Annotated in this window: 56 protein-coding genes and 1 pseudogene (2 of these 57 running past the window's edge); 33 read left to right on the top strand and 24 right to left on the bottom strand. The window is 71.2% G+C overall.

Translation table 11 applies throughout. From position 1 onward, the window contains the following. The 3 genes in view from C4V41_RS20990 to C4V41_RS20980 are tightly spaced (each overlapping or abutting the next) and all read left to right on the top strand, a layout consistent with a single transcriptional unit that may run on beyond the window. Positions 1 to 201: the 3' portion of a TraR/DksA family transcriptional regulator gene (locus tag C4V41_RS20990; protein WP_200824119.1), read on the top strand. The gene continues 189 nt to the left of window position 1, outside the view; only the last 201 of its 390 coding nucleotides appear in the window; its start codon lies beyond the left edge, outside the window; it ends in the stop codon at positions 199 to 201. Further along, positions 165 to 770: a signal peptidase II gene (lspA, locus tag C4V41_RS20985; protein ID WP_235030276.1), complete on the top strand. Its 606-nt coding sequence runs from the start codon at positions 165 to 167 to the stop codon at positions 768 to 770. Before C4V41_RS20990 ends, lspA begins: the two co-directional genes overlap by 37 nt. Further along, a complete protein-coding gene (locus C4V41_RS20980) occupies positions 763 to 1,692 on the top strand; it encodes an RluA family pseudouridine synthase (RefSeq protein WP_103957590.1) in 930 nt (309 codons plus the stop codon). Before lspA ends, C4V41_RS20980 begins: the two co-directional genes overlap by 8 nt. On the opposite strand, the gene C4V41_RS64290 is transcribed toward C4V41_RS20980, so the two are convergent. The 6 genes from C4V41_RS64290 to C4V41_RS20950 are packed head-to-tail and all read right to left on the bottom strand — an operon-like array spanning position 1,689 to position 8,214. Beyond that, positions 1,689 to 2,975 carry a serine/threonine-protein kinase gene (locus C4V41_RS64290; RefSeq protein WP_146103726.1) on the bottom strand — a complete coding sequence of 429 codons (1,287 nt, stop codon included), beginning with the start codon at positions 2,973 to 2,975 and terminating at the stop codon, positions 1,689 to 1,691. The genes C4V41_RS20980 and C4V41_RS64290 overlap by 4 nt on opposite strands. A gap of 10 nt (positions 2,976 to 2,985) precedes the next feature. Next, positions 2,986 to 3,297, bottom strand: coding sequence for an AzlD domain-containing protein (locus C4V41_RS20970; RefSeq protein ID WP_103957589.1), 312 nt, complete (start codon positions 3,295 to 3,297; stop codon positions 2,986 to 2,988). Next, positions 3,294 to 3,956, bottom strand: a complete 663-nt coding sequence (locus tag C4V41_RS20965) for an AzlC family ABC transporter permease (RefSeq protein ID WP_103957588.1) — start codon at positions 3,954 to 3,956, stop codon at positions 3,294 to 3,296. Before C4V41_RS20965 ends, C4V41_RS20970 begins: the two co-directional genes overlap by 4 nt. 11 nt (positions 3,957 to 3,967) lie before the next feature. Next, positions 3,968 to 4,810: an AraC family transcriptional regulator gene (locus C4V41_RS20960; RefSeq protein WP_235030275.1), complete on the bottom strand. Its 843-nt coding sequence runs from the start codon at positions 4,808 to 4,810 to the stop codon at positions 3,968 to 3,970. Next, positions 4,807 to 6,354, bottom strand: a complete 1,548-nt coding sequence (locus C4V41_RS20955; protein ID WP_146103725.1) for a serine/threonine-protein kinase — start codon at positions 6,352 to 6,354, stop codon at positions 4,807 to 4,809. The genes C4V41_RS20960 and C4V41_RS20955 overlap by 4 nt, the downstream gene beginning before the upstream one ends. Before the next feature lie 9 nt (positions 6,355 to 6,363). Then, positions 6,364 to 8,214: a serine/threonine-protein kinase gene (locus C4V41_RS20950; RefSeq protein ID WP_103957586.1), complete on the bottom strand. Its 1,851-nt coding sequence runs from the start codon at positions 8,212 to 8,214 to the stop codon at positions 6,364 to 6,366. A gap of 289 nt (positions 8,215 to 8,503) precedes the next feature. On the opposite strand from C4V41_RS20950, the gene C4V41_RS65865 reads away from it, so the two are divergent. Further along, the gene (locus C4V41_RS65865; RefSeq protein WP_146103724.1) at positions 8,504 to 9,346 is read left to right on the top strand and encodes a chorismate mutase; all 843 of its coding nucleotides are present in this window, start codon (positions 8,504 to 8,506) and stop codon (positions 9,344 to 9,346) included. Here the strand turns inward: C4V41_RS65865 and C4V41_RS20940 are convergent. Then, positions 9,333 to 10,208, bottom strand: a complete 876-nt coding sequence (locus C4V41_RS20940) for an SGNH/GDSL hydrolase family protein (RefSeq protein ID WP_160150346.1) — start codon at positions 10,206 to 10,208, stop codon at positions 9,333 to 9,335. The two genes, C4V41_RS65865 and C4V41_RS20940, sit on opposite strands and share 14 nt — an antisense overlap. Positions 10,209 to 10,412: 204 nt before the next feature. Continuing rightward, positions 10,413 to 11,771, bottom strand: a complete 1,359-nt coding sequence (locus tag C4V41_RS20935) for an amino acid permease (RefSeq protein WP_103957584.1) — start codon at positions 11,769 to 11,771, stop codon at positions 10,413 to 10,415. A gap of 141 nt (positions 11,772 to 11,912) precedes the next feature. On the opposite strand from C4V41_RS20935, the gene dnaE reads away from it, so the two are divergent. Next, positions 11,913 to 15,410, top strand: a complete 3,498-nt coding sequence (dnaE, locus tag C4V41_RS20930) for a DNA polymerase III subunit alpha (protein ID WP_103957583.1) — start codon at positions 11,913 to 11,915, stop codon at positions 15,408 to 15,410. A gap of 441 nt (positions 15,411 to 15,851) precedes the next feature. Here the strand turns inward: dnaE and C4V41_RS20925 are convergent. Then, a pseudogene (locus C4V41_RS20925) lies at positions 15,852 to 16,475 on the bottom strand (response regulator); the annotation flags it as partial. 356 nt (positions 16,476 to 16,831) lie between these two features. Continuing rightward, the gene (locus C4V41_RS20920) at positions 16,832 to 17,980 is read right to left on the bottom strand and encodes a sensor histidine kinase (RefSeq protein ID WP_103957581.1); all 1,149 of its coding nucleotides are present in this window, start codon (positions 17,978 to 17,980) and stop codon (positions 16,832 to 16,834) included. 125 nt (positions 17,981 to 18,105) lie between these two features. Here C4V41_RS20920 and C4V41_RS20915 point away from each other — a divergent pair, with 125 nt between their 5' ends. The 4 genes from C4V41_RS20915 to C4V41_RS20890 all read left to right on the top strand — a co-directional run bounded on the left by C4V41_RS20915 (position 18,106) and on the right by C4V41_RS20890 (position 23,435). Continuing rightward, entirely contained in the window at positions 18,106 to 18,912 is an 807-nt protein-coding gene (locus C4V41_RS20915; protein WP_160150345.1) for a CPBP family intramembrane glutamic endopeptidase, read from the top strand. A gap of 771 nt (positions 18,913 to 19,683) precedes the next feature. Then, the gene (locus tag C4V41_RS20910) at positions 19,684 to 21,066 is read left to right on the top strand and encodes an amidase (protein ID WP_103957579.1); all 1,383 of its coding nucleotides are present in this window, start codon (positions 19,684 to 19,686) and stop codon (positions 21,064 to 21,066) included. A 541-nt stretch (positions 21,067 to 21,607) separates the two neighbouring features. Then, the gene (locus C4V41_RS20900; protein ID WP_103957577.1) at positions 21,608 to 22,150 is read left to right on the top strand and encodes a PadR family transcriptional regulator; all 543 of its coding nucleotides are present in this window, start codon (positions 21,608 to 21,610) and stop codon (positions 22,148 to 22,150) included. Between the two features lie 850 nt (positions 22,151 to 23,000). Beyond that, on the top strand, positions 23,001 to 23,435 hold the full coding sequence (locus C4V41_RS20890; protein WP_103957932.1) for a nitroreductase family deazaflavin-dependent oxidoreductase: 435 nt from the start codon (positions 23,001 to 23,003) through the stop codon (positions 23,433 to 23,435). Between the two features lies 1 nt (position 23,436). Here C4V41_RS20890 and C4V41_RS20885 read toward each other — a convergent pair whose 3' ends face one another. Further along, a complete protein-coding gene (locus C4V41_RS20885) occupies positions 23,437 to 23,952 on the bottom strand; it encodes a hypothetical protein (protein WP_103957576.1) in 516 nt (171 codons plus the stop codon). A gap of 63 nt (positions 23,953 to 24,015) precedes the next feature. On the opposite strand from C4V41_RS20885, the gene murA reads away from it, so the two are divergent. Both murA and C4V41_RS20875 read left to right on the top strand, forming a co-directional pair. Next, positions 24,016 to 25,347, top strand: a complete 1,332-nt coding sequence (gene murA, locus C4V41_RS20880) for a UDP-N-acetylglucosamine 1-carboxyvinyltransferase (protein ID WP_268808631.1) — start codon at positions 24,016 to 24,018, stop codon at positions 25,345 to 25,347. Positions 25,348 to 25,453: 106 nt separating this feature from the next. Next, on the top strand, positions 25,454 to 27,745 hold the full coding sequence (locus C4V41_RS20875; RefSeq protein ID WP_235030273.1) for a transglycosylase domain-containing protein: 2,292 nt from the start codon (positions 25,454 to 25,456) through the stop codon (positions 27,743 to 27,745). A 47-nt stretch (positions 27,746 to 27,792) separates the two neighbouring features. Here C4V41_RS20875 and ybaK read toward each other — a convergent pair whose 3' ends face one another. Further along, complete coding sequence (gene ybaK / locus C4V41_RS20870) at positions 27,793 to 28,248, bottom strand: Cys-tRNA(Pro) deacylase (RefSeq protein WP_103957929.1); 456 nt, start codon at positions 28,246 to 28,248, stop codon at positions 27,793 to 27,795. 59 nt (positions 28,249 to 28,307) lie between these two features. Further along, complete coding sequence (locus C4V41_RS20865; protein ID WP_103957575.1) at positions 28,308 to 29,042, bottom strand: AraC family transcriptional regulator; 735 nt, start codon at positions 29,040 to 29,042, stop codon at positions 28,308 to 28,310. Between the two features lie 54 nt (positions 29,043 to 29,096). On the opposite strand from C4V41_RS20865, the gene C4V41_RS20860 reads away from it, so the two are divergent. Then, positions 29,097 to 30,224 carry an MFS transporter gene (locus C4V41_RS20860; RefSeq protein ID WP_235030272.1) on the top strand — a complete coding sequence of 376 codons (1,128 nt, stop codon included), beginning with the start codon at positions 29,097 to 29,099 and terminating at the stop codon, positions 30,222 to 30,224. Here C4V41_RS20860 and C4V41_RS20855 read toward each other — a convergent pair. The 4 genes from C4V41_RS20855 to C4V41_RS20845 form a co-directional block, all read right to left on the bottom strand. Continuing rightward, complete coding sequence (locus C4V41_RS20855) at positions 30,221 to 31,723, bottom strand: trypsin-like serine peptidase (RefSeq protein ID WP_103957573.1); 1,503 nt, start codon at positions 31,721 to 31,723, stop codon at positions 30,221 to 30,223. The two genes, C4V41_RS20860 and C4V41_RS20855, sit on opposite strands and share 4 nt — an antisense overlap. Positions 31,724 to 31,812: 89 nt before the next feature. After that, on the bottom strand, positions 31,813 to 32,823 hold the full coding sequence (gene ligD, locus C4V41_RS20850; RefSeq protein ID WP_103957572.1) for a non-homologous end-joining DNA ligase: 1,011 nt from the start codon (positions 32,821 to 32,823) through the stop codon (positions 31,813 to 31,815). Between the two features lie 48 nt (positions 32,824 to 32,871). Then, a complete protein-coding gene (locus C4V41_RS60765) occupies positions 32,872 to 33,066 on the bottom strand; it encodes a hypothetical protein (RefSeq protein ID WP_146103723.1) in 195 nt (64 codons plus the stop codon). 49 nt (positions 33,067 to 33,115) lie between these two features. Continuing rightward, complete coding sequence (locus C4V41_RS20845; RefSeq protein WP_103957571.1) at positions 33,116 to 34,039, bottom strand: hypothetical protein; 924 nt, start codon at positions 34,037 to 34,039, stop codon at positions 33,116 to 33,118. Between the two features lie 315 nt (positions 34,040 to 34,354). On the opposite strand from C4V41_RS20845, the gene hisD reads away from it, so the two are divergent. The 9 genes from hisD to hisF all read left to right on the top strand — a co-directional run bounded on the left by hisD (position 34,355) and on the right by hisF (position 40,462). Continuing rightward, positions 34,355 to 35,662 carry a histidinol dehydrogenase gene (gene hisD, locus C4V41_RS20840; protein WP_103957570.1) on the top strand — a complete coding sequence of 436 codons (1,308 nt, stop codon included), beginning with the start codon at positions 34,355 to 34,357 and terminating at the stop codon, positions 35,660 to 35,662. Next, entirely contained in the window at positions 35,659 to 36,729 is a 1,071-nt protein-coding gene (locus tag C4V41_RS20835) for a histidinol-phosphate transaminase (protein ID WP_103957569.1), read from the top strand. The genes hisD and C4V41_RS20835 overlap by 4 nt, the downstream gene beginning before the upstream one ends. Then, positions 36,726 to 37,319, top strand: coding sequence for an imidazoleglycerol-phosphate dehydratase HisB (gene hisB / locus C4V41_RS20830; protein ID WP_103957568.1), 594 nt, complete (start codon positions 36,726 to 36,728; stop codon positions 37,317 to 37,319). Before C4V41_RS20835 ends, hisB begins: the two co-directional genes overlap by 4 nt. Then, entirely contained in the window at positions 37,316 to 37,471 is a 156-nt protein-coding gene (locus C4V41_RS63055) for a hypothetical protein (RefSeq protein ID WP_200824117.1), read from the top strand. The genes hisB and C4V41_RS63055 overlap by 4 nt, the downstream gene beginning before the upstream one ends. Then, positions 37,465 to 38,103, top strand: a complete 639-nt coding sequence (hisH, locus tag C4V41_RS20825; RefSeq protein WP_103957928.1) for an imidazole glycerol phosphate synthase subunit HisH — start codon at positions 37,465 to 37,467, stop codon at positions 38,101 to 38,103. Before C4V41_RS63055 ends, hisH begins: the two co-directional genes overlap by 7 nt. Before the next feature lie 116 nt (positions 38,104 to 38,219). Beyond that, positions 38,220 to 38,549: a hypothetical protein gene (locus tag C4V41_RS20820; protein ID WP_103957567.1), complete on the top strand. Its 330-nt coding sequence runs from the start codon at positions 38,220 to 38,222 to the stop codon at positions 38,547 to 38,549. Continuing rightward, positions 38,550 to 39,272 (top strand): bifunctional 1-(5-phosphoribosyl)-5-((5-phosphoribosylamino)methylideneamino)imidazole-4-carboxamide isomerase/phosphoribosylanthranilate isomerase PriA, encoded by a 723-nt coding sequence (priA, locus tag C4V41_RS20815; RefSeq protein ID WP_103957566.1) that lies wholly within the window; start codon positions 38,550 to 38,552, stop codon positions 39,270 to 39,272. 21 nt (positions 39,273 to 39,293) lie between these two features. After that, positions 39,294 to 39,704: a Rid family hydrolase gene (locus C4V41_RS20810; protein WP_103957565.1), complete on the top strand. Its 411-nt coding sequence runs from the start codon at positions 39,294 to 39,296 to the stop codon at positions 39,702 to 39,704. Then, complete coding sequence (gene hisF, locus C4V41_RS20805; protein ID WP_103957564.1) at positions 39,701 to 40,462, top strand: imidazole glycerol phosphate synthase subunit HisF; 762 nt, start codon at positions 39,701 to 39,703, stop codon at positions 40,460 to 40,462. The genes C4V41_RS20810 and hisF overlap by 4 nt, the downstream gene beginning before the upstream one ends. 141 nt (positions 40,463 to 40,603) lie before the next feature. Here hisF and C4V41_RS20800 read toward each other — a convergent pair whose 3' ends face one another. From C4V41_RS20800 to C4V41_RS20790, 4 genes are all read right to left on the bottom strand, one after another. Then, the gene (locus C4V41_RS20800) at positions 40,604 to 41,965 is read right to left on the bottom strand and encodes a glutamine synthetase family protein (protein WP_103957563.1); all 1,362 of its coding nucleotides are present in this window, start codon (positions 41,963 to 41,965) and stop codon (positions 40,604 to 40,606) included. A gap of 61 nt (positions 41,966 to 42,026) precedes the next feature. After that, positions 42,027 to 42,188 (bottom strand): cytochrome c family protein, encoded by a 162-nt coding sequence (locus C4V41_RS63050; RefSeq protein ID WP_170223530.1) that lies wholly within the window; start codon positions 42,186 to 42,188, stop codon positions 42,027 to 42,029. Positions 42,189 to 42,316: 128 nt separating this feature from the next. Next, complete coding sequence (locus C4V41_RS20795) at positions 42,317 to 42,760, bottom strand: ABA4-like family protein (RefSeq protein ID WP_103957562.1); 444 nt, start codon at positions 42,758 to 42,760, stop codon at positions 42,317 to 42,319. A 66-nt stretch (positions 42,761 to 42,826) separates the two neighbouring features. Continuing rightward, positions 42,827 to 43,735 (bottom strand): hypothetical protein, encoded by a 909-nt coding sequence (locus C4V41_RS20790; protein WP_103957561.1) that lies wholly within the window; start codon positions 43,733 to 43,735, stop codon positions 42,827 to 42,829. A gap of 99 nt (positions 43,736 to 43,834) precedes the next feature. Here C4V41_RS20790 and C4V41_RS20785 point away from each other — a divergent pair, with 99 nt between their 5' ends. Then, positions 43,835 to 44,455, top strand: coding sequence for a MerR family transcriptional regulator (locus C4V41_RS20785; RefSeq protein ID WP_103957560.1), 621 nt, complete (start codon positions 43,835 to 43,837; stop codon positions 44,453 to 44,455). A gap of 50 nt (positions 44,456 to 44,505) precedes the next feature. Here the strand turns inward: C4V41_RS20785 and C4V41_RS20780 are convergent, their stop codons facing one another. Continuing rightward, positions 44,506 to 45,135, bottom strand: a complete 630-nt coding sequence (locus C4V41_RS20780; RefSeq protein WP_103957559.1) for a TIGR03085 family metal-binding protein — start codon at positions 45,133 to 45,135, stop codon at positions 44,506 to 44,508. Positions 45,136 to 45,251: 116 nt separating this feature from the next. On the opposite strand from C4V41_RS20780, the gene C4V41_RS20775 reads away from it, so the two are divergent. Continuing rightward, positions 45,252 to 47,042, top strand: coding sequence for an ABC transporter ATP-binding protein (locus C4V41_RS20775; RefSeq protein WP_200824147.1), 1,791 nt, complete (start codon positions 45,252 to 45,254; stop codon positions 47,040 to 47,042). Continuing rightward, positions 47,039 to 48,820: an ABC transporter ATP-binding protein gene (locus tag C4V41_RS20770; RefSeq protein ID WP_103957557.1), complete on the top strand. Its 1,782-nt coding sequence runs from the start codon at positions 47,039 to 47,041 to the stop codon at positions 48,818 to 48,820. Before C4V41_RS20775 ends, C4V41_RS20770 begins: the two co-directional genes overlap by 4 nt. A gap of 4 nt (positions 48,821 to 48,824) precedes the next feature. Here the strand turns inward: C4V41_RS20770 and C4V41_RS20765 are convergent, their stop codons facing one another. Both C4V41_RS20765 and C4V41_RS20760 read right to left on the bottom strand, forming a co-directional pair. After that, positions 48,825 to 49,202 carry an ATP-binding protein gene (locus C4V41_RS20765; protein ID WP_200824116.1) on the bottom strand — a complete coding sequence of 126 codons (378 nt, stop codon included), beginning with the start codon at positions 49,200 to 49,202 and terminating at the stop codon, positions 48,825 to 48,827. 4 nt (positions 49,203 to 49,206) lie between these two features. Continuing rightward, on the bottom strand, positions 49,207 to 50,043 hold the full coding sequence (locus C4V41_RS20760) for an MEDS domain-containing protein (RefSeq protein WP_103957555.1): 837 nt from the start codon (positions 50,041 to 50,043) through the stop codon (positions 49,207 to 49,209). Positions 50,044 to 50,194: 151 nt separating this feature from the next. Here C4V41_RS20760 and C4V41_RS20755 point away from each other — a divergent pair, with 151 nt between their 5' ends. From C4V41_RS20755 to trpA, 9 genes are all read left to right on the top strand, one after another. Then, positions 50,195 to 50,557 carry an STAS domain-containing protein gene (locus C4V41_RS20755; protein WP_103957554.1) on the top strand — a complete coding sequence of 121 codons (363 nt, stop codon included), beginning with the start codon at positions 50,195 to 50,197 and terminating at the stop codon, positions 50,555 to 50,557. Positions 50,558 to 50,586: 29 nt separating this feature from the next. Further along, a complete protein-coding gene (gene hisI, locus C4V41_RS20750) occupies positions 50,587 to 50,934 on the top strand; it encodes a phosphoribosyl-AMP cyclohydrolase (RefSeq protein ID WP_103957553.1) in 348 nt (115 codons plus the stop codon). 4 nt (positions 50,935 to 50,938) lie between these two features. Continuing rightward, positions 50,939 to 51,532, top strand: coding sequence for a TIGR02234 family membrane protein (locus tag C4V41_RS20745; protein ID WP_103957552.1), 594 nt, complete (start codon positions 50,939 to 50,941; stop codon positions 51,530 to 51,532). Between the two features lie 129 nt (positions 51,533 to 51,661). After that, positions 51,662 to 52,243 carry a DUF4190 domain-containing protein gene (locus C4V41_RS20740; protein ID WP_103957551.1) on the top strand — a complete coding sequence of 194 codons (582 nt, stop codon included), beginning with the start codon at positions 51,662 to 51,664 and terminating at the stop codon, positions 52,241 to 52,243. 163 nt (positions 52,244 to 52,406) lie between these two features. Beyond that, on the top strand, positions 52,407 to 52,988 hold the full coding sequence (locus C4V41_RS20735; protein ID WP_103957550.1) for a CD225/dispanin family protein: 582 nt from the start codon (positions 52,407 to 52,409) through the stop codon (positions 52,986 to 52,988). A 40-nt stretch (positions 52,989 to 53,028) separates the two neighbouring features. After that, positions 53,029 to 53,460 carry a DUF2752 domain-containing protein gene (locus C4V41_RS20730; protein WP_103957549.1) on the top strand — a complete coding sequence of 144 codons (432 nt, stop codon included), beginning with the start codon at positions 53,029 to 53,031 and terminating at the stop codon, positions 53,458 to 53,460. Positions 53,461 to 53,592: 132 nt separating this feature from the next. Then, a complete protein-coding gene (gene trpC / locus C4V41_RS20725; RefSeq protein WP_103957548.1) occupies positions 53,593 to 54,432 on the top strand; it encodes an indole-3-glycerol phosphate synthase TrpC in 840 nt (279 codons plus the stop codon). A 53-nt stretch (positions 54,433 to 54,485) separates the two neighbouring features. Further along, positions 54,486 to 55,676: a tryptophan synthase subunit beta gene (gene trpB / locus C4V41_RS20720; protein WP_235030314.1), complete on the top strand. Its 1,191-nt coding sequence runs from the start codon at positions 54,486 to 54,488 to the stop codon at positions 55,674 to 55,676. A gap of 146 nt (positions 55,677 to 55,822) precedes the next feature. Further along, positions 55,823 to 55,930, top strand: partial view of a tryptophan synthase subunit alpha gene (gene trpA, locus C4V41_RS20715; protein WP_200824115.1) — the beginning only. 687 nt of this gene lie beyond the right edge of the window; only the first 108 of its 795 coding nucleotides appear in the window; its start codon is at positions 55,823 to 55,825; its stop codon lies off the right edge, out of view.

Below are 55,930 nucleotides of genomic sequence, written 5' to 3'. Positions count from 1 at the left end.
TACGAGCGCGAACGTGAGATCGCCCTTACCCTGAATGCGCGCGATCTGGTCGCGCAGAACGAACGTGCGATCGCCAGGATCGACGCAGGGACCTATGGAGTGTGCGAATCGTGCCACAAGCCGATCGGCAAGGAACGCCTTCAGGCGTTCCCGAGGGCGACGCTGTGCGTGGCCTGCAAGCAGAAGGAGGAGCGCCGGTAGAGCCGGAGCGGCCCCCGGCCCCCGGCCCCGCCCGTGGGCGCCTGTTCGCCGTCCTGGTCGTGCTGGCGAGCGTGATCTACGTGGCCGACCTGGTCACGAAGACCGTGGTGCTGCGCACCCTGGAGGGTGAGCCGCCGCTGGTCGTCATCCAGGACGTGCTGCAGTTCCGGGTGATCTTCAACTCGGGGGCCGCGTTCAGCATCGGCACCGGGATGACGTTCGTCTTCACCTTCATCGCCGCCGGCGTGGTCGTGGCCATCGTGCGCACGGCCCGCAAGCTGGGCAGCAGGGCCTGGGCGATCACGCTCGGCCTGCTGCTCGGCGGGGCGCTCGGCAACCTGACCGACCGGCTGCTGCGCTACCCGTCGGGGATCGGGCGCTCCTCGCAGCTCCAGGGGCACGTCGTCGACTTCATCGAGGTGCTTCCCGGGCATTTCCCCGTCATCGACTACTTCCCCGTCTTCAACATCGCCGACTCGGCCATCGTCTGCGGCGGCATCCTGGCGGTCATCCTGGCCTGGCGGAACGTGCAGATCGACGGGTCGAAGGAGGTGGCGAAGGATGACTGAGCAGCGCAGCCTGCCCGTGCCCGACGGCCTGGAGGGCGAGCGGCTCGACGCCGCGCTCTCGCGGCTGTTCGGCTTCTCCCGCACCCGCGCGGCCGAGCTGATCGTCGCGGGCGAGGTGCTGGTCGACGGCCGGCAGCCGGCCAAGTCCGACCGCGTGCACGCGGGCGCGTGGCTCGACGTCACGCTGCCGCCGCCGGTCACCACGCCCATGCCGATCGCCGAGCCGGTGCCGGGCATGACGATCGTGTACGAGGACGACGACGTCATCGTGATCAACAAGCCCATCGGCGTGGCCGCCCACCCGACCGTCGGCTGGACCGGGCCGACCGTGATCGGCGGGCTGCTCGGCGCCGGGCACACCATCGCCACCAGCGGCGCGGCCGAGCGCCAGGGCATCGTGCACCGCCTCGACGCCAACACCACGGGCGCGATGGTGGTGGCGAAGAGCGAGCACGCCTACTCGCGGCTCAAGAGGGCCTTCAAGGAGCGCACGGTCGACAAGCGCTACCACGCGCTGGTGCAGGGGCATCCCGACCCGTTCAGGGGCACCGTGGACGCGCCCATCGACCGGCACCCGTCGGGCGACGGCCGGTTCGCGGTGGTGGCCGGGGGCAAGCCGTCGGTGACGCACTACGACACCGTGGAGGCGTTCCGGGCGGCGTCGCTGCTGGACATCAAGCTGGAGACCGGGCGTACGCACCAGATCAGGGTGCACATGTCGGCCCTGCGCCACCCCTGCGTGGGAGACCTGCTCTACGGCGCCGACCCCACGCTCGCGGCCCGGCTGGGCGTCACCCGGCAGTGGCTGCACGCGGTCGCGCTCGGGTTCGAGCACCCCTCCAGCGGGGAGTGGATGTCGTTCACCACCGACTACCCGGACGACCTGCAGAAGGCCCTCGACGCCGTACGCGAGGAGTCCTAGTCGTCCTCCGTGCCGTCGACCTGGCCGGGAGTCGGCCCGGGGGCCTCGTCCGTCTTGGTCTCCTTGGTCGCCTTGGACTTCGTCGGCGTGGGCTGCCGCCGTGTCGGGCTGCTCCGTCCGGACGGGCTGCGCTCGGGAGTGCTGGAGCGCTCGGCCGACGGTGTGTTCCGCGGCGTGTTCTGTGGGGTGGTCTGTGGCGTGTTCCGCGGGCTGACCGGCTGCTGCCGCTCCTCCTCGGAGGGGCTCGTTTCGGGGGTCGGCGTGGTGTTCACCACGACGGGAACGCTGTTGCCCGGCTCGCGGGGCAGGTCCAGGGGCCGCTGGGACCACCAGGCCGCGCCGCCCGTGACGACCGCCACGAGGAGCGCGCCCCCGGCGATCGCGGCCATCGGCACCATCCGCCGCCGGGCCGGCACCGCCGGCGCGGCGGCGACGGCGGCGACGGGGCCGGTCTGCTCCGGGGCGCCGCCCGCCAAAATCATGGACAGCCGCCGCTCGGCCTCCGCTAAGGACATGCGCTCGGCGGGGTTCTTGCGGAGCAGGCCGTGCACCACCGGAGCCAGCACCCCGGCGCGGGCCAGCGGCTCCGGCTCGGCGTGCATCACCGCGCCGAGCGTGGCCAGGGCGTGGTCCCGGTGGAAGGGCGAGTGGCCCTCGACGGCCATGTACAGCGTCACGCCCACCGACCACAGGTCCGAGGCGGGGCTGGCCCGGCCGCCGGCCGCGCGTTCCGGCGCCATGTAGGAGGGGGTGCCGACCAGGATGCCCGTCCTGGTCACGGGCGCCTCGTCCTCGGTGGTGGCGATGCCGAAGTCGGTGAGCACCGCCCGGTCGTCGGGGGTGAGCAGCACGTTGTCCGGTTTGACGTCGCGGTGCAGCACGCCGGCCGCGTGCGCGGCGCGCAGCGCCTCAAGGAGCTGCAGCGCGACATTCGCGGCCGCCATCGGGGCCATGGGGCCTTCGTCGCGGATCAGCTCGCCCAGCGTGCGGGACTGCACGAACTGCATGACGATCCACGGGTGGCCGCCCTCCTCCAGGACGTCGTAGACGGCGGCCACGCCCGGGTGCGCCACCCGCCCGGCCGCTCTGGCCTCGCGGAACGTGCGGACGGCGAACACCTCGCGCTCGTCGGCCGTGAGATCGGGCGGCGGCAGGATCTCCTTGACGGCCACGTCTCTGCCCAGCACTTCGTCGTGTGCCTGCCACACGGTGCCCATGCCGCCCCGGCCTATCGTCCTGAGCAGCCGATATCGTCCACCGACCATCCCCGCTGAATCGGACATGCAACCGGCACTACCCCATAAAAATCCGGGCAAGCGCGGTTATCGCGGCGGCCACCGCCAGAACGACCAGAAACGGCGCCCGGAGCAGCAGCGCGACGAGCGCCGCGCCGAGACCCGCCGTGCGCGCCGGATCGAAGCGCAGCCCGCCCTCCTCGGTGAACAACTGCACCGCGATCAGCGCCGCCAGCAGCGCCACCGGCACCAGCTCCGCGAACCTGCGCACCGCCGGATGGTCCAGCACCCGCCGGGGCGCGGCCAGGCCGGCCAGCTTCAGCGCGTAGCAGCCCAGGCAGACGGCGGCGATCGCCCACCACAACGTCATCGGAACATCACCACCAGCACCGCGGCGGCCGACAGCAGCACCGGCACGCCCGAGGGGAAGAACGGGGTGGCGCACAGCGCGATCACCGCCGCGCCCGCGGCGAGCCCGCGCAGCTCCGCGCTGGCGGTCAGCCGGGGCCACAGGATGGCCAGGAACGCGACGGGGCCCACCACGTCGAGGCCGAGCGCGCCGGGGTCGCCCAGGAACGAGGTGCCGTACGCGCCCGCCAGCGTGGCGAGGTTCCAGGTGATGTACAGGGCGGCGAAGGTGACCGCGAAGCCCGTGCGGGCCGCCTTCGGGGTCGGCTGGGCGAGGGCGACGGCGGTGGTCTCGTCGATGACGCCGTGGGCGGCCAGCAGCCTGCGCGGGCCGCGTACCTGGAGAAGGTCGGCCAGGCGCAGGCCGTACAGCGTGTTGCGGCCGCCGAGCAGCAGCGCGCCGAGCGCGGCGGCCACCAGGTCGCCGCCCGCGCCCACCGCGCCGGTCAGCGCGAACTGCGAGGCGCCGGTGAAGGCCAGCAGGCTCAGCACGCACGCCTGCGGCACGCTCAGGCCCGCCGTGATCGCCGCGGCGCCGAAGGCGAGCCCTGACAGCCCCACGGCCAGGCCCACGCCGAGACCGTCCCGCACGGCGGCGGAACGGGATGTTGTCTCTTCCATGCCGACCGAGGCTAGGTGGTGGGGGAATCGCCGGTCTTGTACGTTCCTGCAGCGCGTTGAAAGGCGGCGGGCGGAACGCCCACGATGCGCTTGAAATGGCGATTGAGGTGAGCCTGGTCGGTGAAGCCCACCTCGGCGGCCACCCGCGCGGGGCGTACGCCGGACAGCAGGAGACGGCGCGCCTGGCGTACCCGCAGCGAGGTGAGGTAGGCGTGCGGCGGCAGGCCGGTGGCGGCCTTGAACGCCCGCAGCAGGGCGAACGGCCGCGCCCCCACCGCGCCCGCCAGGTCCTCCAGCGTCGGCGGGTCCACGAGGCTCTCGTGCAGCAGGTCGAGCGCCTCCCGCACCGCCCGCCGGCCCTCGGCGGGCAGGATCGCGGCCGGCCTGGGGGCGGCGTGCCGGGTCAGCAGCCGGCCGAACAGCGTGCGGCTCAGCGTCGAGGCGACCAGCGCGTCGCCCCGCTCGGCCGCCCGGTGCGCCCGGCCGAGCAGCGCCGCCAGGTCGTCGTCGCGCGCCACCTGCTCGGGGAAGTGCGGCGTCCCGGCCGGCGCGCCCAGCTCGGCCGCGATCCCGGCCAGCAGGTCGATCGACGGATAGAGCATCCGGTACGCCCACCCGCCCGGCGTCCCCGCCTGCCCCGTGTGCGCGGCGTCGGGGTTGACCAGCACCAGCTCGCCCGCGCGCGCCCGGTGCAGGGTGCCGCGGTAGTCGAACTCCTCGACGCCCTCGACGATGAGCCCGATGGCGTACCCGTCGTGCGCGTGCCTGGAGAAGCGGTGGGTGACGTAGCGGGCCTTGAGCAGGTCGGTCTCGGGCACCGCCGGGTGCCGCCAGAAATGCGCCTGCTCTCTCACTTCGGGCGGAAGGTCTTGATGAAGGTGTCGACGTAGCGCCTGTCCCGCTCCCAGCGGTCGTGCGTCGTCTCCCAGTAGAGGGCGTACGGGCGGCCGTCGGCCGTGTGGAAGCTCCGGTTGATCACATGGATCAGCACGCCCTCGCGCACCCGGGTGAACTCCCAGTCGGCAGCCGCCTGCCCGAGATAGCGGACGGAGCCGATGCCGATCCTGGTGTAGCGCTCGAACTCGCCCTTGGCCTCGATCTCCCTCTCCAGCCCCTCCCAGTGCTTCACCGGGTCGCGCCAGGGGATGTCGGGGACGGTCCACTCCACGAGCATCGTCCCGGGGCTGCCCGGACCCCGCATGGAGACGCTGTCCCGGCCGGCGGTCTTCTTCACCTGCCACCGCTCGGGCACGGCGATCGAGAAGCGGCCGTCCGCGTTCGTGTAGGTGCGCCAGCCCGCCGGGATCGGCCGGGCCGTCGTGGGCTTCACAGAGGGCGTCACGGTGGGCGTCACGGTGGGTTCGGGGCTGGGTGCCGCGCTGGTGGCCGTCGCTGTGGGCGTGCCGGAAGCGGTCGGAGTGGTGACCGGGACCCCGGTCGTCCACCCGTTGTAGAACAGCGCGCCACCGGCGCCCAGCACGGCCACGGCGGCCGCGCCGACGGCCCACACGCCCTTGCCCCGGCGGCTGCGCGTGGCGACCGTGGGCCGCGGCCCGGTGGAGAGAGTGCCGGTGTAGGGAGCGGTGTCGCGGGCGGACGGCTCGGACGCGGCGTCGTACAGGAGTCGCGCGGCCTCCTCCGCGGGCATCCGCGCGTCGGGCCGCCGGCGCAGCAGCCCCATGATGACCGGCTCCAGAGCCCCGGCGCGGACCGGCGGTTTCGGCTCGTCGCGCAGCACCGCCGCCACCGTCGCGGCCCACGAGTCGCGCCGGAACGGCGGCTCGCCCTCGACGGCCGCGTAGAGCGTCGCGCCGAGCGACCACAGGTCGGACTCGGGCCGCGCGGGCTCGCCGTTGAGACGCTCGGGCGGCATGTACGCCGGTGTCCCCACCAGCCCGCCCGTCGCCGTCAGCCCCGCCTCGGTCTCCATGGAGGCGATGCCGAAGTCGGTCAGGACCACCCGGCCGTCATCGGCCAGCAGCACGTTCTCCGGCTTCACGTCGCGGTGCAGCACCCCGGTCGCGTGCGCGGCCCGCAGGGCGTCGAGCACCCGGCCGCCGATCACCGCGACCTGGCTCGCCCGCAGCGGCCCGCTATCGCCGATCACCTGCGCCAGCGAGCGCGAGCGGACGAGCTGCATGACGATCCACGGCCGGCCGTCCTCCTCGACGACGTCGTGGATGACGACCACCGAGGGATGGTCGAGGCGGCCCGCCGCCCTGGCCTCCCTGATGGTCCTGCGGGTGAGCTCGGCCCGCTTGGCGTCGCCGACGCCCGTGTAGCGGACCTCCTTGATCGCCACCGTACGGTCGAGCAGCTCGTCGTAGGCGCGCCAGACCACGCCCATACCGCCCTCACCGAGTGGCTCGATGAGGCGGTAACGGTTGCTGACCTGCACGGGGCGAGTTTACTTGCCGGGGGAGAAGGTCGCGGCGAAGCCTTCGAAGAAGTGGTAGTCGTCCTTCCACTCACGGTTCAGCGTGTGCCAGTAGATCGCGTACGCCTTCCCGTCCTCGGCGATGAACCCCCGGTAGCGGATGCGGCTCTTGCCCGTGTCGGTGGGCCAGAGGAAGTCCCAGTCGGCGGCGGCCTTCCGGTAGTCCACCTTCTTGATGTCGAGCTTCTTGTAGCCGCCGTAGCGGTCCTTGAGGCTCGGCTCCAGCTTCTTCCAGCCCTTCAGCGGGTCCTTGCCCAGCTTGGGGAACACCTCGATCCGCACGTGCGCGTTGGACGCGCCGCCCGGGCCCTTGAACTCGACGCCCTTGCCGGAGCGCGTCCACTCGTCCCAGCCCTTGGGGAGACCGATCTGGAAGCCGAGCTTCTTGTCCGTGTGCTTCTTCCACCCGGACGGCATCGGGTCCTTCGTCTCCTTGGGAGTCGAGGTGGGAGCCGCGCTCGGGGACGCCGGCGGGGTCGTCGGCGGGGTCGTCGGCGGAGCGGATGAGGGCGGAGGAGACGAAGCCGTGGCCGGCGGTGACGTGGACGCCCGTGACGGGCCCGTCGTGACGGCCGCCGACAGCTTGTCGACGTTCTTGTCCGGCCCCTCGTCGGGCGCCGAGCTCAGGCCGAGATAGCCGCCCACACCCGCCACCAGCAGGACCGCCACGGCCGCCCCGATCACCATCGCGGCCCGGTGCTGCTGCTCCGGCTTGGCCGCCTCCCTCGTGGACTCCGCCGTGGGCTCGACCGCCGGTGGCGTGTCCGCCACCGGCGTCCGCGGGATGCGGGCGCCGGTCTCGGGCATGTCCTCGGCCGCCGCCGGGGCGATCAGGTCCGGGTCGGTCGGGGTGTCGTCCTCGACGGGCGCGTACGGGCGCTTCGCCTTGGCGGGACCCGGCCGCCGGGGCTTGGCCGCCGGCTTCGGCCGGGTGGCCGGCGCCGGGGCGGGCACGTGCAGCTCCTGGGCCGCCGGGAACTGCGCGGTCGGCGGCGGGCTGGCCTGCGCGATGGCCAGGCGCAGCAGGCGCTGCGTCTCCTCGTACGTCAGCCGCTGCACGGGCTCCTTGTTCAGCAGCCCCGTGATCACGTCGGAGAGCGGGCCCACGTACGGCGTGGGGTCCGGCTCGTCGGTGAGCACGGCGTGCATGGTCGCCAGCGCCATCCCCCGCTCGTGCGGGGAGCGGCCCTGGACGGCCGTGTAGAGCGTGGCGCCCAGCGACCACAGGTCCGACTCGCGCCGCGCCGGCAGGCCCTTGAGCCGCTCGGGCGCGATGAACGCCGGCGTGCCCGCCAGGCCCGTCACCGTGAGCTGCGTCTCGGTCTCCAGCGTGGCGATGCCGAAGTCGGTGAGCACGACCCGGCCGTCGTCGGCCAGCAGCACGTTCTCGGGTTTGACGTCACGGTGCAGCACGCCGGCCTCGTGCGCACGGTGCAACGCGTCGAGCATGGCCACGCCGATCTCGGCCACCCGCTTCGGCGGCAGGGGCCCGTCCTGCTTGATCACGGCACCCAGTGAGCGCGACTGGACGAGCTGCATGACGATCCAGGGCCGGTCATCCTCCTCGATCACGTCGTGGACGACGATCACGTTGGGATGCTCGAACCTCGCCGCCGCTCTGGCCTCGCGCATCGTGCGCCGGTTCAGCAGCTGCACCTCTTCGCCCAGGGCGGCGGCGTACCTGACCTCCTTGACCGCGACCGTGCGGTCAAGCAGCTCGTCGTATGCGCGCCATACGACGCCCATTCCGCCCCTGCCGATGGGTTCCTGCAGCTGGTAGCGGCCGGCGATGCGGCGTCCGTCCTGCTTGCGATCCGACATCAACGGCCTCAAACCCTCCTCTAGGCCAAGAAATACTCTCACGGGCAGGGATCATCGGCGACTCGCCCGAAGGACAGTCCGTCATGTGAGAAGCGCCGCCCAGCAGGTGGAAGCGGGGGTGTAGGGTCTAGATATGACTTGTCGTCGTTACGCGTTTACCGAGCCGGCTCCGGGCGAGCCGGTCGTGCGCTAGCGACCTCCTGGAGTCGGCACCGAGGCAGAGACATCCCGTCTCTGCCTCTTTGGGTTTTTCCGCCGGCTTCAGGGGCCGGCCCAACAGGGAGTCGGGATGTCATCGATCTTGGAAAGGGCCGCGGTGGCGGTGGGCGAGCTGCTCGTGGGCGACGGGCCCGCGGTGGTGATCGGCGGCCGGGTGAGCCTGCGCTCGGGCGCCGTGGAGGCGCTGCGCGAGCCGGCCGCGCTGGTGGAGCCGGCCTCGGCGGCCGACCTGCCGGCGATCGCCGAACTGGCCGACGCCGTGGTGGTGGGGGCGTCGTGGACGCGCGACATCCCCCTGGTGCGGGCGGCGGCCGGCCTGGGGCTGCCGGTGGTGGTGGAGCGGCGCCCCTCCGCGTCGGTGGAGGAGTGGGCCGGGCTGGCCGACTACTGCGCGGCGGAGGGCGACGGGCGGGTGCTCCTCTGCGAGGGCGGCGCCCGGCCCGACCTGGGGCTGCTGCGGGCCGCGCGGGCCGTCTCCGGGCGTCCCGTGCTGGTGGACGTCTCCCGTGACATCGGGCTGTCGGCCGCCGCCGTGGCGGCCGGTGCCGACGGGCTGGTCGTCGACGCGCCGGGCGCGGCCTGGCACGTGGCGGAGGAGGCGGTGACGGTCGTCGGCGCGCTGCTGCGGCAGGAGACGCCGGCCACGCTGCCGGAGTGCCGGCAGGCGATCGACCGGGTGGACGCCGCGCTGGCCACGCTGCTGGAGCGGCGGGCGGCGCTGGCGGGCGTCGTGCAGCGGATCAAGCCGGTGGGCGGGTTCGCGGGCCGCGACCCGGCCAGGGAGCGCGCCCTGGTGGCGCGGATGGCCGTGCGGGCGCCCTCGCTGGGGGAGGCCAGGCTCGGGGCCATCATGAACGCCGTCATCGAGGCGGGCCTGGACCTGTCCGAGGAGCGGGGCGTCAGGGGGTCGTGACGAGGAAGTTGTTCATCTGGCGGCCGGGGCCGGCGGCGATCTGTTTCGTGATGAGGTCGGCGAACCGGCGGTAGCCGTCGCCCGTCGGGTGATAGCTGCGCGCGTTGACCGTCAGCTCCTCCACGTCCACGTGCAGCCCGTTCAGGTAGGGTTGCGGCCGGCCCACCTCGTGTCCCGTGAACGCCTCGTAGGCGTCCACGTACTCGATGCTCCCGGGCGCGCCGAACGCCGCGATCGCCCGGTCGAAGTCGGCCACCACGGCGCCCACCGTGTTGTTGAGCCGCCGCGTCACCGCGTTCAGCCAGCGCTGGTCGGCCTCGCTCATGTTGTCGACGCTCGTCACGGGCCTGGCCGGGAACGGACGGGGATAGCCGAGGACGACCACCCGCGCGTTGGGGGCGCGGACGCGTACCTCCTTGAGGATCTTGAGCATGTCCTTGCGCAGCTCCTCGATGCGGGCGGCGACGGCGGCGTCCTGCTCGACGCAGGCCGTCGACCACGGCAGCTTGACGATGCAGGCCGTCAGCACCTTGGTGAAGCCGGCGTCGTTGCCGCCGATGCTCAGCGTGACCAGGCTGGCCGAGGCGTCGACCCGGGTGATCTGGGGGCGCTGGCCGTGCTGGCCGGACAGGAGCTCGCCCGTGGTGGCGCCGCTGCAGGCGTAGAAGGAGGTGCCGCCGCCGAACCGGTACGCCTTCGACACCAGGGGCACGTACGAGCCCGTCGCCCGGTGGCAGCGGTCGGCCCCGTCGTTGACCGGCTTCTCGTCCAGTTCGTAGACGCCCTCGCCGGAGGAGAAGGAGTCGCCGAGCGCCACGTATCTGCCGCCCTGCGCCACCTGGACGGGCGTCAGCCGGGTCACCCGCGGTAAGCGCCCCCGCGGCTCCGCGCTCTCAGGGCAGCCCGCCTCCAGGACGGCGCAGGCCAGTTTCGGATAGATCTCCAGGGGCAGGCAGGCCAGGGCCAGCGCGACCCCCGCGACGGCCGCCGCCGCGGTCTGGACGATCCTCCGTCTCGACTCCTCCAGCGCGCCCCTCCTTCGAACGTTCTCCGTGCGCCCACGAGACTACCCAGCCGATGATCGTGGCGCAGGCCGCCTTCGGCGTACGATCAGCCAGCCGAGGGCGATGCCCGCGGCCAGGGCCGGGATCAGGAAGAACGCCACGCGCTGGTCGCGGTCGGCGAACGGCATCAGGAGCACGACCAGGGCCAGGAAGGCGAGGGTGCACCAGTTCGTGTACGGGGAGCCGGGCATCGGGAAGGCCGAGAGGTGGCCCGTACGGCGCAGGCGGGTCTGGCAGTGGACCAGCACGCCCCAGGTGGTGATCACGCCCAGGGAGGCGACGGCGGTGGCGATGTTGAAGGCCCGTTCGGGCAGGAAGTAGAACAGTCCCACCCCCGCCAGGAACATGGCCGCCGTGAACAGGATGCCGCCGATGGGGACGTGGCGTGAGCTGAGCGTGCCGGTGAAGCCCGGAGCCTCCTGTTTCATGGCCATCGAGCGCAGGATGCGGCCGGTGGCGTACAGGCCGGAGTTGCAGGACGACATCGCGGCGGTGATCACGACCAGGTTCATGGCGTCGGCCGCCCACGGCACGCCGAGGCCCGAGAAGACCGTCACGAACGGGGAGACGCCCGCCCGGTACGCCGTCCACGGCAGGACCATCGCCAGAAGCAGCACCGAGCCGACGTAGAAGATCGCGATGCGCCACACGACGCCGTTGATCGCCTTCGGCATGACCTCGTGCGGCCTGGCCGTCTCGCCGGCCGTGATGCCGACCAGCTCGATCGACGCGTACGCGAACACCACCGACTGCAGGCTCATCAGCACCAGCGGGAACCCGGCAGGGAAGAAGCCGCCGTGCGCGACCAGGTTGTGCGGGCCCGCCTGGCCGACCGACGCGACCACCAGCACCAGGCCCACGACCAGGAAGACCGAGATCGCGACGACCTTGAGCATCGCGAACCAGAACTCCAGCTCGCCGAACAGCCGCACGGACAGCAGATTGACGATCAGCACGAAACCGAGGGCGATCAGGGCCGTGCCCCATTCGGGGAAGGCCGGGGCCCAGTAGTGGATGTACGCGGCGATGGCGGTCAGTTCGGCGATGCCGGTGAAGGCCCAGTTGATCCAGTACATCCAGCCGCTGGCGAAGGCCGCCCACGGGCCGATGAACTCGCCGGCGTACTCGACGAACGAGCCCGACGCCGGACGGTAGAGCACGAGCTCGCCGAGCGCCCGCATGACGAAGAACGCGGCCATTCCGGCGGCGGCGTAGGAGAGCACGAGCGCGGGCCCGGTGGCGGCCAGCCGGCCGCCCGCGCCGAGGAACAGGCCCACGCCGATCGCCCCGCCGATGGCGATCATCTGGACCTGCCGGTTGCCCAGCGCGTGCGTGTATCCCTCGTCGGTCTGCGTGCGCACCGCGTGTCTCCTCGGTCACTTAAGGTGACATCGAGGATATCGGCGGCGGTCGATCATCCTGCTTTCCGGCGCGCGCGAGGGCTCTCCGGAATTGTCGGTGGCAGGGATTAAAGTCGAACATAGATTCTGGAGGGAGGCGCCATGCCGGCCGATTCGTTCGTCCATCTGCACGTGCACACCGAATACTCGATGCTCGACGGCGCCGCCCGGCTGGAGCAGCTGTTCGAGCGGGCCGGTGGCCTGGGCATGCCGGCGATCGCGATCACCGACCACGGCAACCTGCACGGGGCCCACGACTTCTACCGCCAGGCCACGGGCGCCGGCATCAAGCCGATCATCGGCATCGAGGCCTATGTCGCGCCGGGGTCGCGGCACGAGCGGCGGCCGGTGCTGTGGGGCGAGCCCTACCAGCGCAAGGACGACGTCTCCGCGGGTGGTCACTACACCCACCTGACGATCTGGGCGCGTGACAAGACAGGGCTGCACAACCTGATGCGGCTGTCGTCGCGCGCCTACACCGAGGGGTTCGTCCGTAAATGGGCGCGGATGGACGCCGAGCTTCTCGCCGAGCACGCCGCGGGGCTCATGGCCACCACCGGGTGCCCGTCGGGCGAGGTGCAGACGCGGCTGCGGCTCGGGCAGTACGACGAGGCGCTCGCGGCGGCGGCGAAATTTCAGGACATCTTCGGCAAGGATGACTTCTTCCTGGAGCTCATGGATCACGGCCTCGACATCGAGCGCCGTGTTCGCGACGGGCTGATCAGGATCGGCCGTGAGCTGAACCTGCCGCCGCTGGTCACCAACGACGCGCACTACACCCACGAGTCCGACTCCGCCGCCCACGACGCCCTCCTGTGCGTCCAGACGGGCAGGCAGTTGTCCGATCCCGACCGGTTCCGCTTCGACGGCACCGGCTACTACCTCAAGAGCGCCGAGGAGATGCGCGCGGCCGACTCCTCCGAGCTGTGGGCCGAGGGCTGCCGCAACACGCTGGTCGTGGCCGAGCGGGTGGATCCGGCCGGGTTCTTCGCGTTCAGGAACCTGATGCCCGTCTATCCCGTCCCCGAGGGCATGACGGAGAGCGCGTTCTTCCGCCGTACGGTCTGGGAGGGCATGGACCGGCGCTGGCCGGGCGGCTACGACGAGCGGCGCAGGAAACAGGCCGAATACGAGATCGGCGTCATCGAGCAGATGGGCTTCCCGAGCTACTTCCTCGTGGTCGCCGACTTCATCATGTGGGCCAAGGCCAACGGCATCCCGGTCGGGCCGGGGCGGGGGTCGGCGGCGGGGTCGCTGGTGGCGTACGCGATGGGCATCACCGACCTCGACCCCATCGCGCACGGCCTGATCTTCGAACGGTTCCTCAACCCCGAGCGCGTCTCCATGCCCGACGTCGACATCGACTTCGACGAGCGCAGGCGCGGCGACGTGATCCGCTACGTGACCGCGAAATGGGGCGCCGACAAGGTCGCCATGATCGCCACGTTCGGCACCATCAAGGCGAAGGCCGCCATCAAGGACGCGGGCCGCGTCCTGGGCTACCCCTACGCGCTGGGCGACCGGGTGACCAAGGCGTTCCCGGCCGCCGTCATGGGCAGGGACGCCCCTCTGTCGGTCATCTTCGACGAGGGTCACCCGCGCCACGGCGAGGCCGGGGAGCTGCGCAGGCTCTACGCCGAGGACGCCGACGTCAAGGCGACGGTGGACCTCGGCAGGGGCCTGGAGGGCCTGATCAGGCAGACCGGCGTGCACGCCGCCGGCGTGATCATGTCGTCCGAGGTGCTGACCGAGCACGTGCCGATCATGCGCCGCGACGCCGACGGCGCGATCATCACCCAGTTCGACTATCCGACGTGCGAGGCGCTCGGCCTGCTGAAGATGGACTTCCTGGGCCTGCGCAACCTCACCGTCATGGACGACTGCGTCAAGATGATCGAGGCGGCCACGGGGGAGCGGCTCGACCTGCCCGCGCTGGGCCTCGACGACCCCGCGACCTACGACCTGCTGGCCAGGGGCGACACGCTGGGCGTCTTCCAACTGGACGGGAGCGGCAGCCGCGCGCTGCTGCGCCTCATGCGCCCCGACGCCTTCGAGGACATCTCGGCCGCCCTCGCCCTCTACCGGCCCGGCCCGATGGGCGCCGACTCCCACACCAACTACGCGCTGCGCAAGAACGGCCGGCAGGAGATCACGCCGATCCATCCCGAGCTGGAGCGGCCGCTCGCCGACATCCTCGAAACCACCTACGGCCTGATCATCTACCAGGAACAGGTCATGGCCATCGCGCAGCGGGTGGCCGGCTACTCGCTCGGCGCCGCCGACCTGCTGCGCCGCGCGATGGGCAAGAAGAAGAAGTCGGAGCTCGACCGGCAGTACGCCTCCTTCGAGCGCGGCATGAAGGACAACGGGTTCTCCGACGGCGCGGTCAAGGCGTTGTGGGACATTCTGCTGCCGTTCTCCGACTACGCCTTCAACAAGGCCCACACCGCCGCCTACGGCCTCATCGCCTACTGGACCGCCTACCTCAAGGCCAACCATCCGGCCGCGTACATGGCCGCGCTGCTGTCCGCCGTCAAGGACGACAAGGACAAATCAGCCCTCTACCTCAACGAATGCCGCCGCATGGGCATCAAGGTGCTCCCGCCGGACGTCAACGACTCCGACTTCGACTTCACGCCGCGCGGCACCGACATCCGCTTCGGGCTGTCGGCGGTGCGCAACGTGGGCGGCAACGTCGTCGACGGCATCATCGCGGCGCGCAGGCGGAAGGGCCGCTTCGGCGACTTCACGGACTTCCTGCGCAAGGTGCCCGCCGTCGTCTGCGCCAAGCGCGTCATCGAGTCGCTGATCAAGGCGGGGGCGTTCGACTCGCTGGGGCACGCGCGCAAGGGCCTGGTGCTGGTGGCCGAGCAAGCCGTGGACGCGGTCATCGACCTCAAGCGCAACGAGGCCATCGGGCAGGACTCGCTGTTCGCGGACCAGGCGTTCGACGTGAAGGTGCCGGCGGGGGAGTGGGAGAAGGGCACGCTGCTGCAGTTCGAGCGCGAGATGCTCGGGCTCTACGTGTCGGACCATCCGCTGCTCGGGGTCGAGCACGTGCTGGCGGCCGGGGCCGACTGCTCGATCGCGGCCGTGCAGGACGAGAGCCGGGCCGATGGGCAGGTGGTGACGGTGGGCGGGATCTTGAGCGGGCTGCAGCGCAAGGTCACCAGGAAGGGCGACACCTGGATGCTGACCCAGCTGGAGGACCTGGAGGGCTCGATCGAGGTGATGATCTTTCCGTCGGCGTACCAGCTGTCGTCGACGATTCTGGCCGAGGACGCGCTGGTGTTCGTCAAGGGGCGGGTCGACCGGCGGGAGGACGTGGCCAAGCTCGTCGCGATGGAGGTGACGGCTCCGGACCTGTCGTGGGGGGCGGGCGGGCCGCTGCTGGTGAGCCTGCCGCTGGCGCGGTGCACGCCGGGGGTGGTGGGGCGGCTGAAGGCGATCCTGACGGCGCATCCGGGGGTTTCGGAGGTGCACCTGCGGGTGCGCGACGAGGGCCGCACCACGGTGCTGCGGGTGGGCGACGGGCTGCGCGTGACCCCGTCCCCGTCGCTCCTCGCCGACCTCAAACACCTCCTCGGCCCTGACCTCTGATCTATTTTTTTTACGGCTTCGCGCGGGAGGGTCCATCCGCCGCACGGGGCCGGGCTCTGTCCAGGGTGACGCTCACCGGGCACACCCGGCGGGCCGCCGTGACGCGCGCTCTGTGGGCCTTGGAGCGACGTGTGGTGGGCCTGGCGCCTGGGGTAAGAGGCGACTGCGATGCCGGCCGCAACACACCGCTGGGGCGCCATTCGTGTGGGCGGTCGTCACCCGTGAGGGCGGTGACGACAACCTGCGATTCCGCACGTTACGGATCCCCCGCTCGTCAGGCGTCTAGCGGTCGTTGCTGGATGGACCGGGATCATCTGGGCCGCCTGAGCCGTCTGTCCCGTCTGTCCCGTCTGGGCCGTTCGGGCCGTCTGGGCTCTTCGGGCCGGCCGGGTCGCGTGGCCCGCTTGAGCCGTCCGGGGCTTCTGGGTCGTCGTTGAGGTGGAGGGCGAGTCGGGTGCGGTCGCGGAGGCCGAACTTGCGGAGCAGGCTGGAGACGTGGTTCTTCACCGTGCCCTCGGTGATGACCAACTGGACCGCGATCTCCCTGTTCGTGGCTCCGGCGGCGATCAGACGGGCCACCTCGGACTCCCTGGCCGACAGTCGTTCCTGGTTCGGGAGCGTGCTCGGGGCGGCGGGGGTGCGGCGGATCTCGGCGACCAGGCGGGCCGCCACCGGCGGGGCGAGCACGGTCTCGCCACGGCCCGCCCGGCGGATGGCGTCCACCAGGTCGTCAGGGGTGCAGTCCTTGAGGAGGTAGCCGACGGCTCCGGCCCTCAGAGCGCCGAAGATGTAGTCGTCCTCGTCGAAGGTGCTGAGCACGATCGCCGCGACGGTGGGATGGTCGATCGAGAGGTGGGAGATGAGCTCGACGCCGTCCATCCTGGGCATTCTGGCGTCCACCAGGGCCACATCGGGTGCGCATGCCACGGTCACGCGCAGGGCCTCCTCGCCGTCGGCCGCCTCCCCGACCACCTCGATGCCGTCCTCGATCTCCAGCATCTTGCGCAGCCCCTGCCGGATCAGCCCCTGATCGTCGACCAGCAGCACCCTGACCGGACGACTCATGACACCGCCTTCGCTCGGTCGGTCGGCAGCGTGTTGAGCGTCCTCATGGCGTTGTCCTTAGGCGGTCGGTCAGGGTGCTGGGCGTTCTCTTCGTTCTGATCTCTGACGGTGGGGCGGCGCGGGGTGCTGGGCAATCTCTTCGCGCTGATCTTTGATGGTCGGGCGCTCGGGGCCGGGGCGCTGGGCGTCCTCTTCGCGTTGGCCTTTGAAGATGGGGCGGGGCGCTGGGCGCCCTCTCCGCGCTGGCCTTTGGCGGTCGCGCGGCGGGAGTTGAGCATGCTCATGGCGCCGTCTCCCGGTGGCCGACCGGCAGAAGTAGAGGGCCAGTTGGCCAGTAGGCGGAGGCGGAATGGTCGTCACGATGCCGTGGCCGCTCTGGCGGGGAGCTCGGCGCGTACCTCGAAGCCGCCGTCCGGCCGATCACCGGTGATCAGGGTGCCCCCGACGGCGCGGGCGCGTTCGGCGAGGGAGCGGAGGCCGAAGCCGCCGCGCGCGCCGTGGTCGCGGCCCGTGCCGTCGTCGGCGACCTCCAGGACCACGTGCTCGTCCTGGAAGAGGAGCCGCCCGCGTACGTGGTGGGCGCCGGCGTGCCGGACGGCGTTGGTCAGACCCTCCTGCAGCACGCGGTAGAGGACGAGCTCCACGTCGGGTTCGAGGGGCCGTTCGCCGCCCACCACCTCGAAGGACACCGTGAGACCCGTACCGTCGAACGAGGCCGCCAGGCGCTCCAGGGCCACGCTGCTGACGTGCCCCTCGAGGGCGAGCGGGCGCAGCGCGCGGACCCAGCGGCGGGCGTCGGCCAGGGCCTCGACCGTGGTCTCCTTCGCCTGCCGCACCTCGTCCCAGGCGGCCTCGGGGCGGCGGGAGCGGAAGCGTTCGGCGTTCTCCAGAGCCATCTTGATCACCGTCAGGTGGTGGCCGATCGAGTCGTGCATCTCCGCGCCCATCCGCGCCCGCTCCTCGGCCACCGTCAGCTCCCTGATCCTGGCCAGTAGCCGCTGCGCCTCCGCCCGCCTGCGGCGCGCCTCCAGCACCGCCGACGTCATGCCCAGGACGAACGAGGCGAACACGACGAGCGGGACGGTCTGCGCGATGGCGTTCTCCACCCCGCGCCCGAAGACCAGCACGATGGAGGCGAAGATGGCGAAGCTGAGGCAGCCGATGATGGCGGCGGCGACGCGCATGTCGTAGACGAACGCCACGTTGGCGACGGCGATGAGAGTCAGGAGTTGGTGCAGCTCCGCCGAGCCGGTCAGCCCCAGCGCGAACGTGGCCAGCAGGAACACCACTGCGATGGGCCGCCGCCACCCGTCCGTACGCCGCCAGGACAGCACCAGCCACAGCGCGGCCACCAGCGTCAGGTTGACGCAGAAGGCGATGGTGTAGCCGATCGTGCCCGGCCTGGTCGCGTATCCGACCCCGGTCGCCACGAGCACCACCCAGAACACGACGCTGAACAGGGTCGGCCGATCGGGGTTACGCAGCCAGGCCAGACGGGGCAGCATGCCTCCGACACTAGTTCGCCGCGCGGAAGATGGAATCCTCCCTCGGTACCCATGACCAAGGTCATGACCAGTTCAACCCACGGTCCGATGCGCCCGAACCCCCCGGCTACCTAGCGTTGCGACCCATGAAAGCCACGCACCCCCTCCTGGCCGTGCCGATCACCATCGCGGCCATGTTCGCGCAGGTGATCATCGGCACCCTGCCCGTGACCCTGCTACCGGACCCGGGTCACCCCCTGTCCCGGCTGGCCGGCGCGATCGGGATCACCCTGGCCTCACTCGGCCTGATCTACCTCATCCGCCGCTATCTCGGCCGCCAGCCCTGGCGAGGCGTGGGTCTAGACCGCTCCCGGCGCGCGCTACCACACGTGCTGCTGGGCCTCCTGGCGGGCGCGGTCCCGGTGCTTGCCGCCAGCGCCCTGTCGGTGGCCCTCGGAGCGGCCACCACGGTCCCGTGGGCGGTGTTGGCCCCCCAGGTGCCCTATTTGCTACTGGCGGTCGTCTTCACCCTCCTCAGCCAGGCGTTCCCGGAGGAGCTGCTGTGGCGGGGCCACCTGTTCGACACCCTGTCGAGCCGGTTATCGCCGAGGGCCGTGATCATCGTGGTGTCGGTCGGCTTCGGCGCGATGCACATCGTCTCGCAGAGCCCCGCCACCACGCCGCTCGAACGCCTCCTGTACGTGCTCCACGCGACGGCGCTCGGGTTCGCGTGCGCGGCGGCGCGTGCACGCACGGGAACGGTCTGGATGGCGGTGGGCGTACACCTCGGCCTGCACACGGGCAACTACCTGTTCCCCACCCAGCCCGTTGCCTACGGCGTCCAGCTCATCATCCTGACCTGCACGTTCACCCTCAGCACCCTGCTCCTCATGCACCGACCCAAGCCAGACCACAACACAACCCCAGAACAGCCACCCGCCACGGTGGCGTAGAAGGTTCACCGATTGTGGCCGGCTGCTGAGCCGGGATGTGGGCCCGGGACGTGAGGCCTGGCATGTGGGCCCGGGACGGGCACGGGGACGGGCAAGGGGACGGGCACGGGGGACGGGCACGGAGACGGGGCACGGGGACGGTGGCCTGGTATGTGGGACGGGGCGGCGCGGCGGCGGGTGTGGGGACACTGCGAGTGGTCGTGCCACCGGTCTGATCGGGCCGGACGGGCGCGACCTGAGAGGCATCACGTCCACCGTGCCGATGGACCGGAGTAGAGCGCGACGATGGACCGGAGAGGAACGCGGCCGATGGGTCGGAGAGGAACGCGAGAGTCGATGCCACACGACACGGCGCGATCGAATCCAATACCAAGTGGCACCGCGCTCCTGTGCCAGGTGGCACCGCGCTCCTGTGCCAGGTGGCACCGCGCTCCTGTGCCAAGTGGTAGCGCGCGCCCCTGCCAAGTGACACCGCTACCAAGTGACACTGCGCGAGTGAACCGAGGCCGCCTGCCCGACTCAGCAGACCCAGGCAGCGTGCATACCTTCGGCGCCATTTTGGTGGCATCGCACGCAGGGATTTGGCGGCTTGTTTCCGATCGAGGCCGAGTTCCTCATGATCGCCCATATAGATCATCTGGTCGGGGGCGAGGAAAAGGTGGGCGGGGTGAGGGAGCGGTGGGGCGGGATATGACTTGTTCACGGCTCGGCGCCCTCCGCCTGGCAACCCTCGCCGTCGCCCCACCCGCCTCCGTGAGGCAGGATCGCACCGTGAGCGAACTGCACTACCTGACCGCCACCGAGCTGGCCCACCTGATCAAATCCCGGCAGGTGAGCGCCGTGGAGGTCCTTCAGGCCCACCTCGACCGCATCGAGCAGGTCAACCCGCACGTCAACGCCATCGTCACCCTGGTCGCCGAGCGGGCGCTCGAAGCGGCCGCGGCGGCGGATGCGGCGGTCGGGGCGGGGGAGCCCGCCGGGCCGCTGCACGGCCTGCCCGTGGCGCACAAGGACCTGGTCGATACGGCGGGTATTCGGACCACCTACGGGTCGCCGCTCTTCGCCGATCATGTGCCCGATGCGGACGACGTGATCGTTCAGCGGTTGCGGGCCGCGGGAGCCATCACGGTGGGCAAGACCAACACGCCCGAGTTCGGCACCGGGTCCCACACCGTCAACGAGGTCTTCGGCGCCACCAGGAACCCCTACGACCTGTCGAAGTCCGCCGGAGGCAGCAGCGGGGGAGCGGCCGCCGCGCTGGCCACCGGGATGGTGCCGCTGGCCGACGGCTCCGACATGGGCGGGTCACTGCGCAACCCCGCCTCCTTCTGCAACGTCGTCGGCCTGCGGCCCACCCCGGGCCGGGTGCCGAACGTCTCCGATATCGCCGCCTGGTACACCCTGTCCGTGTCCGGCCCCATGGCCAGGACGGTGGAGGACGTCACGTTGATGTTCGGGGCCATCGCCGGGTTCGACCGGCGCTCCCCGTACTCGATCAAGGAGGTCTTCGCGCCCGAGCCCGAGCAGGGGGTGGTCGGGTTGCGCGTGGCGTGGAGTCCCGACCTGGGCGGGCTGCCGGTGGATCCGCGGACGGCGGAGGTGACCGCGACGGCCCCGGCCGTGCTCGAAGGGCTCGGTGCGCATGTCGAGGAGGTCGAGCTGGATCTGGGGGACGCGGAGGACGCGTTCCGTACGTACCGGGCCTGGAACTACCTGCTGGCCTTCGGTGACAAGACCGGGCTGGGCCCCAACACCGCGTGGAACGTCGAGCAGGGGCGTCAGGTCACGGGTGCCGACCTGGCCAGGGCCGAGGGTGCCCGCAGCCGCCTCTACCAGCGCATGGCCGCGTTCTTCGACACCTACGACGTGCTGATCGCGCCGGTCAGCCAGGTGCCGCCGTTCCCGGTGGAGCAGCCGCACGTCAGCGAGATCAACGGTGAGCGGATGCCCGACTATCTCGCGTGGATGCGCTCCGCGTACTGGATCAGCGTCCTGCACGCGCCCGCGGCCTCCGTGCCGGCCGGGTTCACGGTGGACGGGCTGCCGGTGGGCGTGCAGATCGTCGGGCGGCCGTTCGAGGACGCGAGGGTGCTGCGGGTGGGACGGGCCTTCGAACAGGCCACCGGACACGGCCTGCGCCGCCCTTCCCTCTAGCGAGAGGTGAGGGGCCGGCGAAGGTGTCGAGGGCCGAGGCTAGCGAAGGTGAGAGATGGCGAAGGCCGGGGTTGGCGAGGGTGAGGGTTGAGGAGGGCTGGGGCTGGCGGAGGTGGGGCGGCGGTCTGGGGTCAGGGGCTGGCAAAGGTGGGGAGCTGGCGTAGGTCGGGGCTGGCCTCGTTTCCCGCACGTGCTGAATCGCCACAAGCCAACCGGCTTCTCCACCTCGCCCCTCCTTTAAGGGACCGCGCCGAAGTGCGGTGGAGACGGGAGGAGAAGGGAAGTCATGGTGACGTGCGGAATACAGGGTCTGGTGAAAGGCCAGGGCTGGCAGGGGTGAGGCGGTCTGACGTCGAGGGCTGGCGGGGGTGGGGCGGCGGTCTGAGGCCAGGGGCTGGCGAAGGCGAGGGTTGGCGAAGGCTGGGGCTGGTGGAGGTGGGGGCTGGCTAAGGTCGGGGCGGGCGGTCACGACGTGGGGAGCTGGCTAAGGTCAGGGCGTGCGGTCACGACGTGGGGCCGCGTCCGGCGAGTGAGGGGAACGATGTCGGCGACGCGACTGCTGGTCCTCGGCGTGGTACGGCTGCTCGGCGAGGCACACGGCTATCTGGTCGGTGCCGAACTGGAGTCGTGGGAGGCCGGGCGATGGGCCGGTCTTAGGTCGGGATCGATCTACCACGCCCTGCGTCAGCTGGCCAAAGACGGGCTGTTGGACGTCACCGAGGTGCATGAGTGGCCCGGTCGCGTCGACTACGCCATCAACGGCGAGGGTGAGGCGGAGTTCCTGCGGCTGCTTCGGAACGCGCTGAGCGTGCCCGATCGGCGTCCGGAGGTGTTCGGCGCGGCGGTGGTGCTGCTGCCGGCGCTGCCGAAGGAGGAGACGATCGCGCTGCTCAAGGAGCGGCTGGGCGCCTTGGAGGGTGAGGAGGCGCGGATCGCGGCGGCGATGGGTGAGGCGACGCGGGAAGCCGCTCGGCCGGGGAGCCTGGTGAGGCTGTTCGATTTGCGCGCGCAGCAGGTGGCGGGGGATGCGGCATGGACGCGGGGCCTGATCGCACGGCTTGAACGGGGTGAAGAACCGGCTTGAGCAGGGTGAAGGGCAGAGCAGGGAGCCGGCTGAGCGGCGTGAAGAGCAGGGCAGGGAACTGGCTTGAGCAGGGTGGGGAGTTGGCTTGAGCGGGATGAGGTGCCGGCTTGAGCGAGGGTGAGATTGGGATGAGGAGGCGGCCGCCGGCGGTGCGGCCGTCGGGTTTGCGGGCGAAGGCCAGCAGGATCGCGTCCACGTCGGCGCCCGTCAGGTCGTCGAGCACCGCCTGCTCACCGGGCAGCTCCACCAGCGTCGCCACGTCGCGGGTGTAGACCCCGGCCGTCGAGGCCGACAACGCCCCCGTCAGCGTCTTAGCCCGGACCTGCTGGTTTGAGCGGGGTGAAGGGGCGGCTGGAGCTGGGTGAGCAGTCGGTTGGAGGAGGCGAAGAGACGGCTGGCGTGGCGCGAGGGAGTGACTGGACCGGTGTGAAGGGAGGGCTGGCGCGGCGCGAAGGGGCAAGGGGTGGCCGGACTGGTGTGAAGGGGTGGCCGGGCCGCGAGGAGATGGCTGGCGTGGGTGAGATCGGGTGAAGGGAGGGCTGGCGCGGCGCGAAGGCGTGGCTCGACCGGTGTGACGTAGTGGCCGGGTCGGTGGAGGAGATGGCTGGCGTGCGGTGGCGTCGGGTGAAGAGACGGGTGGCGTTGGGTGCGGGGTGAGGTCGGGTAAGTGGCGGGCTGGTGCGGTGTGAAGGGGCGGGTTGCAGTGGTGTGAAGGGCGCTGGAGCGGAGTGAAAAGCCGGGTGGTCGGGTGGTTGGTGGGTTGACGGGGGGTGGGCGGGTGGTTCATAGTTTCGATGGCCAAATTTGGTTACCCAAATTTGGGTAGTCGGTCGGAAGGAGAGTGGTCCGGTTGAGTCATGAGCCCGGCGAAAGTCCCACCAAGTGGGTGGCTGATCATGTTAGGAAATATGTTGAGTCGGATGGTGCCAAGGGGCACATTTTTCATGGTGCGCCCACGCTGCTGATCACCACCATCGGCCGGCGTTCAGGGTTGCCTCGCAGGACCGCGCTCATCTACGGGCGTGACGGCGAGCGCTATCTGGTGGTCGGCTCCAACGGTGGTGCCGATGAGCATCCGCTCTGGTTCCACAACCTGCTCGCCCAGCCGCAGGTTCGGGTGCAGGTCGGTGCTGAGGTGTTCGAGGCGGTGGCCCGGCCGGCGACCAGTGAGGAGCGGCCGCGTCTGTGGGAGATCATGGCCGAGATGTGGCCGACCTACACGGGCTACCAGCGCAAGGCGGCGCGGGAGATTCCGGTCGTGGTCATCGAGCGCAATACTCCATGACCTACGGTTCTAGGCCCCCGTACGGCTGCCGCAGCGGCGACTCGCGGTAGCCGTGCATGCCCTCCAACAGCCCGAAGAACCCCACCCCGAGCAGCGGCCAGGACACCAGCACCCCGGAGGCGGTCAGTTTCAGGGCGCCGGGCACGATCTTGACCCCGGGCGCGGCGGCGGCCTCGACCGTGACCGCGCCCAGCGTGAACGTGGACCCGACCCACAATGTCAGGAACGACGCCAGCACCCCGCCCGCGCAGAGGCCGAGCAGCACCGGCAGCATCCAGCGCCGCCCCGAGAACCAGGCGACCCCGCCGCACAGCAGTCCCAGCCCGCCGGTGATCACCGCGAACCAGCCGTCGGCCGCGATCAGCGCCTGCGTCGTCGGGTCGGCCAGCACCGTCCCCTGCTCGGTGACCTGGTACGGAGCCCGGGGAGTGAGCCCCGACCACAACAGTCCGGCGGCCAGCCCGAGAGCGGCGAGTGTGAGGACAGTTACCGCAAAAGCGCGTACTTCCCTCGTCACGCCACTCCCCCTCACATGTGTGTCCGAATCAGCTCGATGGTATCCCCCGGCTAGGCTCACTCCGTGATTGCAGAAGAGGTCTGGCTCATAGAACCCTCCGGCCCGCTCCGGGGGGATGTCGAAGTGCGCGGTTCGAAGAACGGCGTGTCCAAGCACATGGTCGCGGCCATGCTCGGCAACGGCGAGAGCAGCATCCACAACGCCCCCGACGTGGGCGAGGTGGAGATCACCGCGGCCATGCTGCGGGCCCTCGGCATCAACGTCGAGATCTCCGCCAAGGAGATCAGGATCGAGCAGGGGCCGGAGATCGAGCCCCGGGTGCCCGCCGCGTTCACCGGCCTGAACCGCATCCCCATCCTCATGCTCGGCCCGCTGCTGCACCTGGCGGGGGAGGCGTTCGTGCCGCTGGTCGGCGGCGACCCGATCGGGCGGCGGCCGGTGAACTTCCACGTGGAGGCCCTGCGCGCGATGGGTGCCGAGGTGCAGGTGGGTGACACCGGCATCTTCGCCAAGGCCAAGCGGCTCAACGGCACCCGCATCGAGCTGCCGTACCCGAGTGTGGGCGCCACCGAGACGGTGCTGATGTCGGCGGTGCTGGCCGAGGGCAAGACGGTGCTGAAGAACGCCGCCATGGAGCCCGAAGTGGTGGAGCTGGCGCTGTTCCTGCAGCGGATGGGGGCCAGGATCGAGCTCTCACCCGACCGCAGGATCGTCATCGAGGGCGTCGAACGGCTGCGCGGCGCCTCCACCTGGCTGACCGGCGACCGCATCGAGGCGTTCTCCTACCTGGCGGCCGGGCTGGTCACCCAGGGCGAGGTACGCGTCCACGGCTGCCCCCAGGACCGCCTGGTCACCGCGATCACCACGCTGGCCAGGATGGGCGCCCAGTTCGACATCAACGACGAGTACGTGTGCGCCACCGCGCCCCCCGAGGGTCTGCGCTCGGCGGCCGTGCAGACCGACACGCACCCCGGGTTCATGACCGACTGGCAGACGCCGCTGATGGTGCTGTTCACGCAGAGCCAGGGCATGTCGGTGCTGCACGAGACGGTCTTCGAGAACCGCCTGGTGTACGTGCCCGCGCTGCAGAAGATGGGCTGCGAGATCGAGGTGTTCGACCAGTGCCTGGGCGGCCCCGCCTGCCGCTACCACGACACCAACGCCCGGCACTCGGCCGTCGTGCGCGGCGTGTCCAGGCTCAAGGGCGCCGACGTGACGCTGCCCGACATCCGTGCCGGGTTCTCGGGGGTGCTGGCGGCGGCGGTGGCCGACGGGACGTCCACGCTGCGCGGCGTCCACCACATCGAACGCGGCTACCACCGCCCGTTCGAGCAGTTCGCGTCGCTCGGCCTGAACATCCGCCGGGGCAACGGCGAAGCAGGCGGGCAACAGTGAGGCAGGCGGGCAACGGTAAGGCGGGCGGGCAACGGTAAAGCAGGCGACGGTAAAGAGGTTGGAAGCGGGCGTTTGCCGCTGATCGGGACGTCGCAGATCATCTGACGTGACCGTACTCAGATCCGCCGGGCAACTCGGGCTGGCGGGGGCGCTCGGCGGGGTGCTGGCGGCCGCACTGGTGGCGCCGGTCGTGAGCGGAGGCGGCATCGCCGCGATGGGCGTCGCGAACACCTTCGTCGAGCTTCCGCCCGCCCCGCGCGAGGAGCCGCTGGCGCAGGTGACCAGGCTGCTGGACAAGGACGGCCGGCAGTTCGCCCAGTTCTACGAGGCCAACAGGACCGCCGTCCCGCTCAACGCCGTGGCGGCGATCATGCGCCAGGCCATCGTGGCCATCGAGGACGCCCGCTTCTACGAGCACGGCGGCCTCGACGTCAGGGGCACGGTCCGGGCGCTGCTCACCAACACGCAGGCGGGCGGCATCCGGCAGGGCGGCTCGTCCCTGACGCAGCAGCTCGTCAAGAACATCCTGGTCGAGAGCGCGCGTACCGACGCGGAGCGCAACAAGGCCCGCGCGCCCAACCTGGCGCGCAAGATCACTGAGCTGCGGTACGCGCTGGCGCTGGAGAAGAAGTACCGCAAGGACCAGATTCTTGAGCGCTACCTGAACATCGCCTACTTCGGCGCCGGCGCGCACGGCGTGGAGGCGGCGGCCCGGCGCTTCTTCTCCACCTCGGCCTCCCGGCTGACCCTGACCCAGGCGGCCACGCTGGCGGGGGCGGTGCGGATGCCGTACTCGACCGATCCCTCGCTCGGCCGCGAGCAGCAGGCGCGGCTGCGGGCGCGGCGCGACCTCGTGCTCGACCGCATGGCCGGGCTCAAGCAGATCTCGCCGCAGCAGGCGGCGAGCGCCAAGGCGGCGCCGCTGGGCATCAGGCTCAGGCCCGAGCCCGGCGGGTGCGCGCAGAGCGAGTTCCCGTTCTACTGCCTGTACGTGCAGGAGGAGCTCCTGTCGAACGCCGTCTTCGGCAACACGCCGGCCGAGCGGCGCGCCAGGATGGCGAGGGGTGGCCTGGTGATCAGGACCAGCCTCGACCCGATCGCGCAGCGCGCCGCCGACCGGGCCGTCCACCGCAACGTCTCGCCCGAGGACACCGAGGTGGCCGCCGAGGCCATGGTGGAGCCGCGTACCGGGCGCATCAGGGCGATGTCCGCCAGCAAGCGGTTCGGCCGCAACCCCGGCAACCGCAAGAACGGCCCCAAGACCACCTTCAACCTGGCCGCCGACGTGGCGCACGGGGGCGGGCAGGGGTTCCAGGCCGGTTCGACGTTCAAGGTGTTCACCCTGGCCACCGCGTTGCGGCAGGGCTGGCGCTTCGGCGACGGCTTCAAGACGCCGGGGGAGATGGTGCCCGGCCAGGGCTACCGTGACTGCTCGGGGCGGCCCGTCAACGATCCGAACACGCGCGTGCTCAACGCCAGCGGCGAGGGCTCGGGCGGCCCGCACAGCATCGAGACCGGCACCTGGAAGTCGGTCAACATCTTCTACATGATGCTGGAGCGCAAGGTCGGGCTCTGCAACGTGGTCCGTACGGCCAGATCGCTCGGCGTCACCCGGGCGGACGGGGGGCCGCTGCGGGAGGTGCCGACGTTCACGCTCGGGGTCAACGAGATGGACCCGGTGACGGTGGCGGCGTCGTTCGCGACGTTCGCGGCCAGGGGGTTGTACTGCCGGCCGCTGGCCATCATGGAGATCACCGGCAGGGACGGGCGGCGTACGCACGTGCCGCCCGTGTGCGAGCAGGTCTTGGAACGGCCGGTCGCGGACGCGGTCAACCACGTGCTGAAGGGCGTGTTCGACAAGGGCACCATGCAGGGGCAGGGCATCGACCGGCCCGCGGCGGGCAAGACGGGCACCAACAACGGCTACACCTCGGCGTGGTTCGCCGGGTACACGCCCGCGCTGGCGGCCGCGGTCAGCGTGGGGGACATCCGGGGGTCGTACCGGTTCCCGCTGCAGGGCGTGCGGATCGGGGACCGGTACTTCGGGTCGGTGCAGGGGGCGTCGCTGCCGGGGCCGATCTGGGTGGAGTCGATGCGGCCGGCGCTGAGACGTACGGAGCCGCGCGGTTTTCCCGGGCCCGACATGGGGCGGTTCGGTGGCGGGCACACGCCGGGGCTGAAGGAGGCCCTCGCCAAGGAGAAGAAGAAACCCGGTGATCGTCCCTTCGGACGGCGGTACCGGCGGCTCTTCGACTGGCTGCTGGGGCAGAGCCCGATCGCGCCGTCACTCGAGGTGCCTCACGAGCGGGCCGCCCAGGACGGACGCGCGGTGAGACGCCACAACAAGCGCCACAACAAGCGCCATGACGACCGGGTCAGGCGCCACCGCAGGCACTGAAAGGCACTGAGGAAGCGCTGAAAGGCACTGAAAGGCGCTGAAAAGCTTCAGCCGGCCTTGCCGATGGGGGCGGTGACGGCCCTGGTGAGCGTGATCAGGTTGGCGGGGGCGGTCTCGATCTGCAGGCCGCGCTTCCCCGCCGAGAAGTAGATCGTCTCGAAGTCGAGGGCCGAGGAGTCGACCACGGTCGGGAGCTGCTTGCGCTGGCCCAGCGGGCTGATGCCGCCGACCACGTAGCCCGTCACCCGCTCGACCTTCGCCGCGTCGGCCATCGCGGCCCGCTTGCCGTCGAGCGCGGCGGCCAGCGCCTTGAGGTCGAGCCTGCCCGCCACCGGCACGACCGCCACCGCCAGCCCGCTCTCGACCTCGGCCACCAGCGTCTTGAAGATCCGCTCGTAGGGCACGCCGAGCGCGTCCGCGGCCTCCTCGCCGTACGCCTGCGCGGCGGCGTCGTGCTCGTACGGGTGGAGCGTGAACTCGGCCTTCGCCTTGGTCAGCGCCATGGTGGCCGGGGTGCCGCCCTTGCCCTTCGATTTGCTCACGGAATCCGATTGTAGCGAATCTACATTGTAAAGGCCCGGCCCGGGGTGTACCCGAACGCCCGCCCGAACACATCGATGAACGCGCTCGCCGACGCCCACCCGCACCTGTGCGCCACGACGGTCACCGGGACACCGTCCGCCAGCAGGAGCAGCGCGCGGTGCAGCCGGAGCTGCGTACGCCACTGCGGAAAGCTCATGCCGAGCTCGCTCCGGCACAGCCGGGCCAGGGTGCGGTCGCTGGTGCCGACCCGCGCGGCGAGGCGCGTCAGCGTGCTGCCGTCGGCGGGGTCGCGGTGCAGGACGGCGCAGGCGGCGGCCAGCCGGGGGTCCCGCGCGGTCGGCAGGTGCAGGGGCTGCTCGGGGGCGTGCCTGAGCTGGTCGAGCAGAACACCGAGCAGCCGGGCGCGCTCGGCTCCGTGAAGCCCGTCGGAGGTGTAGGCGATGATCAGTTCGCGGAGGAGGGGGCCGACCGCGAGGACGGCGGGGCGGCGCAGGCCGAGGGGGTTGCCGGTCAGGCCGACCAGGCGCAGGTCGGTGTCGCCGTGGGCGCGGTGCTCGTGCACGGTGCCGGCCGGGATCCAGATGGCGCGGTTGGCGGGGGCGACCCAGGTGCCGGCGTCGGTGGTGGCCGAGAGGACGCCGCGGCAGGCGTACACGATCTGGTGGGTGTCGTGCCGGTGGGCGTCGATGCCCGCGCCGGGGGCCAGGGGGCGGCGGCCGGTGGGCGCTTCGGGCATATGGCGGATTTCCGTCATAAATTGGCATTTTATCGGAAGCGGGCCAGCAGGCCATCGGGTGAGGATCGAGGCGTGAACAGAGTTCCGATGCTCGCCGCCGGCCATGCCACCGTGGACTTCTACCAGGGCGTGGTCCCCGCCATGGTGCCCTTCCTGGTGGCCGGGCGCGGCTACGGGTACGTCGCCGTCTCCGGCATCGTGCTGGCCGCCACCTTGTTGTCGTCGATCGTGCAGCCGCTCTTCGGGGTGCTGACCGACAAATGGCGGATGCCGTGGCTGATCCCGTTGAGCATGGTCCTGGCCGGGTCGGGGGTGGCGATCGGCGGCGTGACCGACTCCTATGTGCTGACCTGGCTGGCGGTGGCCCTGTCAGGGCTGGGGGTGGCCGCCTACCATCCCGAGTCGGCGCGGCTGGCCAGGATCGCGAGCGAGGGCAGTCACGTCCGGATGAGCTGGTTCTCGCTGGGCGGGACGCTGGGGTTCGCGTCGGCGCCGGTGCTGGTGACGCCGCTGCTGTCGGCGGGAGGACTGGGGGCCTCGCCGTTCCTGGTGCTGCCGGCGCTGGTGGGCGCGGTGGTGACGCTGCCGGCGATCAGGGCGCTGGCCGGGGGTGAGTCGGGGGCGCGGGCGGCCGAGCCGGTGGCGGGACGGGACGACTGGCCGGCGTTCGCGAGGCTGACGCTGGTGATCGTCTTCCGTTCGGTGGTGTACGTCGGTCTCAGCGCCTTCGTCGCCCTGTACATGGGGGGCGGGGCGGCGGGCGCGGTGGCGTTGTTCGTGCTGTTCGCGGGCGGTGCGGTGGGGACCGTGGCGGGCGGCAGGCTGGCTTCGCGGTGGGGGCGGGTGCGGACGATGCGGCTGTCGTACGCGCTGGCCGTCCCGGCGGTCGCCGGTGTGGTGCTGGCGCCCGGCCCGCTCGCGTACGTGTTCGTGGCGGCGTCGTCGATCGCCCTGTACGCCCCGTTCTCCCTGCATGTGACGCTCGGCCAGGACCTGCTGCCGACCAGGGTGGGCACGGCCGGCGGGGTGACGCTGGGGCTGGCGGTGAGCGTGGGGGGACTGGCGAGCCCGCTGGTGGGCGCGGTGGCGGAGGCCGCCTCGCTCAGGACGGCGCTGGCCTGCCTGATCGTGTTCCCGGTCCTGGCCTGGCTGCTGGCCCGCACCCTGAGGGAACCGGCGCCGGCGCCCGGGACCCGTTAGCGGTGGGTGTGCAGGCGCAGGACGCTGGTGTTGTCGCGCTGGGCCGGGTCGAGGCGGGTCGAGGTGACGCGGGCGGTGATCGGCAGGGTATGCCCCGCGTCCCTGGCCACGTTCACCTGTGCGGTGATCCTGACCGGGCGGCCGGGGTGGACGGCGTCGATCGTGCAGGCCGCCCGCCGCGCGGAGCGGTCGCAGGAGGCGCCACGGACGGCGGTCAGGCCGGCGCCCGCCGGGAGGTCGAGCGTGACGGGGACCTGGGCGGCGGCCATCAGGCCGCGCATGGTGACGGTGGCCGTGACGGTGGTGGTGCCGCCGCGCCGGACCGTCCGTGACGGGCCCGACAGCCTGACCGACAGCGCGTCGTACACGCCGCGCGGGTCGGCCCGCTTGACGATGGCGCCGTAGCCTTCGAGGTTGAGGGCGTTGGCGACGGAGTTGCCGTCGGACTCGCCGTCCTCCTTGCCCGCCGACAGCACGCCGACCAGGTCGCCGGTGCCCCTGAGGATCCACGGGCCGCCGCTGTGGCCTTTGAACAGGTGGCAGTTGTACGTCTCCATCCGCCCCGTGTCCGGCGTCTTGCCGGTGGTGCGGGCGGCGAGCATGGTGGCGTCGTCGGTGGCCCCGCTCGCCTGCCGCGTCTTGCCGGCGCACCAGAGCTGGTCCCTGCCGTCGTACGGCTTCCTGCCGAGCAGGCCCGGGTAGCCGGTGGTGGCGATGGTGTGCCTGCCGCCCTGGTTGAGCATCGGGGTGAAGGCGCCGACGGCGTCCTGGAGGGCGCGTTTGCGGCCGCCGACCTCGATGAGGGCGATGTCGTAGATCGAGTTCCAGTCGCCGCCGCTGAGGCCGGTGTAGCCGTCGGGCTTCCACGCCTGCCGTCCGCCCCATCGGCCGTACGGCTCGCGCTGCCGCACCCCGGCCCCCCGGCCGTCGTAGGCGGGGACGAACGCGAAGCTGGTGTGCCATTGGCCGGTCGACGCGCCGTCGGGGACGCCGTACACGCAGTGGGCGGCGGTGACGACGAGCAGCTTGGACGCCGAGCGGACGACGGAGGCGCTGCAGGAGTCGCCGTTGCCGGCCGCGTTGACGAAGAACAGCCGGCCGCTGATGCGGCTGTGGGGGTTGGCGGTGTACGGGCGGCGGACGGGGGCGTACCCGTTGGTGTCCCCGCCGGGCGTGATCCGTTTGGTGGCCGGCACACTGCTCCGCGCGGAGTTCCCGGCCCCGGCCTTCGCTTCCGTGCCGGGCTCCACGGGGGTGGCGGGTCTGGGAAGGCTCTGGGGCAGGTCGGCGGCCTTGGCCTTGGCCTGTTTGCCGGTGGTCCAGTAGCGCGCGGCGCGCCCGGGCCGCATCAGGGGTGACGATTCGGCGCCCCAGGTGGCGGCCCCCGGAGCGGACACCTTGGCCGGGTCGGCCTTGGCGGGTGGCTGGTCGGCGGTGGCCGGCAGGGCGAGTGTGACGCCGGCCAGCGTGGTCAGCGTGGTGACGAGAGTTTTCCGCACAGTGTCCCCCGAGCCGCTCGATAACGTCTCGATCACTGTAAGTCACCATAAGGGGGCGAAGCGTAGTCTATAAGATCAGCGTGTCGCGATCAGCCCGCCGCGGCGTCGCCCGTTCCCTCGTGCGGCAGGATCTCGGCCGTGCTCGCCTCCGACGGCTCGCGGTCGGGCCGCAGCCCCCGCCATGAGGGGTGGCGCAGCCGTCCGTCGCCGGTCACCTCGGCGTACTGCACCTCGCCGACCACCACCGGGTCCACCCAGTGCGCGTCGCGGGCGTGTTCGCGCGGCACCTGTTCGTCGAACGCCGGGCCGGGCCGGGCGAGCGGTGTCAGCAGGTCTTGCAACTCGGCCAGCATGGCCTGGGTGAAGCCGGTGCCGACGTGGCCGACGTACCGAAGCCGCCCGTGCGGGTCGTACGCGCCGATGAGCAGCGACCCGATCGTCCCCGAGCGCCGCCCGCTCCCGGGCTTCCATCCGCCGATCACCACCTCGACGGCTCTGACGTTCTTGACCTTGGTCCATTCGCCGCCGCGCCGGCCCGGCCGGTACGGCGAGCTCATCCGCTTGCACACGACCCCTTCGAGCCCGAGCTCACGGGAGGAGCCGAAGGCCCGCTCGGCGTGGTCGGCGAACCACACGGGCACCTCCCACCGGTACCCGGGCCGCAGTGTGCTCTCCAGCAGTTCCCTGCGCTCGGTGTACGGCCGCGACACGACACTGACGTCGTCGAGGTGCAGGATGTCGAACGCCATGAACGTCACCGGCACCGTACGCACCAGTTCGGCCACCACGGCGGGGTTGCGCTGGTGCATCCGGGGCTGCAGTGCCTCGAAGCTGGGCCGTCCGGTCTCGTCGAACGCCACCACCTCCCCGTCGATCACCGCCGCGTGCCCGCCGGCGGCGCCGGCCATGAGCTGGAGCTCGGGGTAGGCGATGGTGATGTCCTTGGCGTTGCGCGACATCAGCCGGACGGCGCCGTCCTCGAGGTAGGCGAGGGCGCGCACGCCGTCCCATTTCATCTCGACGGCCCAGTCGGGGCCCTGGACGGAGGTCAGGGTGCCGAGCTGGGCGAGCATCGGCGCGTAGGCCGGCAGCCGCACCATGGTGCATGCCGTACCCCGTCCGGCTGATCGACAGTGGTGGTCCGGGGTCTACAGATGGTCAAGAGGCGAGTCTTCTACCAGTTCGGCTAGATCCACCCCGTGTTCGCCCAGCTCGCCGACGGTGGTGCAGTAGCCGCGCAGATAGGTCCTGCCGTTGACGCGGTGGGAGACGCGCAGCAGCGGACGATCATCGAGGATGATCGCCTCCACCAGAATGCCGCCAGGCCCGCGCCAATGTCCCATCCCGCAAGAGTATGTGACTGGACATAATGGACACGTAATGCGGAAGTTCTCACATCCCCTCAGGGAAGGACGGAGCCGGTTCCGGATCGCCGTCGGCCCAGGTCCTGCGCAGGCGCAGGAGGGCCGCGGGGGAGCCGGGTGACTTGACGAACGCGTCCTTGAGCGGAAAGCACAGGTAGCCGCAGGTCGTCCAGACGTGGTGGCCGCCCAGGTCGAAGCAGCGGGCGCCGTGCTCGTCGTGCCGGGGAAAGCCGGTCATCGCGAGATAGAGGAGCCCGGAGTAGACGCCGCCGGCGGCGTGCACGTCGATCCTGCCCCGCCGGCCCGGTTCGACGGTCAGGGTGGAGTGGACGATCTCGAAGCCGGGCCAGGCCGCGACGTCCCCCACGCCGCGGGTGTAGCCGCCGGTGAAGTGGGCGTGCCCGGGGACGGCGATGTCGAGCGTGCCGCCGGCCGCCCAGCCGCCGCCGACGGCGACGGCCTCGCGCAGCTCGTGGGCGGCGCTGTAGCGCAACAGGTGGCCGCCCGCGACCGTCGCGGTGGAGGCCCGCCAGGGATGGCGCGTGACCAGGCATCCGCCGAACGCCAGCCGGCCGGAGTGGCGGCCGATCAGCTCCTCGAAGTGGTCGAAGACGAGTCTGGCGGTGCCGTACGCGGCCCGGTGGTCGATGACCTGGACGCCGCGCCCGCGCTCCCCGTCGTTGAAGCAGCCGTCGCAGACCCGCTTCACCTCGGCCCACCGCTCCTCGCACGGCTCGACCCCGGAGACCGTCTTCCAGTTCGCTCCTCTGGGTGCGCCCGCCGCGGCGACATGGCGCGGAACGAGGGGGCCGGTGCCGGGCCGGATGAGGGGGACACCCGCCACGGCCTCACATTCCGGGTGTTCGGTCATGTGGAGGGCCGCGGTGTGCCGGAGTGAGGAGCAGTCCAGTGCGCTCCCGTGCGGCTCGGAGCGGATGCCGGTGTGGTTCATGTGACGCCCCTCTACGAGACGTGCCCCAGGTAAAAACTACGTAACGTTACATTTGAATTACTCAAAGTTTTTTGCGGCGTGGCGCGTTAGGCGATGTTCGTCGAGGGCAGGTGGAACCGCTGGAGCTTTCCCCGGCCGTGGCCTTACCCCCGTGATGGCCACGGCGCCGCCCCGGCAGGCCCGGTCCGGGGTAGTGATGGCCGCGGGGCGCAGCGTCGGCGAGCGCCGCCCCGCGGCCGTCAGGCCATCCGGATCATGACGGTCCGCATACTGGACAGAACCTGATTCGGAGTCTGGACTCCGTAGACTGTCAGGGTGATTTCCCGTATCGACATGCGCGGTTCTCTGCCGGAGGACCTGCGCGACGTGCTGCCCCGCGCCGAACTCGACGTCGAGGCCGCCCTGGAGAAGGTGCGGCCCATCTGCGAGGACGTGCGCCATCGCGGGGCGGTGGCCGTACGGGAGCTCACCGCCAGGTTCGACGACGTCGAGATCGCCTCCACGAGGGTGCACGCCGAAGAACTGGCCAGGGCGCTCGCCGAGCTCGACCCCAGGGTCAGGGCGGCGCTGGAGGAGTCGATCAGGCGGGCCAGGCTGGTCCACCGCGACCAGCGGCGCACCGACGTCACCACCGAGGTCGTGCCCGGCGGCACCGTGACCGAGCGGTGGGTGCCGGTCGACCGGGTGGGCCTCTACGTCCCCGGCGGCCGCGCGGTCTATCCCTCCAGCGTGGTGATGAACGTCGTCCCGGCCCAGGAGGCCGGCGTGCCCTCGCTGGCGGTCACCAGCCCGGCGCAGAAGGAGTTCGGCGGGCTGCCGCACCCCACGATCATGGCCGCGTGCGCGCTGCTCGGCGTCGACGAGGTCTACTCGGCAGGCGGGGCGCAGGCGGTGGCCATGTTCGCCTACGGCACCGAGGAGTGCCCGCCGGCCACGATGGTGACCGGCCCCGGCAACATCTGGGTGGCGGCGGCCAAGCGGCTGCTCAAGGGGCGCATCGGCATCGACTCCGAGGCCGGCCCGACCGAGATCGCCATCCTGGCCGACGAGACGGCCGACCCGGTCCACGTCGCCGCCGACCTGATCAGCCAGGCCGAGCACGACACGATCGCCGCCGCCGTGCTGGTCACCACCAGCGCCGAGCTGGCCGACGCGGTCGAGAAGGAGCTGCCCGGCCAGGTGTCGGCGACCCGGCACTCCGAGCGCATCTCCGAGGCGCTGCGCGGCAGGCAGTCGGGCATCGTGCTGGTGAGCTCCATCGACGACGGCCTCAAGGTCGTCGACGCCTACGGCGCCGAGCACCTGGAGATCCACACCGCCGACGCGGCCGCCGTGGCCGCGCGGGTCCGCAACGCCGGGGCGATCTTCGTGGGCACCTACGCGCCGGTCTCGCTCGGCGACTACCTCGCCGGGTCCAACCACGTGCTGCCCACCGGCGGCTGCGCCTGCCACTCCAGCGGCCTGTCGGTGCAGTCGTTCCTGCGCGGCATCCACGTCGTCGACTACACCCGTGAGGCGCTCGCGGGCGCGGCGGCCCATGTGTCGGTCCTGGCCGACGCCGAAGACCTGCCCGCACACGGCGCCGCGATCCGCGCCCGATTCGACTGGCGAGTGCCCGAGTGAACCTTGACGATCTGCCCATCCGCGACGACCTGAGGGGCAAGACGCCGTACGGCGCGCCCCAGATCGACGTCCCGGTGCGGCTCAACACCAACGAAAATCCCTACGCGCCCTCTCCCGCGCTGGTGGCCGACCTGGCCACGGCGATCGGCGAGCAGGCGGGCGCGCTCAACCGCTACCCCGACAGAGACGCCGTCGCCCTGCGCGCCGACCTGGCCGCCTACCTCGGCCACGGCCTGGCGACCGAGCAGGTGTGGGCGGCCAACGGCTCCAACGAGGTGCTCCAGCAGATCCTGCAGGCGTTCGGCGGCCACGGCCGCAGCGCGATGGGGTTCGAGCCGTCCTACTCCATGCACCCGATCATCACCAGCGGCACCAGCACCGAGTGGGTCAGGGCGAGCCGCGAGGACGACTTCTCCATCGACCCGGGCAAGGCCGTCGCGGCGATCGAGGAGCACCGGCCCGACATCGTCTTCCTCACCTCGCCCAACAACCCCACCGGCACCGCGCAGCCGCTGGAGACGATCGAGGCGGTGCTGGGCGCGGCGCCGGGCATGGTCGTCGTCGACGAGGCCTACGCCGAGTTCGCCCGCGAGGGCACGACCTCGGCGCTGACGCTGCTGCCCGCGCACCCGAGGCTGATCGTCACCCGGACGATGTCCAAGGCGTTCGCCATGGCCGGCACCCGGCTGGGCTACCTGGCCGCGCACCCGGCCGTGGTGGAGGCGCTGCTGCTGGTGCGGCTCCCGTACCACCTGTCCACGCTCACCCAGACGGCGGCCCGCGTGGCGCTGCGGCACCGCGCCGAGCTGCTCGGCTCGGTTGACGCGCTGCGGCGCGAGCGGGACGACACGGTCGCGTGGCTGCGCGCCCAGGGCCTGTCCGTGGCCGACTCCGACGCCAACTTCGTGCTGTTCGGGCGTTTCCCGGACCGGCGGAAGGTGTGGGAGGGGATGCTGGAGCGCGGCGTGCTCATCCGCGAGGTGGGCCCGCCAGAATGGCTGCGTGTGTCGATCGGCACGGGCGAGGAGATGGCGGCCTTCCGCGCCGCCCTGGAAGGAGTGCTGTGAGTCGCGTCGGGCGCATCGAGCGCGTTACGAAGGAGACCTCGGTCCTGGTGGAGGTCGGCCTCGATGGCACCGGCCGGGTGGAGGTGGCCACCGGCGTCGGGTTCTTCGACCACATGCTGGCCCAGCTCGGCAAGCACGGGCTGTTCGACCTGACGGTCAAGACCGAGGGCGACCTGCACATCGACTCGCACCACACGATCGAGGACACCGCGCTCGCGCTGGGGGCGGCGTTCCGCGACGCGCTGGGCGACAAGTCGGGCATCAGGCGGTTCGGCAGCGCGTCGTGCCCGCTGGACGAGTCGCTCGCCCAGGTCACCGTCGACCTGTCCGGCCGCCCCTACCTCGTGCACAGCGAGCCCGAGGGCATGGCGTCGATGATCGGCCCGGTCTACGACACGACGATGACCCGCCACATCCTGGAGTCGTTCGTCGCGCAGGCCGCGATCTGCCTGCACGTGCACGTCCCTTACGGGCGCAACGCCCACCACATCGTGGAGGCCCAGTTCAAGGCGCTGGCCAGGGCCCTGCGGGAGGCGTCGGAGCTCGATCCGCGCGCCACCGGCGTGCCCAGCACCAAGGGCGTCCTATGACGGAAAACCTGCTCGCCGGCGTGATGGTGTTCATCGGGCTGTTCCTGATCGGCGGCGTGTTCTCCCTGTTCAAGCAGGGGCTCAAGATCGGTGCGGCCATCTGCGCGCTCGGCGCGGCGATGGCGATCACGGCGGGGGTGCTGTGGTGGTGACGAAGAAGAACATCGTGGTGCTCGACTACGGGTCGGGTAACCTGCGTTCGGCGGAGCGGGCGCTGGCGCGGGCCGGCGCCGAGGTGACCGTGACGCCCGACTTCGACGCGGCGCTCGAGTGCGACGGGCTGGTCGTGCCGGGCGTGGGCGCGTTCGAGGCGTGCATGAAGGGGCTCAAGGGCGTCCGCGGCGACCAGATCATCGGCCGCCGCCTGTCCGGCGGCCGGCCGGTGCTCGGGATCTGCGTCGGCATGCAGATCCTGTTCGGGCGAGGCGTCGAGCACGGCGTCGAGACCGAGGGCTGCGGCGAATGGCCCGGCACGGTCGAGCGGCTCGAAGCGCCGGTGCTGCCCCACATGGGCTGGAACACGGTCAAGGCCCCCGAGGGCAGCGTGCTGTTCGAGGGGCTCGACGCGGCCACCCGCTTCTACTTCGTGCACTCCTATGGCGTACGCGAGTGGGAGCTGCGCACCGGTGACGGCTTCGCCGAGCCGGTCGTCACGTGGGCCGAGCACGGCGTGCCGTTCGTGGCCGCGGTGGAGAACGGCCCGCTCATGGCCACCCAGTTCCACCCGGAGAAGTCCGGCGACGCCGGGGCCGCGCTCCTGCGCAACTGGCTGGGCACCCTGTGAGCACCTTATGAGCACCTCATGAGCACGCCGGCGATGACCCGGCGGGCGCCCGCTGAGCACGCGGTGAGCGCCCGCGAGCGCCTGGTGAGTGCCCGCGAGCGTTCGGCGAGCGCCCGATGAGCAAGGAGCGGGCGCGGCGCAGGGCGGAGCGGGAGGCCGAGCGGGCTCGGGCGATCCGGGCCAACGAGGAGCGGCAGGCCCGCACGGCGCGCCGCCGCGCCCTCCTGGCCCGACTGGTCCCGCGCCCGGTGCGGTTCTACCGCCAGGGCGGCCTGCTCGCCCGCCGCCACCGCGCCCAGAACGCCGTGGTGGCGCTCGCGTTCCTGCTGGTCCAGGTGCTCGTCTGGCTGATGTGGGGCTCGTTCCCGCTCAGCTTCGCCGTGCTCGTCTTCTCCCTGCTGCTCGCACCCGTTGTCGTGACCCTGGCTTTCGACCGGAGGACCTGAATGTCGCTCGTATTGCTGCCCGCCGTGGACGTCGCCGACGGCCAGGCCGTACGCCTGGTGCAGGGCGAGGCCGGCACCGAGACCGGTTTCGGCGCGCCCCTGGCCGCCGCGCTGGCCTGGCAGGAGGCGGGGGCCGAGTGGATCCATCTGGTCGACCTCGACGCCGCGTTCGGCCGGGGGAGCAACCGTGAGCTGATCGCCGAGGTGGTCGGCAAGCTGGACGTGCGCGTGGAGCTGTCCGGCGGCATCCGCGACGACGCCTCCCTGGCCGCCGCGCTGGCGACCGGCTGCCGCCGGGTCAACATCGGCACCGCCGCGCTGGAGAACCCCGAGTGGTGCCGGAAGATCATCGCCGAGCACGGCGACCGGATCGCGGTCGGGCTCGACGTGCGCGGCACCACGCTGTCGGCCCGCGGCTGGACCAAGGACGGCGGCGACCTGTGGGAGGTCCTCGACCGGCTGGAGTCCGACGGCTGCCCCCGCTACGTCGTCACCGACGTGACCAAGGACGGCATGCTGCAGGGCCCCAATCTGGACCTCTACCGGCAGATTTGCGCCCGTACCGACCGGCCCGTCGTGGCCAGCGGAGGGGTTTCCAGCCTCGGTGACCTGGTCGCACTGGCTTCTCTCGTCCCGGACGGAGTGGAGGGCGCCATCGTGGGCAGGGCCCTGTACGCTCACGCGTTCACATTGGAAAACGCGCTGGCCGCGGTACGCGTGTAGCTCTTGCCGGGAGGGGGCGAGATGAGCGTCAGCAGCATCGGTATGGAAAGCACCGGCTACAGGGTGTTTTCGGGCGGCATCTGGGAGGAGAAATACGGCTACGCCCGCGCGGTCGTCGCGGGTGAGCGCGTGATCGTGTCCGGTTGCACGGCCACGGTCGACGGAGAGGTACGCCACGTCGGCGACGCCTTCAAGCAGAGCCTGACCGCCATCGACATCGCGCTGGAGGCCGTCCTGATGGGCGGCCTGACCAAGGAGGATGTCGTCATGGTCCGCTACTACGTGGTGGAACACCGTCACTTCGACCTGGTCGGCCGGGCCATCCACGACGTCTTCTACAAGGTGCGCCCCGCCTGCACTGGCGTGCGGGTCGCCGGACTGGTCGATCCGCGAATGCTGGTCGAGATCGAAATCGAGGCACTGCGAGCATGACCGTTGCGGTAAGAGTGATCCCCTGTCTCGACGTGGACGCCGGGCGTGTGGTGAAGGGCGTCAACTTCGAGAACCTGCGCGACGCGGGCGATCCCGTCGAGCTGGCCAGGCGCTATGACCAGGAGGGTGCCGACGAGCTGACCTTTCTGGACATCACGGCGTCGTCCGGCGAGCGCGAGACCATGCTCGACGTGGTGCGCAGGACCGCCGAGCAGGTGTTCATCCCGCTCACCGTCGGCGGTGGGGTTCGCTCGGTCGACGACGTCAACCGGCTGCTGCGCGCGGGCGCCGACAAGGTGTCGCTCAACACGGCCGCGATCGCCAGGCCGGAGCTGCTCACGGAGGCGTCCCGGCGGTTCGGCGCGCAGTGCGTCGTGCTGTCGGTGGACGCCCGCCGGGCTCCCGGCACCGAGAGCGGCTTCGAGGTGACCACCCACGGTGGCCGGCGCGGCACCGGCATCGACGCGGTGGAGTGGGCCGCCCGTGGTGAGGAGCTGGGCGTGGGTGAGATCCTGCTCAACTCGATGGACGGCGACGGGACGCTCGACGGTTACGACCTGGAGATGCTGCACGCGGTCAGGGCGGCCGTGCGGGTGCCGGTGATCGCCAGTGGCGGGGCGGGACGGCTGGAGGACTTCCCGCCCGCGGTCGCGGCGGGCGCGGACGCGGTCCTGGCGGCCAGCGTGTTCCACTTCGGCACGCTGAAGATCGGCGAGGTGAAGGACACGCTGCGGCAGGCGGGTCACCCGGTCCGCTGACCCCAGGCAGGCTGTTCGGGGGGCCGTCGGCCGCCCGTCGAGGGGCTGTCGGCCGATCGATGGCTGTTTCGTCGGACGGTGGTTCCGCCAGAGCGCCACGTCGCGGCGGCGCGGCGCTCTCCGGCCGGAACGGCGGGTCCGTCAGAAGACCCGCAGGTGGTGGAAGAGCTCGTAAGAGACGTCCTTGGCGGCGAACGCGGCCGCCTCGGACCTCTTGACGGCCAGATAGGCGCTGCGCCGCAGCGGGCCGAGCGCCTCCATGAGCACCTCGTCGGCCTCCAGCGCGTCCAGCGCCTCGTCGAGTGAGGCGGGCAGGCGGGCGTACTCGCCAGGCCGCGTGTCCGGGTCCACCTCCACGGCGGCGCCCGGGTCGAGTTTGCGGCGGATGCCGTCGAGGCCGGCGTGGATGACGGCGCCGAGCGACAGGTAGGGGTTGGCCGAGGAGTCGGAGGGTTTCAGCTCCAGGTTCGGCTCGCCGGTGTCGCCCAGGGGGGAGCAGACGCGGATGGCGGCCTCGCGGTTGTCGGGGCCGTACACGACATAGGCGCTGGCCCACGTGCGCGGTGCCAGGCGGCGGAAGCTGTTGACGCTGCCGCAGGTCAGCGCGGTCAGGGCGGGCAGGTGGGCGAGCAGGCCGCCGATGAAGCCGTCGCGGACCTCGCCCTCCTCGGCGAAGGCGTTGTGGGTGTCGTCCCACAGCGACAGGTGCAGGTGGGCGCCGTTGCCGGCCTGGTCGGCCAGGGGTTTGGGGGCGAGACTGGCCCACATCTGCATGCGCATGGCCACGCCGCGTACGGTCTCGCGGTAGAGGATGTGGTTGTCGGCGGCGCGCAGGGCGGGCGCGTGGCGTACCGACAGCTCCTGCTGGCCGGGGCCGAGCTCCGGGTGATAGTGCTCGACGCGCAGGCCCTGCGTCTCCAGGGCGCGGATGAGCTTGATCGTGTAGTCGTGCGCGGTGTCGAAGCCCGTGGCGGCATAGCACAGCGAGTCGTCGAGCGGCACCAGCCGGTCGGGGCCGCCCGCCGGATCGGGCAGCCTGCGGCCGAGGGTGAACTCCGGCTCGAACGCCGCCATCAGCGTGTAACCCTCGGTGGCGAGGTCGGCGATGGCGTCCTTGAGGAACGTGCGCGAGCACGCGCCCCAAGGGGTGCCGTCCGGCTGCCGCAGGTCCGACAGCATCGCCGCCGCGCCGGGAGCGTGGGGCAACGGGACGTAGGTGGCGGGGTCGGGGACGATGCGTACTTCGCCCACCGGACCCAGGTGCTCGACGTCTTGGAGCTGGTCGAGCATGTTCATCGCCATCATGGCCACCGTGTGCCCGATGCCCGTGCTGAGCCGTTCGGCCAACCGTGACCGGGATGCCGCCTTCCCACGGATCACGCCTCCGTGGTCGGCGTACAGAAAACGGATCAGCTCGATGCCCTCGAGCTCGGCTCGCTCGAGGATGCGCCGCGCGGTGGGATCGAGCTGATTGATCTTGGTGCCGCTGGGGCGATCTCTCATTCTGCCTGCGTAACACGATCCGGGAGCGCGGGGAAGCACCTGGCGCAGACAGAACCCTCCGCTAGGTCAGAACTCTCGAGAAGAATGTAGCCAACTGATTGGCTCCCTGAAGTATTCCGTCGAACACACCATTCACAGCGTCGGCGGCTTGGGCCGGCCGGGTGAACAGGTAGAAGACCACGAACGCGACAGCCACGTAGGTGATCACCTTCTTGACCTGCATGGGGGGCCTCCTGCAGTCCATTCCCAGCCGTATATACCCGGATCTGGGCGATCACTAGGCATCTCGGGCAAGATGTACATGATCCTAACCGGGGGGCTTCTTTCCTAAGCCATGGTACGGGCCAGAGTTTAACCGTGAGCGCCGCGTGCACGGGCATTTCGCCGGTAGGCGAGACGGAGCAGAAGATAGATCGGCAGCGCGAGCGGCGACAGCAGGATGGTGAAGACCAGCACCGGGGCCATGACCAGCGGATGGACGTTCCGCTCGCGGCTGTCGAGGTAGATCCACCGGCCCAGGAACAGGTCCCAGGCGATGATCTGGGCCCAGAGGGCGGCCAGCGCCTCCGGGCGTGTCACCAGCTCCCGCAGCCCGTCCAGTGAGGGCCTGGTCACGATCGGCCAGAAGACGGGCAGGAGCGGCACGAGCAGGACGAGGTTCACCGCCACCGCGGGCAGCACGATGAGCGGCGAGCCGATCACCCGGCGGGTGACCCGCCAGGTGGGCGCCAGGACCATCAGCGCCCAGAACGGGGCGGCCACGTAGAAGCTCAGGTCGAACAGGAACGCGGTCACGGGGCGGGCTCTCTTTCCGGTCGGTACGCGGTCACGGAGCGGGCTCTCTTTCAGGCTGGTACGCGGTCACGGGGCGGGCTCTCTTCTCGGCCGGAGCGCGACCAGGGCCGCGCCGAGTGCGGCGGCGACGAGGGCGGCCAGGACGGTCAGGGTGGCGGCGTCGGGGTGGATCAGCGGCTGGCCGCGCAGGGCCTGCCACAGGACGAGCAGGAACACGCCGCCGTAGGTCAGCCCGGCGATGACGACCAGGCGCGTCCTGACCTCCTCGGAGCGCAGGAGCGCCACGCGCGCGGACAGGGCCGCGAGCAGCAGCGCCAGCAGCGGGAGCAACTGCAGGGCGTGCATGCCGATGAAGTGGGCCACGCGCAGGTCGCCGCCGGTGGTGCTCCAGCCGACCAGAGGCAGTCCCGGCCCGCCGTCGGCCACGCCCACGCTGTGGGCCCCGGCGAAGTCCTCGGCCCACGTCTGCCCGGGGACGCCGGTCACCATCAGGCCGCCGGTGGACAGGCCGAGGGTGGAGACGATCACGCCGAGCCGTACGGTCCAGGTGCTCACCCGGTCGGCCTGGCGCTCGGCGAGCACGGCGACGGCGACGACGAGGTTGGCGATCATCAGGACGCCGATCGTGACGCCCATGGCGATCCAGATCCACCTGTCGAGCGGGGTGGCCTCGTTGAAGTGGCTGTGGCGGCCCCTGGCGGCCTGGAAGACGATCAGGGCCACCTCGGCGGTGGCCGCGGTGACCAGGGCGGTGCCCATCCACCAGCTCAGCCGGCCGGCCCGGTGGCGGAGCGAGAGTAACCAGGCCCAGGTGAAGGAGTAGAGGGCGAAGGAGACCGTGAACTTCATCGGCTTGATCCAGAGGGGGACGCCGTCGAGGGTGCGCGGGTCCGCGAAGACGAGGATCAGGAAGACGGGGCTCAGCGCGGCCATGAGGGCGGCGAAGAGCATGAGGGGACGGTGCCAGGTGCGCATGGGGGAGATCCTCCGGATTGGATAGTGGATAGTGCTACTTCTCACTATCTATAGCTAAACTATCCACGTACGACAAGAGGAGGAAGTGAAAGCGTGCGGATGGCCGAGCTCAGCGAGACGACCGGGGTCCCGGTCCCGACGATCAAGTACTACATGCGGGAGGGCCTGGTAGCTCCTGGGCGGCCGACCGGCCGCAACCAGGCCGACTACGGGGAGGAGCACGTGCGCCGGCTACGGCTGGTGCGGGCGCTGGTGGAGTACGGCGGGCTGTCCATCGCGGTGATCCGCGACCTGATGGGCCAGATCGACAACCCGGACCTGGAGGAGTTCGACCTGCTCGGCGCGGCTCAGAAGACCGTGACGCAGCGCAAGGAGGCGCGGCCTGGGCCGTACAAGGACGAGGCGGAGGAGCGCCTGCACGAGCTGCTGGTCCGGCGCGGCTGGCGGATCAGGACGAACGACCCCGCCTACCGCACCGCCGTCGGCGTGCTGGCCACGCTCGACGAGGTCGGCAGGCACGACATGATCGAGGCCCTCGACTCCTACGCCGAGGCGGCCGAGAAGATCGCCGAGGCGGACCTGCGCCTGCTCGGCGGTGACGTGAGCGATCGCGAGCGCGCGGTGGAGATCGTGGTCATCGGCACCTCGGTGGGCGACACGCTGATCGCCACCCTCCGCCGGCTGGCCCAGGCCACCATCAGCGAGCGCCTTTACACCTGAGCGCCGGCCTCTCCACCTTGGAAGGAGGAGTGGCCGGCGACCGAGGGTCCCTAGACGCCCAGGGTGGCCTCGCGTAGCCGGTCGATGTCGTGGGGGTCGCCGGTGAGCTCCACCCTGGCGTGCGCCTGCCGCCCGAAGCAGAACATCAGCAGCTCGGCCGCCCGCCCCGTGACCTCCACCCGGCTGCCGCCACGCGGGCCGCCGAGCGCCACGCCGCCGCCGAGGCGGTGCAGCACCACGCCCACGGGCGACTTGCGCAGCATCAGCCTGGCGCCGCTCGCCACCCGCTTCCAGATCAGCCGCTCAAGATCGGCGGGCAGCTCACGGGGCTCCCACGACGGCTGCGCGCGGCGTACGTCCTCGTGGTGCACGAGGTATTCGAGCGTGTTGACGGCCTCGTCGAGGAAGGGCAGCAGGCCGTAGACGCCGCCGGGCTCGCGCACCAGGCCGACCAGCTCGGGATAGGGATGTTTGGCCTTCAGGCCGTTCTGCACGGAGGCCGTGTAGGCGGCCAGCGGCTTGATCGCGATGCCGCCCATCGCGTCGGGCCGGCGCTCGCGCAGGACGAGGTGAGCCGCCAGGTCAGCGGTGGTCCAGCCCGTGCAGAGGGTCGGCGCGTCCGGGCCGAGCCGGTCGAGCAGGTCGCAGAGCGCGGAGCGTTCGCCACGAGCATGAGTCACGTGGCCAACCCTACCGGTGGGAATAACGGGATGATCGAGCGTGATAGTGACATACGTAGAAACGTCAGTTTTGAAAGGACAATAACCGAGTGGCGAGCAAGGTCACCTCGGCCGTGATGCGTCAAGGGCTGCGTGTCCTTGGGGTGGCCATTCGCACGGAGAGAACGGTGTTCACGCTGGCCGTACTGGCCAGCGCCGTCTATGGAGGCATGACCGTCGCCTCCGCCTGGGCGCTCGGGTGGGCGACGCAGAACGTGGTGCTGGCCGCGTTCCGCGACGGTTCCGTCGCCTCGGGCGCGTTGTGGACCGGCGTCCTGCTGATCATGGGCGCGGCGCTGCTCAAGGCGCTCGGCGTGGCCGGGCGCCGCATTCTGGCGGGCGTCATGCAGTACCGCATGCAGGCCAGGTCCCGCAGGGACGTGACCAAGCAGTATCTGCGCCTGCCCCTGTCGTGGCACCACCGGCACCCGACCGGCCAGCTCCTGTCGAACGCCAGCGCCGACGCCGAGGCCGCGTGGGCGCCGCTCGCGCCGCTGCCGATGGCCGTGGGCGTGATCGTCATGCTCTTCACCGCGGCCATCGCGATGGTGCTGACGGACCCGGTGCTGGCGCTGGTGGGCTTCCTCATCTTCCCGGCCATCGCCCTGCTCAACCTCGTCTACCAGCGCCGGCTCAGCCCGCTCGCCACCCGCGCCCAGCAGTTGCGCGCCGAGGTCAGCGAGATCGCGCACGAGAGCTTCGACGGCGCGCTCGTCGTCAAGACGCTCGGCAGGGAGGAGCTGGAGACCGACCGGTTCCGGCGGCGCGCTCACGAGCTGCGCGACGCCAACATCGCGGTCGGGCGCGTACGCGGCCTGTTCGACCCCATGCTGGAGGCGCTGCCCACGCTCGGCGTGCTCGCCGTGCTGGCCGTCGGCGCGGGCCGCCTGTCCGCGAGCGCGATCGACGCCGGTGACCTGGTGCAGGTGGCGTACCTGTTCACGCTGCTGGCCTTCCCGATCAGGGCGCTCGGCTGGGTGCTGGCCGAGCTGCCGCGCAGCGTCGTCGGCTGGGAGCGGGTGCAGGCCGTGCTGGACGCGACCGGCTCCATGGAGTACGGCTCCGCCACCACCGGCTCCACCACCCCCGCCGAGCTGGACGTCGCCGGCGTCTCCTACGCCTACGGCGAGGCCGAGGTGCTGCACGACGTCACCTTCGACGTGCCCGCCGGCCGTACCATCGCCCTGGTCGGCCCCACGGGCTCGGGCAAGTCCACCCTCGTCCAGCTCCTCGCCCGCCTGGTCGACCCCGGCTCGGGACAGGTGCGGCTCGACGGCGTGGACCTGCGCGAGCTGGCCTACGGCGGCGTCGCCGAGTCGGTGGCGCTGGTGCCGCAGCAGACGTTCCTGTTCGACGACAGCGTGCGCGGCAACATCGCACTGGGCGTGGAGGCCGGCGACGAGGACGTCTGGGCCGCCCTGCGTCTGGCCCAGGCCGACGGGTTCGTCGGCCGGCTGCCCGACGGGCTCGGCACCCAGGTCGGCGAGCGCGGCGCCACCCTCTCGGGCGGCCAGCGCCAGCGCCTGGCCCTGGCCCGCGCGATCGTCCGCCGCCCGCGCCTGCTCATCCTCGACGACGCCACCTCCAGCGTGGACCCCCAGGTCGAGGCCAAGATCCTTTACGGCCTGCGCGACGCCGCCGAAGCCTCGACCGTCGTGGTCGTCGCCTACCGGATGGCCACGATCGCCCTGGCCGACGAGGTCGTCTACCTGGACAAGGGCCGCGTCGTGGACCGGGGCCCGCACAGTGAGCTCATCGCCCGCTGCCCCGGCTACCGCAACCTGGTGACCGCCTACGAGCGCGAGGAGGCCGAACGCGCGGCCATCGACCTGCCGATGGAAGAGGAAGAGGAAGAGGTCAGCGCATGACGGCGCAGAGCATCCGGGTCGGCGCGGAACGTTCCGCGCTGGCCACCATCCGGCAGGGCCTCTCGTACACCCCGGAGTTCCGCAAGGGCCTGGCGGGCACGCTGGCGCTGGCCGTCATCGCGACCATCGGCAAGATCATCGTGCCGATCGCGGTCCAGCAGACGATCGACACGGGGCTCAAGAGCGGCGTCCCCGACCTCACGTACATCACCACGGCCGTCCTGGTGTGCGCGGCGGCCGTCGTGCTCACCGCCCTGGCCGGCTACATCATGAACGTGCGCCTGTACAAGGCCACCGAGTCCTCGCTCGCCACCCTGCGCGTCCGCGGCTTCCGCCACGTGCACGACCTGTCGGTGCTCACCCAGAACACCGAACGCCGCGGCGCCCTGGTCTCCCGTGTCACCAACGACATCGACCAGATCAGCAACTTCATGCAGTGGGGCGGGTTGATGATCATCGTGGCGTTCGGCCAGCTCCTGGTGGCCACCGCCTTGATGTTCGTCTACTCCTGGCAGCTCACGCTGCTGGTCTGGGCCTGCTTCATCCCGTTGATGATCGCCCTGCCGCGCTTCCAGCGGCTGCTGTCGCGGGCGTACACGGTGGTGCGCGAACGCACCGGCGACATGCTGGCCGCGGTCAGCGAGTCGGTCGTCGGCGCGGCCGTCATCAGGGCCTACGCCTCCGAGCGCCGCACGGCCGAGCGCATCGACGAGACCGTCGACGCCAACAGGAGCGCCCAGGTCAGGGCGCAGACCATCGTCGGTTTCGTCTTCCCGCTGACCGAGATCGTGGCCGCCGTGGCCATCGCCGGCATCGTGCTGCTCGGCGTGCGGCTGGGCCTGTCAGGAAATATCACGCAAGGGGAGCTGGTGGCGTTCCTGTTCCTGGTGACGCTGTTCGTCTCGCCGTTGCAGACCGCCACCGAGGTCCTGAACGAGGCCCAGAACGCCGTCGCCGGCTGGCGCCGCATCCTCGGTGTCCTGGACACCCCGCCCGACGTGGCCGACCCCGGCGACCAGGGCGTCACCCTGCCGCGCGGCCCCATCTCGGTCGCCTTCGAAGGCGTGCACTTCTCCTACCCGGGCGGCGTGCCCGTGCTGCGCGAGGTCACGCTGGAGATCCCGCCGCGCTCCCGGGTCGCGGTGGTGGGGGAGACCGGCTCGGGCAAGACCACGTTCGCCAAGCTCCTGACGCGGCTGATGGACCCCGGCTCGGGCCGCGTCACCGTGGACGGCCACGACCTGCGGTCCGTGCGCTTCTCCTCGCTGCGCGAGCGCATCGTCATGGTGCCGCAGGACGGCTTCCTGTTCGACGGGACGCTCGCGGAGAACATCCGGTACGGCAAGCCGTCGGCCACCGGCGAGGAGATCGAGCTCGCGATGACCGAGCTGGGCCTGGCCGACTGGCTGGAGGGCCTGCCCGCCGGCCTGGAGACGCCGGTCGGCCAGCGCGGCGAGTCGCTGTCGGCCGGCGAGCGCCAGCTCGTCGCCCTGGCCCGCGCCTACCTCGCCGACCCCGACCTGCTGCTACTCGACGAGGCCACCTCCGCCGTTGACCCGGCCACGGAGGTACGTCTCGCGCGGGCGCTGGAAGGGGTCACCCGCGGCCGCACCGCCATCTCGATCGCGCACCGCCTGTCCACGGCGGAGAACGCCGACGAGGTCCTGGTGTTCGACGCCGGCCGCCTGGTGCAGCGGGGGCCGCACGCCGAGCTGGCCGGGCAGCCGGGCGTGTACGCCGACCTGCACGCCTCGTGGATCTCGGCCGCGCACTCCTGAGGCGTCATTCGCCCATGGCCGCGAAGGTCACGGTCGTGCCCCGGGGCCCGGACACGATCGTGATCTGGTCGCACAACATGCGCGTCAGCCACAACCCCCGCCCGCGGAACTCGAACCCCGCGGGCGGGCGCGTGTGGCCCATCCAGCCGGCCGGCAGGCCGGGGCCCTCGTCGGCGACCTCACACCACAGCCGCCCGTCGTGTGACCACAGCAGCAGCCGCCCGTGCCCGCCGCCGTGCACGACCGCGTTCGTGACGATCTCGTTGACCGCCAGGACGAAGTCCTCCAGGTGCCGGCCGGACAGGCCCTCGTAGCCGGCGTGCTCGGTGACGGTCCGCCGCAGGGAGGTGATCCGCCCGCGCGCGAAACTCGTACAGAGCACCTGTCTACACATCGCCCACCCGGCGGACGGCGATGAACTCGTCCGCCCTGATCAGCCGGAGCACCCGGGCCATGGAGTCCCGGCAGACGATCGCCGTGCTGCCCTCCGGCCTGGCCATGGCGGTGACGGTCAGCAACTGGGCCGAGCCGGCGTCGATGAAGTCGAGGTCGGAGGCGTCGATCAGGACCTCGCCCGGCTCCTTCTCCAGCCGCGCCAGCACCGAGGCGAACGCCTGCCGGTTGGTGAGGTCGATGTCGCCCCAGATCCGCAGCCCCGCTGGGGAGCCGGTGTTGGCGAAGCGCAGCAGCGCCTGCTCGGGGGAGATCGGGTGCACCGAGGTCGCCCGGTCGATGGCCTCGCGGGGGAACAGCCTGCGGTCGTACTGGCACACGGCCGCCAGCCACCGCTCGCCGAACAGCTCGTTGGTCCCCGCCTCGAACACCGCCTGCCCCGGCGCGTCGGGTACCCCCCAGGAGGCGTCGACGAGCGCGTACACGCCGTGCTGCCCGTGCCTGCGCGCCCGCTCCTTGGCGTTCGCCAGCTCCGCGTAGACCCGCTCGGGGTCGAGGCAGCCGTTGGTGAAGTGGGTGTCGGCGCAGGCCAGGATCTCGACCTGACCGGCCGACTCGGCGTCGGCGAACCCCGGCACGAGCGGTGCCAGCCAGTCACGCGTCCGCGCGGGGCTGTCGGCGTGCGTGATGATCACCACCTTGGTACGGCGGCGCAGGCCGTTCACCGTGAACGCCTGCGTGGCCAGCATCCGCTCCCGCTCGCCCTCGAACGGCAGGCAGACATGATCCCCCAGGTCGGGATCGAGGACGGAGCCCGCGACGTGCAGCACGACTGTGCCCTCCCTGCGCCCTCCGCAAGTGCGCGACGCCTCCAGAAAGTACTCGCCTTCGCGAGATCACGTACCGCATTCTCTCCAAAACCCACCGTGACAGGGCTCGGGCCGGTGTACCTTTTCGGCGGGGCCGCCCACGGGAGGACACATGAGGAGCATGGGCGTGGATGTGCTGGAGCTGTCGCGACGCCAACACGGTGAGCTCGTGGTGGTCAGCCTGGCCGGCGAGCTGGACGCGGACAACATCTCCCAGGTCAGGAAATGTCTGGACGAAGCCGTCCGTGCGAGCGAGCCCCGGCTGGTCGTGGACCTGTCGGCGGTGACGTTCATCGACACGACGGGGCTGGGCGTGCTGGTGCGCCAGCTCGCCACGGTGCGGGAGCGGGAGGGGTCGATGGCGCTGGTGGCGCCGGACGGGCAGGTGCTGCGGCGGCTGCGCCGGACGAACCTGGCGCCGCTGTTCCCCATCTACGACACCCTGCCCGAGGCCCTGTCCGATGCCCTGGCCTGAGCGACCAGCGGGGCTGGTTGAATGAGGGCATGTCCCTTGACCCCGAGATCGCCGCTCGGCTGAAGCGCAATCCCGATGGCCTGATCCCCGCGATCGCCCAGCAGTACGACACCGGCGAGGTGCTCATGCTGGCCTGGATGAACGACGAGGCGCTGCATCGGACGCTGACCACCGGCCGGGCGACCTACTGGTCCCGCAGCCGCGGCGAATACTGGGTCAAGGGCGCCACCTCCGGCAACGTCCAGGAGGTCAAGGCCGTGGCGCTCGACTGCGACGGCGACACCATCCTGGTCAAGGTCGACCAGGCCGGCGGCGCGTGCCACACCGGCGACCGCACCTGCTTCGACGCGGCCCCTCTCAAGATCGCGCTCGGCTAGGTCCATGAGCGACGCAAAGCGCGGTGAGCTGTGGGGATGGGTGGTGACGACCGCCCTGGGAGCCCTGCTGGTGCTGGTCGCCGCGGGGCGGTCCTGGGTGCGGGTGGCGGGCGCCGATGCCGCGGGGCCGACCGGCGGTGAGCTGAGCCCCGTCCTGACGCCCGTCGCGCTGGCCGGGCTGGCCGGGGTGGTGGCCGTGCTGGCCGCCAAGGGCGCGGGGCGCCGCGTCATCGGCGCGCTGCTGGCCCTGTGCGGTGCCGGCGCGGCGGCCGGCACGCGGTCCGCGCTCGACGCCGGGACCGTCGCCGACCGGCTGCGCGAAGGGAACGTCCTGCACGGCGCCACCGACCTGCCCTGGGAGACGATGCCGCTCTGGCCGGCCGTCGCGGGCGCGGGCGCGGCGCTGATGGTCGCGGGGGGAGTGCTGGCGATCGTGCGCGGCGGCAGGTGGGCGGGCATGTCGGCGCGCTACGACAGGGCCGCGGGCGAGAGCGTCGCCCGTGATGCCGCCAGTGATCCCGCCAGTGATCCCGCCCGTGACGACAAGGCGCTGTGGGACGCGCTCGATCGCGGCGACGACCCGACCGACTCCCGCTGAGCCCGCCGGGTTCACCGGTTCCGCCGCCATGACGAAATCTCCACTCTTCTGAACCTCTGTCGGCTTGAGCGTCGTTTCCTCAATAAGCTGCCGTTGCAATTCGCCACGAACGTTTGGAGGAGCCAGCTCATGAGCTACGGGGATCAGGGCGGTGGCGGCGGCTACGGCGCGCAGCCGCCCGGTGGGGGATACGGCCAGCAACCTCCCAGCCATGGCGGCGGGTACGGCCAGCAACCCCCGAGTCATGGTGGTTACGGCCAGCAACCCCCGAGCGGCGGTGGCTACGGCTACGGGCAGCAGCCGCCCAGCGGCGGTGGCTACGGTTATGGTGAGCAGCCGCCGAGCGGTGGCGGTTACGCCTACGGGCAGCAGCCCCCCTCCTACGGCTACGCCCAGCCCGGCTACGGGTACGGCCCGCCGCAGCCGCCCAGGTCCACCAACGGCATGGCGGTGGCCTCACTGGTCTGCGGCATCATCGGCCTGGTGTTCTGCGGCGTCACCAGCATCCCCGGCGTGATCCTCGGGCACATCGCGCTCAACAAGATCAAGCGCACCGGCGAAGAGGGCTCGGGCATGGCCGTGGGCGGCCTCGTCACCTCGTACATCACGGTGGCCATCTGGCTCTTGTGCTGGCTCATCTTCGGCGGCATGCTGCTGTCCCTGATCGGGCTGGGTGCCGCGGCGACGTCGACAAGCTCGTACGGCTCCTGACCGGCCAGTAACTTGTTGCGAGTGTAGCCGGGCCGTGACGACCCGCTTGCGGTCCGATTACGAATTGTCCGCAAAATGGACGTAAGTCCACGTAGGAGACGGTTTCTCGCTAGGCTGCCGCGCGCAACACGACTCAAGAATGACGACATGAGGGGTCATTAGCATGAGTTACGGAAACCAGGGCGACGGCGGTTACGGCGCCCAGCCTCCCGGCGGCGGCTACGGTCAGCAGCCTCCGAGCGGCGGTGGCGGCTACGGGGGCGGCTATGGCCAGCAGCCCCCCAGCGGCGGTGGCGGCTATGGCCAGCAGCCTCCGAGCGGTGGCGGCGGCTATGGCCAGCAGCCTCCGAGCGGCGGTGGCGGTTACGGCCAGCAGCCTCCGAGCGGTGGCGGCTACGGCGGCGGCTACGGCCAGCAGCCCCCCAGCGGTGGCGGCTACGGCGGCGGTGGCGGTTACGGCGGCGGTCCCGGCGGGAACCCGCCGGACAACCACCTCGTCCCGGCCATTCTCACCACCCTGTTCTGCTGCCTGCCGCTCGGCATCGTGTCGATCGTCAAGTCTTCGCAGGTCAACTCGAAGTGGCAGATCGGCGACTACGCGGGTGCGCAGCAGGCGTCGGAAGAGGCCAAGACGTGGTGGAAGCGCAGCCTGATCTTCGGCGCCATCTGGATCGGCCTGATGATCATCGCCTACATCCTGTTCTTCATCGTGTTCGCCGCCTCGTACTCCTCCTCCTACTCGTAGGCCGGCGAGGAGCACGAAGCGGAAGGCGGATACTGGGAGCATGAGCATCGCAACGACCGGGCAGCGCGGCACGGGACGCTACAAGGCCCTGCTCGCGCCGCTCGGTGTTGCGGCCGCCGCCGGGGCGGTGTTCGCCTTCGTCGGTGCGGTGAACCCCAACGAACCCGGTCACTACCCGACCTGCCCGTTCCTGGCGGTCACCGGCCTCTACTGCCCGGGGTGCGGCACGTTGCGCACGATCCACGCGCTCGCGCACCTCGACCCGGTCGCCGCCCTCGGCCTCAATCCCCTCGCAGTCGCCATGGTGCCGTTCCTGGTGTTCTGGTGGGGCCGATGGGTGGTGCGCGCTCTGCAGGGCAGGCCGAGACGCACGACGCTGGCGCATCCGGCGTGGCTGTGGGTGTTCATCGGAGTGGTCGTGGTCTACTGGGTCGTCCGCAATCTGCCTTTCGGGGCGTTCCTCGCCCCCTAGGCTCCCCCTAGTTCGGGGACCGGTGGTGAGGTGACCCCACACGGGCCGATACCATCGCAGGACAAGGCAGAGAGCGGACGCGACGCGAACTCTCCGCCACCCCCAGAAGCCGACCGGAGGGACCCCAAGCGCGTGAGTGAGCGGACGGAAGGGCCGAGTGTCCTCGACGACATCCTCGATGGGGTGCGCGCCGACCTCGCAGCACGTCAGCAGGCCGTCTCCATGGACGAGCTCAAGCAGCGGGCCGAGCGGGCCGCGGCGCCCAGAGACGCGATGGCCGCGCTCGGGGGCGACCGGATCTCGGTGATCGCCGAGGTCAAGCGCTCCAGCCCGTCGAAGGGCGCGCTCGCCGCGATCGCCGACCCGGCGGCGCTGGCGGCCGACTACGAAGCGGGCGGCGCGCACGTCATCAGCGTGCTGACCGAGCGGCGCAAGTTCGGTGGCAGTCTCGAAGACTTGGCCGCGGTCCGCGCCCGGGTCGACATCCCGATCCTGCGCAAAGACTTCATCCTCACCTCCTACCAGCTCTGGGAGGCCCGCGCCCACGGCGCCGACCTGGCTCTGCTCATGGTCGTCTGCCTGGAGCAGGAGGCGCTGGTGTCGCTGATCGAGCGGGCCGAGTCGATCGGGCTCACCCCGCTCGTCGAGGTGCACACCGAAGAGGAGCTCCAGCGGGCGGTGGCCGCCGGCGCCCGGGTCATCGGGATCAACGCCAGAAATCTGAAGACACTCGAGGTCGACCGCGATGTCTTCGCGAAGCTGGCGCCGAAGATCCCCGATAATGTGATCAAGATCGCCGAGTCGGGCGTGCGGGGCCCGCACGACCTGCTCGCCTACGCCAGGGGCGGCGCCGACGCCGTTCTGGTGGGGGAGAGCCTGGTCACCGGCAAGGATCCGCGCAAGGCAGTGGAGGCGCTGGTGACCGCCGGCGCACATCCGTCGACGCGCCCCGACCACTCAGCAGAGGGATAGCAGTGGCATACGAAGGCTCCATCCTGACCGCCGCCGACCTGGCGGGCAACGGCGTGCGCGGCGACGACCCGGACGTGCACGGCAAGTTCGGCATCTTCGGCGGCCGTTACGTGCCCGAGGCGCTCATCCCGGCGCTCGACGAGGTGGCCGCGGTCTACGAGAAGGCCAAGAACGACGCGGAGTTCCTGCGCGAGTTCGACCACCTGCTGCGCACCTACGCGGGCCGGCCCACCACCCTCACCGACGTGCCGCGCTTCAGCGAGCAGGCCGGTGGCGCCAGGATCGTGCTCAAGCGCGAAGACCTCACCCACACCGGCGCGCACAAGATCAACAACGTGCTGGGCCAGGCGCTGCTGACCAAGCGGCTCGGCAAGAAGCGCGTGATCGCCGAGACCGGCGCGGGCCAGCACGGCGTGGCCACCGCCACCGCCGCGGCCCTGCTCGGCCTGGAGTGCGTCATCTACATGGGCGAGGTCGACTGCGAGCGCCAGGCGCTCAACGTGGCCAGGATGAAGCTGCTCGGCGCCACCGTGGTGCCCGTCTCCAACGGCTCGAAGACGCTGAAGGACGCCATCAACGAGGCCTTCCGCGACTGGGTGACCAACGTCGACACCACCCACTACCTGTTCGGCACGGTCGCCGGGCCGCACCCGTTCCCCGAGATCGTGCGCGACTTCGCCCGCATCATCGGCGTCGAGGCCCGCCGCCAGATGCTGGAGCTGACCGGCAGGCTGCCCGACGCGGTGTGCGCGGCGGTCGGCGGCGGCAGCAACGCGATCGGCATCTTCCACGCCTTCATCGACGACCAGGACGTCAAGCTGCACGGCTACGAGGCCGCCGGCCACGGCCTCGACAGCGGCGAGCACGCGCTGACGCTCACCGCCGGCTCGGTCGGCGTGCTGCACGGCTCACGCACCTACGTGCTGCAGGACGACGAGGGCCAGACGATCGAGTCCCACTCGATCTCGGCCGGCCTCGACTACCCGGGCGTCGGCCCTGAGCACGCCTGGCTGAAGGACACCGGCCGCGCCACCTACCACGGCGTCACCGACGACGAGGCGATGGCCGCGTTCTCGCTGCTGGCCAGGACCGAGGGCATCATCCCGGCCATCGAGTCCTCCCACGCCCTGGCGGGCGCGCTGGTGCTGGGCCGCGAGCTCGGCCCCGAGGCGACCCTCCTGGTCAACCTCTCAGGCCGTGGCGACAAGGACATGGGCACGGCCATGAAGTACTTCAACCTCTGACCACCGCTCGATGACGGCCTGCGCCGGGCCGAGCGCCACCGCGGCGGCCCGCTCATGACGCACTCCGGCCTTACCGGCGCGGGGGATTCTGGGGCGGGCTCGCGGCAGGGCATCATGGTGGGACTCGACTTTCGAAACGGATAGACATGACGACTCTTCAGACGGTTTTCGCCAAGGCGAAGGCGGACAACCGGGCCGCGCTCGTCGGCTACCTGCCCGCGGGCTTCCCCTCCAAGGAAGGCGCCATCAGCGCC

Origin of the sequence: Nonomuraea solani (assembly GCF_900108335.1) — a bacterium.
Classification (GTDB): domain Bacteria; phylum Actinomycetota; class Actinomycetes; order Streptosporangiales; family Streptosporangiaceae; genus Nonomuraea; species Nonomuraea solani.
This window is presented reverse-complemented; position numbering and strand designations above follow the sequence as displayed.

Coding starts and splice junctions, on each gene's coding strand:
- C4V41_RS20980 (WP_103957590.1), top strand. CDS start 763: ATGACTGAGCAGCGCAGCCTGCCCGTGCCCGACGGCCTGGAGGGCGAG.
- C4V41_RS64290 (WP_146103726.1), bottom strand. CDS start 2,975: ATGTCCGATTCAGCGGGGATGGTCGGTGGACGATATCGGCTGCTCAGG.
- C4V41_RS20970 (WP_103957589.1), bottom strand. CDS start 3,297: ATGACGTTGTGGTGGGCGATCGCCGCCGTCTGCCTGGGCTGCTACGCG.
- C4V41_RS20965 (WP_103957588.1), bottom strand. CDS start 3,956: ATGGAAGAGACAACATCCCGTTCCGCCGCCGTGCGGGACGGTCTCGGC.
- C4V41_RS20950 (WP_103957586.1), bottom strand. CDS start 8,214: ATGTCGGATCGCAAGCAGGACGGACGCCGCATCGCCGGCCGCTACCAG.
- C4V41_RS65865 (WP_146103724.1), top strand. CDS start 8,504: ATGTCATCGATCTTGGAAAGGGCCGCGGTGGCGGTGGGCGAGCTGCTC.
- dnaE (WP_103957583.1), top strand. CDS start 11,913: ATGCCGGCCGATTCGTTCGTCCATCTGCACGTGCACACCGAATACTCG.
- C4V41_RS20920 (WP_103957581.1), bottom strand. CDS start 17,980: ATGCTGCCCCGTCTGGCCTGGCTGCGTAACCCCGATCGGCCGACCCTG.
- C4V41_RS20915 (WP_160150345.1), top strand. CDS start 18,106: ATGAAAGCCACGCACCCCCTCCTGGCCGTGCCGATCACCATCGCGGCC.
- C4V41_RS20900 (WP_103957577.1), top strand. CDS start 21,608: ATGTCGGCGACGCGACTGCTGGTCCTCGGCGTGGTACGGCTGCTCGGC.
- ybaK (WP_103957929.1), bottom strand. CDS start 28,248: ATGGCGCTGACCAAGGCGAAGGCCGAGTTCACGCTCCACCCGTACGAG.
- C4V41_RS20865 (WP_103957575.1), bottom strand. CDS start 29,042: ATGACGGAAATCCGCCATATGCCCGAAGCGCCCACCGGCCGCCGCCCC.
- ligD (WP_103957572.1), bottom strand. CDS start 32,823: ATGGTGCGGCTGCCGGCCTACGCGCCGATGCTCGCCCAGCTCGGCACC.
- C4V41_RS60765 (WP_146103723.1), bottom strand. CDS start 33,066: ATGGGACATTGGCGCGGGCCTGGCGGCATTCTGGTGGAGGCGATCATC.
- C4V41_RS20845 (WP_103957571.1), bottom strand. CDS start 34,039: ATGAACCACACCGGCATCCGCTCCGAGCCGCACGGGAGCGCACTGGAC.
- C4V41_RS63055 (WP_200824117.1), top strand. CDS start 37,316: ATGACGGAAAACCTGCTCGCCGGCGTGATGGTGTTCATCGGGCTGTTC.
- C4V41_RS20820 (WP_103957567.1), top strand. CDS start 38,220: ATGAGCAAGGAGCGGGCGCGGCGCAGGGCGGAGCGGGAGGCCGAGCGG.
- priA (WP_103957566.1), top strand. CDS start 38,550: ATGTCGCTCGTATTGCTGCCCGCCGTGGACGTCGCCGACGGCCAGGCC.
- C4V41_RS20810 (WP_103957565.1), top strand. CDS start 39,294: ATGAGCGTCAGCAGCATCGGTATGGAAAGCACCGGCTACAGGGTGTTT.
- hisF (WP_103957564.1), top strand. CDS start 39,701: ATGACCGTTGCGGTAAGAGTGATCCCCTGTCTCGACGTGGACGCCGGG.
- C4V41_RS20800 (WP_103957563.1), bottom strand. CDS start 41,965: ATGAGAGATCGCCCCAGCGGCACCAAGATCAATCAGCTCGATCCCACC.
- C4V41_RS63050 (WP_170223530.1), bottom strand. CDS start 42,188: ATGCAGGTCAAGAAGGTGATCACCTACGTGGCTGTCGCGTTCGTGGTC.
- C4V41_RS20790 (WP_103957561.1), bottom strand. CDS start 43,735: ATGCGCACCTGGCACCGTCCCCTCATGCTCTTCGCCGCCCTCATGGCC.
- C4V41_RS20785 (WP_103957560.1), top strand. CDS start 43,835: ATGGCCGAGCTCAGCGAGACGACCGGGGTCCCGGTCCCGACGATCAAG.
- C4V41_RS20775 (WP_200824147.1), top strand. CDS start 45,252: ATGCGTCAAGGGCTGCGTGTCCTTGGGGTGGCCATTCGCACGGAGAGA.
- C4V41_RS20770 (WP_103957557.1), top strand. CDS start 47,039: ATGACGGCGCAGAGCATCCGGGTCGGCGCGGAACGTTCCGCGCTGGCC.
- C4V41_RS20755 (WP_103957554.1), top strand. CDS start 50,195: ATGAGGAGCATGGGCGTGGATGTGCTGGAGCTGTCGCGACGCCAACAC.
- hisI (WP_103957553.1), top strand. CDS start 50,587: ATGTCCCTTGACCCCGAGATCGCCGCTCGGCTGAAGCGCAATCCCGAT.
- C4V41_RS20745 (WP_103957552.1), top strand. CDS start 50,939: ATGAGCGACGCAAAGCGCGGTGAGCTGTGGGGATGGGTGGTGACGACC.
- C4V41_RS20740 (WP_103957551.1), top strand. CDS start 51,662: ATGAGCTACGGGGATCAGGGCGGTGGCGGCGGCTACGGCGCGCAGCCG.
- C4V41_RS20735 (WP_103957550.1), top strand. CDS start 52,407: ATGAGTTACGGAAACCAGGGCGACGGCGGTTACGGCGCCCAGCCTCCC.
- C4V41_RS20730 (WP_103957549.1), top strand. CDS start 53,029: ATGAGCATCGCAACGACCGGGCAGCGCGGCACGGGACGCTACAAGGCC.